This window comes from Streptomyces sp. MBT65, from assembly GCF_016612545.1.
GTDB lineage: Bacteria > Actinomycetota > Actinomycetes > Streptomycetales > Streptomycetaceae > Streptomyces.
Window position 1 is genome coordinate 1 of the sequence record NZ_JAENRY010000044.1, and the last position, 56,511, is coordinate 56,511.

The 56,511-nt window shown below is 69.6% G+C and carries 51 protein-coding genes and 1 pseudogene (1 of these 52 only partly in view); 34 read left to right on the top strand and 18 right to left on the bottom strand.

Going from position 1 to position 56,511, the window contains the following annotated elements; translation table 11 throughout:
* From JHN63_RS12715 to JHN63_RS12835, 25 genes are all read left to right on the top strand, one after another.
* Positions 1-284: DALR anticodon-binding domain-containing protein (locus tag JHN63_RS12715; RefSeq protein ID WP_267953751.1), on the top strand; the 284-nt coding region annotated here is incomplete at its 5' end.
* Between the two features lie 85 nt (positions 285-369).
* Positions 370-1,767: a diaminopimelate decarboxylase gene (lysA, locus tag JHN63_RS12720; protein WP_200679743.1), complete on the top strand. Its 1,398-nt coding sequence runs from the start codon at positions 370-372 to the stop codon at positions 1,765-1,767.
* A gap of 195 nt (positions 1,768-1,962) precedes the next feature.
* On the top strand, positions 1,963-3,255 hold the full coding sequence (locus JHN63_RS12725) for a homoserine dehydrogenase (RefSeq protein WP_200679745.1): 1,293 nt from the start codon (positions 1,963-1,965) through the stop codon (positions 3,253-3,255).
* Positions 3,256-3,261: 6 nt separating this feature from the next.
* Entirely contained in the window at positions 3,262-4,320 is a 1,059-nt protein-coding gene (gene thrC / locus JHN63_RS12730; RefSeq protein ID WP_200679749.1) for a threonine synthase, read from the top strand.
* Between the two features lie 270 nt (positions 4,321-4,590).
* A complete protein-coding gene (gene thrB / locus JHN63_RS12735) occupies positions 4,591-5,520 on the top strand; it encodes a homoserine kinase (protein WP_200679750.1) in 930 nt (309 codons plus the stop codon).
* Positions 5,521-5,922: 402 nt separating this feature from the next.
* Positions 5,923-7,959 carry a transcription termination factor Rho gene (gene rho / locus JHN63_RS12740; RefSeq protein WP_200679751.1) on the top strand — a complete coding sequence of 679 codons (2,037 nt, stop codon included), beginning with the start codon at positions 5,923-5,925 and terminating at the stop codon, positions 7,957-7,959.
* Between the two features lie 150 nt (positions 7,960-8,109).
* Positions 8,110-9,948 carry a trypsin-like serine protease gene (locus tag JHN63_RS12745; RefSeq protein WP_200679752.1) on the top strand — a complete coding sequence of 613 codons (1,839 nt, stop codon included), beginning with the start codon at positions 8,110-8,112 and terminating at the stop codon, positions 9,946-9,948.
* 219 nt (positions 9,949-10,167) lie between these two features.
* The gene (locus JHN63_RS12750) at positions 10,168-11,307 is read left to right on the top strand and encodes an LCP family protein (RefSeq protein WP_200679754.1); all 1,140 of its coding nucleotides are present in this window, start codon (positions 10,168-10,170) and stop codon (positions 11,305-11,307) included.
* 192 nt (positions 11,308-11,499) lie between these two features.
* Entirely contained in the window at positions 11,500-11,724 is a 225-nt protein-coding gene (gene rpmE / locus JHN63_RS12755; RefSeq protein ID WP_200679758.1) for a 50S ribosomal protein L31, read from the top strand.
* 107 nt (positions 11,725-11,831) lie between these two features.
* Positions 11,832-12,908 (top strand): peptide chain release factor 1, encoded by a 1,077-nt coding sequence (prfA, locus tag JHN63_RS12760; RefSeq protein ID WP_019073184.1) that lies wholly within the window; start codon positions 11,832-11,834, stop codon positions 12,906-12,908.
* 55 nt (positions 12,909-12,963) lie between these two features.
* Entirely contained in the window at positions 12,964-13,809 is an 846-nt protein-coding gene (gene prmC, locus JHN63_RS12765; protein WP_200679760.1) for a peptide chain release factor N(5)-glutamine methyltransferase, read from the top strand.
* Between the two features lie 163 nt (positions 13,810-13,972).
* Positions 13,973-14,620 carry an L-threonylcarbamoyladenylate synthase gene (locus JHN63_RS12770; protein WP_033285396.1) on the top strand — a complete coding sequence of 216 codons (648 nt, stop codon included), beginning with the start codon at positions 13,973-13,975 and terminating at the stop codon, positions 14,618-14,620.
* Complete coding sequence (locus tag JHN63_RS12775; protein ID WP_200679762.1) at positions 14,617-15,285, top strand: protein-tyrosine-phosphatase; 669 nt, start codon at positions 14,617-14,619, stop codon at positions 15,283-15,285. Before JHN63_RS12770 ends, JHN63_RS12775 begins: the two co-directional genes overlap by 4 nt.
* A gap of 333 nt (positions 15,286-15,618) precedes the next feature.
* A complete protein-coding gene (gene glyA, locus JHN63_RS12780) occupies positions 15,619-16,857 on the top strand; it encodes a serine hydroxymethyltransferase (RefSeq protein WP_200679763.1) in 1,239 nt (412 codons plus the stop codon).
* Between the two features lie 129 nt (positions 16,858-16,986).
* The gene (locus JHN63_RS12785; RefSeq protein ID WP_200679765.1) at positions 16,987-18,306 is read left to right on the top strand and encodes an MraY family glycosyltransferase; all 1,320 of its coding nucleotides are present in this window, start codon (positions 16,987-16,989) and stop codon (positions 18,304-18,306) included.
* Positions 18,307-18,612: 306 nt separating this feature from the next.
* Entirely contained in the window at positions 18,613-19,026 is a 414-nt protein-coding gene (locus tag JHN63_RS12790) for a hypothetical protein (protein WP_200679767.1), read from the top strand.
* A gap of 210 nt (positions 19,027-19,236) precedes the next feature.
* Positions 19,237-20,073, top strand: coding sequence for a F0F1 ATP synthase subunit A (gene atpB / locus JHN63_RS12795; protein WP_200679868.1), 837 nt, complete (start codon positions 19,237-19,239; stop codon positions 20,071-20,073).
* A gap of 75 nt (positions 20,074-20,148) precedes the next feature.
* The gene (locus JHN63_RS12800; protein ID WP_067273352.1) at positions 20,149-20,385 is read left to right on the top strand and encodes a F0F1 ATP synthase subunit C; all 237 of its coding nucleotides are present in this window, start codon (positions 20,149-20,151) and stop codon (positions 20,383-20,385) included.
* A gap of 41 nt (positions 20,386-20,426) precedes the next feature.
* Positions 20,427-20,969 (top strand): F0F1 ATP synthase subunit B, encoded by a 543-nt coding sequence (locus JHN63_RS12805; RefSeq protein WP_200679770.1) that lies wholly within the window; start codon positions 20,427-20,429, stop codon positions 20,967-20,969.
* A complete protein-coding gene (locus JHN63_RS12810; RefSeq protein WP_200679772.1) occupies positions 20,966-21,781 on the top strand; it encodes a F0F1 ATP synthase subunit delta in 816 nt (271 codons plus the stop codon). The genes JHN63_RS12805 and JHN63_RS12810 overlap by 4 nt, the downstream gene beginning before the upstream one ends.
* Before the next feature lie 131 nt (positions 21,782-21,912).
* Positions 21,913-23,502 carry a F0F1 ATP synthase subunit alpha gene (gene atpA / locus JHN63_RS12815; RefSeq protein ID WP_200679775.1) on the top strand — a complete coding sequence of 530 codons (1,590 nt, stop codon included), beginning with the start codon at positions 21,913-21,915 and terminating at the stop codon, positions 23,500-23,502.
* Positions 23,503-23,523: 21 nt separating this feature from the next.
* Positions 23,524-24,441: a F0F1 ATP synthase subunit gamma gene (locus JHN63_RS12820; RefSeq protein WP_200679776.1), complete on the top strand. Its 918-nt coding sequence runs from the start codon at positions 23,524-23,526 to the stop codon at positions 24,439-24,441.
* Positions 24,441-25,877, top strand: coding sequence for a F0F1 ATP synthase subunit beta (gene atpD, locus JHN63_RS12825; protein WP_200679778.1), 1,437 nt, complete (start codon positions 24,441-24,443; stop codon positions 25,875-25,877). Before JHN63_RS12820 ends, atpD begins: the two co-directional genes overlap by 1 nt.
* A gap of 111 nt (positions 25,878-25,988) precedes the next feature.
* Positions 25,989-26,363 carry a F0F1 ATP synthase subunit epsilon gene (locus JHN63_RS12830; RefSeq protein ID WP_019060727.1) on the top strand — a complete coding sequence of 125 codons (375 nt, stop codon included), beginning with the start codon at positions 25,989-25,991 and terminating at the stop codon, positions 26,361-26,363.
* Positions 26,364-26,501: 138 nt separating this feature from the next.
* The gene (locus JHN63_RS12835; protein WP_200679780.1) at positions 26,502-26,948 is read left to right on the top strand and encodes a DUF2550 domain-containing protein; all 447 of its coding nucleotides are present in this window, start codon (positions 26,502-26,504) and stop codon (positions 26,946-26,948) included.
* Here the strand turns inward: JHN63_RS12835 and JHN63_RS12840 are convergent.
* From JHN63_RS12840 to JHN63_RS12850, 3 genes are all read right to left on the bottom strand, one after another.
* Positions 26,935-27,144 carry a hypothetical protein gene (locus JHN63_RS12840; RefSeq protein ID WP_200679782.1) on the bottom strand — a complete coding sequence of 70 codons (210 nt, stop codon included), beginning with the start codon at positions 27,142-27,144 and terminating at the stop codon, positions 26,935-26,937. The genes JHN63_RS12835 and JHN63_RS12840 overlap by 14 nt on opposite strands.
* 201 nt (positions 27,145-27,345) lie before the next feature.
* Positions 27,346-29,172: a glycoside hydrolase family 18 chitinase gene (locus JHN63_RS12845; protein ID WP_200679784.1), complete on the bottom strand. Its 1,827-nt coding sequence runs from the start codon at positions 29,170-29,172 to the stop codon at positions 27,346-27,348.
* Between the two features lie 209 nt (positions 29,173-29,381).
* Complete coding sequence (locus JHN63_RS12850) at positions 29,382-29,954, bottom strand: cob(I)yrinic acid a,c-diamide adenosyltransferase (protein WP_200679788.1); 573 nt, start codon at positions 29,952-29,954, stop codon at positions 29,382-29,384.
* A 194-nt stretch (positions 29,955-30,148) separates the two neighbouring features.
* Between JHN63_RS12850 and JHN63_RS12855 the strand changes: the two genes are divergently transcribed.
* From JHN63_RS12855 to JHN63_RS12865, 3 genes are all read left to right on the top strand, one after another.
* A complete protein-coding gene (locus JHN63_RS12855; protein WP_200679790.1) occupies positions 30,149-30,997 on the top strand; it encodes a 3-hydroxyacyl-CoA dehydrogenase family protein in 849 nt (282 codons plus the stop codon).
* Between the two features lie 163 nt (positions 30,998-31,160).
* The gene (locus JHN63_RS12860) at positions 31,161-31,484 is read left to right on the top strand and encodes an STAS domain-containing protein (RefSeq protein WP_019060737.1); all 324 of its coding nucleotides are present in this window, start codon (positions 31,161-31,163) and stop codon (positions 31,482-31,484) included.
* Between the two features lie 276 nt (positions 31,485-31,760).
* Entirely contained in the window at positions 31,761-34,250 is a 2,490-nt protein-coding gene (locus tag JHN63_RS12865; RefSeq protein WP_200679791.1) for an ATP-binding protein, read from the top strand.
* An 89-nt stretch (positions 34,251-34,339) separates the two neighbouring features.
* Here JHN63_RS12865 and nucS read toward each other — a convergent pair whose 3' ends face one another.
* On the bottom strand, positions 34,340-35,020 hold the full coding sequence (gene nucS, locus JHN63_RS12870; RefSeq protein ID WP_200679792.1) for an endonuclease NucS: 681 nt from the start codon (positions 35,018-35,020) through the stop codon (positions 34,340-34,342).
* 253 nt (positions 35,021-35,273) lie between these two features.
* On the opposite strand from nucS, the gene JHN63_RS12875 reads away from it, so the two are divergent.
* Positions 35,274-35,666, top strand: a complete 393-nt coding sequence (locus JHN63_RS12875) for an SCO5389 family protein (RefSeq protein ID WP_200679793.1) — start codon at positions 35,274-35,276, stop codon at positions 35,664-35,666.
* 83 nt (positions 35,667-35,749) lie between these two features.
* Here the strand turns inward: JHN63_RS12875 and JHN63_RS12880 are convergent, their stop codons facing one another.
* Positions 35,750-36,778: an LLM class flavin-dependent oxidoreductase gene (locus JHN63_RS12880; RefSeq protein WP_200679795.1), complete on the bottom strand. Its 1,029-nt coding sequence runs from the start codon at positions 36,776-36,778 to the stop codon at positions 35,750-35,752.
* Positions 36,779-36,999: 221 nt separating this feature from the next.
* Between JHN63_RS12880 and JHN63_RS12885 the strand changes: the two genes are divergently transcribed.
* Complete coding sequence (locus JHN63_RS12885; protein WP_200679797.1) at positions 37,000-37,332, top strand: ATP/GTP-binding protein; 333 nt, start codon at positions 37,000-37,002, stop codon at positions 37,330-37,332.
* 26 nt (positions 37,333-37,358) lie between these two features.
* Here JHN63_RS12885 and JHN63_RS12890 read toward each other — a convergent pair whose 3' ends face one another.
* The 5 genes and pseudogenes from JHN63_RS12890 to JHN63_RS12910 all read right to left on the bottom strand — a co-directional run bounded on the left by JHN63_RS12890 (position 37,359) and on the right by JHN63_RS12910 (position 43,083).
* Positions 37,359-38,231, bottom strand: coding sequence for an ABC transporter permease (locus tag JHN63_RS12890; protein WP_200679799.1), 873 nt, complete (start codon positions 38,229-38,231; stop codon positions 37,359-37,361).
* Positions 38,228-39,530, bottom strand: a pseudogene (locus JHN63_RS12895) (ABC transporter ATP-binding protein). Before JHN63_RS12895 ends, JHN63_RS12890 begins: the two are co-directional and overlap by 4 nt.
* A 666-nt stretch (positions 39,531-40,196) precedes the next feature.
* On the bottom strand, positions 40,197-40,967 hold the full coding sequence (locus JHN63_RS12900; RefSeq protein ID WP_200679807.1) for an ABC transporter permease: 771 nt from the start codon (positions 40,965-40,967) through the stop codon (positions 40,197-40,199).
* Between the two features lies 1 nt (position 40,968).
* Positions 40,969-41,937 carry an ABC transporter ATP-binding protein gene (locus JHN63_RS12905; protein ID WP_200679809.1) on the bottom strand — a complete coding sequence of 323 codons (969 nt, stop codon included), beginning with the start codon at positions 41,935-41,937 and terminating at the stop codon, positions 40,969-40,971.
* Positions 41,938-41,946: 9 nt separating this feature from the next.
* Positions 41,947-43,083, bottom strand: a complete 1,137-nt coding sequence (locus JHN63_RS12910) for a DHA2 family efflux MFS transporter permease subunit (protein ID WP_307781881.1) — start codon at positions 43,081-43,083, stop codon at positions 41,947-41,949.
* Positions 43,084-43,443: 360 nt separating this feature from the next.
* On the opposite strand from JHN63_RS12910, the gene JHN63_RS12915 reads away from it, so the two are divergent.
* The gene (locus tag JHN63_RS12915; RefSeq protein ID WP_200679811.1) at positions 43,444-44,010 is read left to right on the top strand and encodes a TetR/AcrR family transcriptional regulator; all 567 of its coding nucleotides are present in this window, start codon (positions 43,444-43,446) and stop codon (positions 44,008-44,010) included.
* 74 nt (positions 44,011-44,084) lie between these two features.
* Here the strand turns inward: JHN63_RS12915 and JHN63_RS12920 are convergent, their stop codons facing one another.
* The 3 genes from JHN63_RS12920 to mce all read right to left on the bottom strand — a co-directional run bounded on the left by JHN63_RS12920 (position 44,085) and on the right by mce (position 49,712).
* Entirely contained in the window at positions 44,085-45,020 is a 936-nt protein-coding gene (locus JHN63_RS12920) for a cellulose-binding protein (protein ID WP_033285426.1), read from the bottom strand.
* Between the two features lie 193 nt (positions 45,021-45,213).
* Complete coding sequence (gene scy / locus JHN63_RS12925) at positions 45,214-49,062, bottom strand: polarized growth protein Scy (RefSeq protein ID WP_200679813.1); 3,849 nt, start codon at positions 49,060-49,062, stop codon at positions 45,214-45,216.
* Positions 49,063-49,271: 209 nt separating this feature from the next.
* The gene (mce, locus tag JHN63_RS12930) at positions 49,272-49,712 is read right to left on the bottom strand and encodes a methylmalonyl-CoA epimerase (RefSeq protein ID WP_200679821.1); all 441 of its coding nucleotides are present in this window, start codon (positions 49,710-49,712) and stop codon (positions 49,272-49,274) included.
* 149 nt (positions 49,713-49,861) lie between these two features.
* Between mce and JHN63_RS12935 the strand changes: the two genes are divergently transcribed.
* The 3 genes from JHN63_RS12935 to JHN63_RS12945 all read left to right on the top strand — a co-directional run bounded on the left by JHN63_RS12935 (position 49,862) and on the right by JHN63_RS12945 (position 53,417).
* Positions 49,862-51,064, top strand: coding sequence for an acetyl-CoA C-acetyltransferase (locus tag JHN63_RS12935; RefSeq protein WP_200679823.1), 1,203 nt, complete (start codon positions 49,862-49,864; stop codon positions 51,062-51,064).
* A gap of 34 nt (positions 51,065-51,098) precedes the next feature.
* Positions 51,099-52,055 carry a methylmalonyl Co-A mutase-associated GTPase MeaB gene (gene meaB / locus JHN63_RS12940; protein ID WP_200679825.1) on the top strand — a complete coding sequence of 319 codons (957 nt, stop codon included), beginning with the start codon at positions 51,099-51,101 and terminating at the stop codon, positions 52,053-52,055.
* 123 nt (positions 52,056-52,178) lie between these two features.
* Complete coding sequence (locus JHN63_RS12945; RefSeq protein WP_200679827.1) at positions 52,179-53,417, top strand: MFS transporter; 1,239 nt, start codon at positions 52,179-52,181, stop codon at positions 53,415-53,417.
* 226 nt (positions 53,418-53,643) lie between these two features.
* On the opposite strand, the gene JHN63_RS12950 is transcribed toward JHN63_RS12945, so the two are convergent.
* The 5 genes from JHN63_RS12950 to JHN63_RS12970 all read right to left on the bottom strand — a co-directional run.
* A complete protein-coding gene (locus JHN63_RS12950; RefSeq protein ID WP_200679836.1) occupies positions 53,644-54,120 on the bottom strand; it encodes a MarR family winged helix-turn-helix transcriptional regulator in 477 nt (158 codons plus the stop codon).
* Positions 54,121-54,212: 92 nt separating this feature from the next.
* Positions 54,213-55,010, bottom strand: coding sequence for an AIM24 family protein (locus JHN63_RS12955; RefSeq protein ID WP_200679845.1), 798 nt, complete (start codon positions 55,008-55,010; stop codon positions 54,213-54,215).
* Positions 55,007-55,657: an AIM24 family protein gene (locus JHN63_RS12960; protein ID WP_200679854.1), complete on the bottom strand. Its 651-nt coding sequence runs from the start codon at positions 55,655-55,657 to the stop codon at positions 55,007-55,009. The genes JHN63_RS12955 and JHN63_RS12960 overlap by 4 nt, the downstream gene beginning before the upstream one ends.
* 1 nt (position 55,658) lies before the next feature.
* Positions 55,659-56,291 carry an AIM24 family protein gene (locus JHN63_RS12965; protein WP_200679870.1) on the bottom strand — a complete coding sequence of 211 codons (633 nt, stop codon included), beginning with the start codon at positions 56,289-56,291 and terminating at the stop codon, positions 55,659-55,661.
* Positions 56,292-56,368: 77 nt separating this feature from the next.
* Positions 56,369-56,511, bottom strand: partial view of a DUF6191 domain-containing protein gene (locus tag JHN63_RS12970; protein ID WP_200679856.1) — the 3' portion only. It continues 196 nt past the right edge of the window; 143 of the gene's 339 nt are visible here — the last part of the coding sequence; its start codon lies beyond the right edge, outside the window; the stop codon is at positions 56,369-56,371.

Genomic DNA, 56,511 nt, shown 5'->3' on the forward strand with positions numbered 1-56,511 from the left:
ACGTAGAAGAAGCCACCACCCCCTTCGCCCCCCTGGTCCTCCTCCTCGCCGACCACCCCCGTCTCCTCGCCCGCGCCGCGGACCACCGGGCCCCCGACCTGCTCACCCGTCACCTGGTCGCCGTAGCCGATGCGACTTTCCCCCTGCTCGCCACGGCGCTTCCGCTCGGTGACGAGAAACCCTCGGCCGCCCACCGTGCCCGGCTCGCGCTTGCCGAAGCCGCCGGGGCGGTGCTCGCCGGTGGCCTGTCCCTGCTCGGCATCGACGCACCCGAACACCTCTGAGCGCAGGATCGAGCCGAAGCCGAGCCGATACACAAGCAGACACCACTCGAATCCCGCGCCAGGAAGAGACAGAAGAGAACACGACATGAGCCGTTCCGCACACCCCGCCGGTCCCCGTCACGCCGATGTGCTCCCCGAGGGGCACTACTCGGGGCCGGCCGCCGACCTCAACGCACTCGACCCCAAGGTGTGGGCCCAGACCGTCACCCGTGACGCCGACGCGGACGGGGTCGTCACCGTCGGCGGTATCGACGTGAAGACCCTCGCCGAGCGGCACGGGACCCCCGCCTACGTCCTCGACGAGGCCGACTTCCGGGAGCGGGCCCGGGCCTGGCGTACCGCGTTCGGGCAGGACGCCGACGTCTTCTACGCCGGCAAGGCGTTCCTGTCCCGTGCCGTCGTGCGGTGGTTGCACGAGGAGGGGCTCAACCTCGACGTGTGTTCCGGTGGTGAGCTCGCCACCGCCCTCTCCGCCGGAATGCCCGCCGACCGCATCGCCTTCCACGGCAACAACAAGTCGGTCAGTGAGATCACCCGGGCGATCGAGGCGGGCGTCGGGCGGATCGTTCTCGACTCCTTCCAGGAGATCGTGCGCGTCGCCCACATCGCGCAGTCCCTCGGCAAGCGGCAGCCCGTGCAGATTCGGATCACGGTCGGCGTCGAGGCGCATACGCACGAATTCATCGCCACCGCCCACGAAGACCAGAAGTTCGGGATTCCGCTCGCGGGCGGCCAGGCCGCCGAAGCCGTACGGCGTGCTCTTCAGCTCGACGGGCTGGAGTTGATCGGGATCCACAGTCACATCGGGTCGCAGATCTTCGACATGTCCGGGTTCGAGGTTGCCGCCCACCGCGTCGTCGGGTTGCTCAAGGACATTCGCGACGAGCACGGGGTCGAGCTGCCCGAGATCGACCTCGGGGGCGGGCTCGGGATCGCGTACACCAGTGACGACGATCCCCGTGAGCCGCACGAGATCGCCAAGGCGCTCACCGAGATCGTCACCCGTGAGTGCGACTCCGCCAAGCTGCGGACCCCTCGTATCTCCGTCGAGCCGGGGCGCGCCATCGTCGGGCCGACCGCCTTCACGCTCTACGAGGTCGGCACCATCAAGCCCCTCGACGGGCTGCGGACCTATGTCTCCGTAGACGGCGGCATGTCCGACAACATCCGGACCGCGCTCTACGACGCCGAGTACAGCGTCGCTCTCGTGTCCCGGCGCTCCGACGCCGAGCCCATGCTCGCCCGGGTCGTCGGCAAGCACTGCGAGAGCGGGGACATCGTGGTCAAGGACGCGTTCCTGCCGGGGGACCTGGCACCGGGTGACCTCATCGCCGTACCGGCGACCGGTGCGTACTGCCGTTCCATGGCGAGCAATTACAACCATGTGCTCCGGCCGCCGGTCGTCGCCGTGAAGGATGGCGAGTCGCGGGTCATCGTCCGCCGGGAGACGGAGGAGGACCTGCTTCGGCTCGACGTCGGGTGAACAACCACCAAGGGGTCGGGTGGACAACCGCCAAGAGGTCGGGTGAACAACCGCCAGGAAAAGGGGTGGAAGATCTCCCGTCTTCCACCCCTGTGAAAATGAAATCGATGTCTCACGATCCGGACCATGGATAGAAAGTCCCGTCCGGTGAGTGAGACTGATGCAACCGATGACGGTATGAGGAAACGAGGTCGGATGATGCGTACGCGTCCGCTGAAGGTGGCGCTGCTGGGCTGTGGAGTGGTCGGCTCAGAGGTGGCGCGCATCATGACGACGCACGCCGACGACCTCGCCGCCCGCATCGGCGCCCCGGTCGAGCTCGCGGGGGTCGCCGTGCGGCGGCCCTCCAAGGTGCGCGAAGGCATCGACCCCGCACTCGTCACCACCGATGCCACGGCCCTCGTCAAGCGTGGGGACATCGACGTCGTCGTCGAGGTCATCGGGGGGATCGAGCCCGCCCGTTCCCTCATCACCGCCGCCTTCGAGCACGGCGCTTCCGTCGTCTCCGCGAACAAGGCGCTGCTCGCCCAGGACGGCGCCGCCCTGCACGCCGCCGCCGAGCAGCACGGCAAGGACCTGTACTACGAGGCCGCCGTCGCCGGTGCGATCCCGCTGATCCGGCCGCTGCGCGAGTCCCTCGCCGGTGACAAGGTCAACCGCGTGCTCGGGATCGTCAACGGGACGACCAACTTCATCCTCGACAAGATGGACAGCACGGGCGCCGGGTATCAGGAAGCCCTTGATGAAGCCACCGCGCTCGGGTACGCCGAGGCCGACCCCACCGCCGACGTCGAGGGCTTCGACGCCGCCGCCAAGGCCGCCATCCTCGCCGGAATCGCCTTCCACACGCGCGTGCGTCTCGACGACGTCTACCGCGAGGGCATGACCGAGGTCACCGCCTCCGACTTCGCCTCCGCGAGGAACATGGGCTGCACCATCAAGCTGCTGGCTATTTGTGAGCGTGCCGAGGACGGGGGATCCGTCACCGCGCGTGTGCATCCCGCGATGATCCCGCTCAGCCACCCGCTGGCCTCCGTGCGCGGCGCCTACAACGCCGTGTTCGTCGAGTCCGACGCCTCCGGGCAGCTGATGTTCTACGGCCCCGGAGCGGGCGGCGCCCCTACCGCCTCCGCCGTGCTCGGCGACCTCGTCGCCGTGTGCCGCAACCGGCTCAACTCGACCACCGGGCCAGGGGAGTCGGCGTACGCCGGACTGCCCGTGTCCGGCATGGGCGAGGTCGTCACGCGGTACCACATCAGCCTCGACGTCGCCGACAAACCAGGTGTTCTCGCACAGGTCGCCACCGTGTTCGCCGAGCACGGTGTCTCGATCGATACGGTTCGGCAGCAGGGGAAGGACGGCGAGGCCTCTCTCGTCGTCGTCACGCACCGCGCGTCCGACGCCGCCCTGGGCGGGACCGTCGAGGCGTTGCGCAAGCTCGACACCGTGCGGGGTGTCGCCAGCATCATGCGGGTTGAAGGAGAGTAACCAGCAATGACCCACCAGTGGCGCGGAATCATCGAGGAGTACCGGGACCGGCTCCCGGTGTCCGACAGCACGCCGGTCGTCTCCCTCCGCGAGGGCGGCACGCCCCTCGTGCCCGCGCAGGTGCTCTCCGAGCGCACCGGCTGCGAGGTCCACCTCAAGGTGGAGGGCGCCAACCCCACCGGGTCCTTCAAGGACCGCGGTATGACCATGGCCATCACGCGGGCCAAGGAGGAGGGCGCGCAGGCCGTCATCTGCGCCTCCACCGGCAACACGTCGGCCTCCGCCGCCGCCTACGCCGTACGCGCCGGGATGGTCTGCGCCGTCCTCGTGCCGCGCGGCAAGATCGCGCTCGGCAAGATGGGCCAGGCCCTCGTGCACGGCGCGAAGATCCTCCAGGTCGACGGGAACTTCGACGACTGCCTCACCCTCGCCCGCGAGCTGAGCGACAACTACCCTGTGGCGCTGGTGAATTCGGTCAACCCGGTGCGCATCGAGGGCCAGAAGACGGCCGCCTTCGAGATCGTCGACATGCTCGGCGACGCGCCCGACATCCACGTCCTGCCGGTGGGCAACGCGGGCAACATCACCGCGTACTGGAAGGGCTACAAGGAGTACGCCGGCGACGGCATCGCCGCCAAGACGCCCCGCATGTGGGGGTTCCAGGCGTCCGGTTCCGCGCCCATCGTGCGCGGCGAGATCGTCAAGGACCCCTCGACCATCGCCACCGCGATCCGCATCGGCAACCCGGCCTCCTGGCAGTACGCGCTCGCCGCGCGGGACGAGTCCGGCGGGTTCATCGACGAGGTGACGGACCGTGAAATCCTGCGCGCCTACCGGCTGTTGGCCGCTCAGGAGGGTGTTTTCGTCGAGCCCGCGTCCGCCGCTTCCGTCGCCGGTCTGCTGAAGGCGGCCGAGCAGGGCAAGGTCGACCCGGGCCAGACCATCGTCTGCACGGTGACCGGAAACGGTCTGAAGGACCCCGACTGGGCCGTCGCCGGTGCCCCGCAGCCGGTCACGATCCCGGTCGACGCGCCGACGGCCGCCGAGCGACTCGGACTCGCGTAGAGCAGCACTTAGTACCGCGGCCGGGGGAGATCCCCACCGGGGGTGCACAGGGGGCTTACGACACGCATCGTGCGCCTCCTGTGCGCCCTATGTCGCCACAGAACCTTCCTTCGATAGGCTGTACCGAACCCGCCCGCCGCATATGCCTGCGCGCATGGCTCGGCACCGCGCCGTCTCCACGGCCCGAGGGTCTCCACGTACCTATCGGATGTCATCGAACTTCATCGAATGTCTTCGACAATCACGCAGCTCAAGGAGAGTCATCGAGCGATGGCCGGTCCAGCCTTCCGCGCCGCCGCCGTCCGGGTGCGCGTCCCCGCCACCAGCGCCAACCTCGGCCCGGGCTTCGACGCCTTCGGCCTCTCGCTGGGGCTCTATGACGACGTCGTCGTCCGTGTCGCCGACTCCGGGCTGCTCATCGACATCGCGGGCGAGGGCAGCGAGACCCTCCCGCGCGACGAGAACCACCTCCTCGTAAGAGCCCTCCGCACCGCCTTCGACCTGCTCGGCGGACAGCCGCGCGGCCTCGAGATCGTCTGCGCCAACCGCATTCCGCACGGCCGCGGCCTGGGTTCGTCCTCCGCCGCCATCTGCGCCGGCATCGTCGCCGCGCGCGCCGTGACCATAGGCGGGGACTCCAGGCTCGACGACACGGCCCTGCTGGAGCTCGCCACCGAGATCGAGGGCCACCCCGACAACGTGGCGGCCTGTCTGCTGGGCGGCTTCACGCTCTCCTGGATGGACGGCGGAGCCGCGCGGGCGATCAGGATGGACCCCGCCGATTCCATCGTTCCGGTGGTTTTCGTGCCCGGGAAGCCCGTGCTCACCGAGACCGCGCGCGGACTGCTCCCGCGCAACGTCCCGCACGTCGACGCCGCCGCCAACGCGGGCCGCGCCGCACTGCTCGTCGAGGCGCTCACCCGGCGCCCCGAACTGCTGCTGCCGGCCACCGAGGACCGTCTGCACCAGGAGTACCGCGCGCCGGCCATGCCGGAGAGTGCCGCACTCGTGGATCGCTTGAGGGCGGACGGAGTTCCGGCGGTCATCTCCGGTGCGGGGCCCACTGTGTTGGCACTTGTCGACGCCGACAACGCCGACAAGGTGTCCCACCTCGCCGGTGAGGGCTGGGCCGCCAACCGGCTCGATCTCGACGCACAGGGCGCGTGCGTACTTCCGCTCGCGACCTCCCCTGTCAATTGACTACGTACCGTCGCCGGATTTCGAGAGGGGGAATGTTTGTTGGATCCGGTAGTGTTAATCTCAAGTCTGCACCCGACCCCACCATGGCGAGGTGCTTGTTGTCCCCGTCCGGGACAGACATTCTTCCGGGAGCCTCCCAAACCACACTGCGTGCCGTCCAGGCGCTGAGTGGTTCGCCGGGCACGCTTCGGAAGCCGGGAAAGCTCCGGAATTGGTGCGACCAAGCAACGTGACACAGCAACGCGGTGTCACTGCTTTGGGAAGCGCCGTCACCAGAAATCTCTTCCGCCGTCTAGGCGGACCACCGCCCCGGCACGGTTCACACAGCAAGAACCGAAGCCGGACAGCACAACCGGTCGCCGAGCCAGACAGGCCGACGTCCGCTCCAGGGAAGGACCCTTCGTGAGCGACACCACCGATCTGATGGGCGCGCGTGTCGAGGAGACCGCTGCCGCGCCCGCCACGGACGCCTCCGCGCCTGCCACCGGTGCCGGCTCCCGGCGGCGCCGCGGTACCGGCCTCGACGGCATGGTGCTGGCCGAGCTTCAGCAGGTCGCATCCGGCCTCGGCATCAGGGGCACCGCGCGGATGCGCAAGAGCCAGCTGATCGAGGTCATCAAGGACGCGCAGACGGGCGGAGGCGCTCCGGCCAAGGCCGAGACCGCCACCGAGACCAAGCCGAAGCGCCGCGCCACCTCCAAGACCCGTACGGGCGACGAGGCGGCCGCCCCGGCCGAGCAGAAGGCCGAGAAGGTCGCCGCCGAGAAGGCCGTGGCCCAGCAGCAGATCGAGATTCCCGGCCAGCCCGCCAGCGACGATGCGCCCGTTGAGCGCCGTCGTCGCCGGGCCACCGCCGAGGCCGGCAGCCCCGAGACGGTCGTCGCCGAGGTGAAGAGCGAGCCGAAGGCCGAGACGCCCGCCGCCGCGCAGGGCGAGGCCAGGGCCGACGCCGGTGACGACGGTCGTCAGGGCCGCCGCGACCGCCGTGACCGTGACCGCGGTGACCGCGGTGGCCGGCAGGACCGCGACCGCGGTGACCGCCGCAAGACCGAGGAGCAGCAGGGCGGTGGCCAGCAGCAGGGCGGCGGCCGCCAGGACCGCCAGCAGCAGGACCGCCAGCAGGGCGGCCAGCAGCAGAGCGGTGGCCGCCAGGACCGCCAGCAGCGCGACAACGGCCCGCAGGACGACGACGAGTTCGGCGACGGACGCCGCGGCCGCCGCGGCCGGTACCGCGACCGCCGTGGCCGTCGCGGCCGTGACGAGTTCGGTGGCGGCGCAGCGGGCGAGCCGCAGGTCGCCGACGACGATGTCCTGATCCCCGTCGCGGGCATCCTCGACATCCTCGACAACTACGCCTTCATCCGTACGTCGGGCTATCTGCCGGGCCCGAACGACGTGTACGTCTCCCTCGCCCAGGTCCGCAAGAACGGCCTGCGCAAGGGCGACCACGTCACCGGCGCGGTCCGTCAGCCGAAGGAGGGCGAGCGCCGCGAGAAGTTCAACGCGCTCGTGCGCCTGGACTCGACCAACGGCATGGCCCCCGACTCCGGTCGCGGCCGCCCCGAGTTCAACAAGCTGACGCCGCTGTACCCGCAGGACCGGCTCCGTCTGGAGACCGACCCGGGTGTGCTGACGACCCGCATCATCGACCTCGTCGCGCCCATCGGCAAGGGCCAGCGCGGTCTGATCGTGGCCCCGCCGAAGACCGGCAAGACCATGATCATGCAGGCGATCGCCAACGCGATCACGCACAACAACCCCGAGTGCCACCTGATGGTCGTCCTGGTCGACGAGCGTCCGGAAGAGGTCACCGACATGCAGCGGTCGGTGAAGGGCGAGGTCATCTCCTCGACCTTCGACCGCCCCGCCGAGGACCACACCACGGTCGCCGAGCTCGCCATCGAGCGCGCCAAGCGACTGGTGGAGCTGGGCCACGACGTCGTCGTGCTGCTCGACTCCATCACGCGTCTGGGCCGTGCCTACAACCTCGCGGCGCCCGCCTCCGGCCGCATCCTCTCCGGTGGTGTCGACTCCACGGCGCTGTACCCGCCCAAGCGCTTCTTCGGTGCCGCGCGCAACATCGAGGACGGCGGCTCGCTGACCATCCTCGCCACCGCGCTCGTCGACACCGGCTCGCGCATGGACGAGGTCATCTTCGAGGAGTTCAAGGGCACCGGCAACGCCGAGCTCAAGCTCGACCGGAAGCTCGCCGACAAGCGCATCTTCCCCGCGGTGGACGTCGACGCGTCCGGTACCCGTAAGGAAGAGATCCTGCTCGGCAGCGACGAGCTGGCCGTCACCTGGAAGCTGCGCCGGGTGCTGCACGCGCTCGACCAGCAGCAGGCGATCGAGCTGCTGCTCGACAAAATGAAGCAGACGAAGTCGAACGCCGAGTTCCTGCTCCAGATCCAGAAGACCACTCCCGGCAACGGCGACTGAGGCAAGTCGGCGTTATCAAAGGGCCGCTCCCTGTTAAGGGGGCGGCCCTTCGCGTTGTCAGTGGCTCGCTGTACGATCGCGCCCTTCGGACTTGTTTTCGACAATCGTCCGAACTTCTGATCCCGAGGGGGGACTTGAATGGGTACGCCCATGCCTGGGGCCGGTCGGCACAGACGCCGGATACGTTTTGGCCTGCCCGTCGCCGCGGCCGGTGTCGCGGCCGCCGTGGCCGCCGCACTGATGACGACGTCCGCCGGCGCGGCCACCGCGCTGCCGACGCCGACCGCGAAGCCCGTCATCGCACAGCCGTCGCTCGCCACGCTGAAGAAGCGCATCGTGGGCGCCGAGGCCGGTGACGACATCGCCGGTGAGACGACGACCAAGAAGTCGTCCAAGAGCGCGAGCACCACCGCCACGGCCGTCAGCCCGAAGATCATCGGCGGCACGACGACCACCATCAGCGCCGCGCCGTACATGGCGCAGCTCTGGTACTACGACGACAAGGGCACCACCGACGAGAGCGACGACATCGGCTTCTTCTGCGGTGGCTCGGTCATCTCGCCGTCGAAGATCCTGACGGCCTCGCACTGCGTCAAGGGCTACAACTGGGCCAAGAACGGCGCCGTCGTCACCAGCGCCACCGTGCTGCCGACCACCGACGCCGACGGCAACGCCGATCTGCACGGCGGCCAGGCCACCGCGGTGCTGCGCCAGTGGAACCACCCGTCGTACAACGCGACGACGATCGACAACGACGTCGCGGTCCTCACCCTGGCGGCTCCCGTCAAGGCGACGCCGATCCGGCTGACGACGAACACCGACACGACCTCGTACACGGGCACGGCCGCGAAGACCGCCAAGGTCTACGGCTGGGGCCGTACCAGCTCCACCACGCAGGACATCTCCGAGACGCTGAAGACGGCCTCGCTGCCGATCCAGTCGGACGCCACCTGCATCGCCGCCTACGGCAGCCTGTTCATCAAGAACCACAACGTCTGCGCGGGCGAGCCCGCCACCGGCAGCGACACCGACACGACGGCCATCTGCAACGGCGACTCCGGCGGCCCGCTCGTCGTCGCCGGCCGGATCGTCGGTGTCGTCTCCTGGAGCGCCGACGACGGCGTCGCCGGCCACGACTGCGTCGTCGAGGGCTCCTACGGCGTCTTCGCCAAGGTCACCGCGTACGTCGGCGCGGCCTACGCGCAGGTCGACGACGGCAACCTGAGCTACACCGACAACAAGGCCGACGTCTACGCCCGCAAGTCCTCCAACAAGGTGGGCTACGAGCTGGACTCCAAGGGCACCTCGCTGGCCACCCGCGTCTCCCTGGGCGACTGGGGCGGCGTCAACCTGGTCCGCTCCGCCGACCTGAACCGGGACGGCTACCAGGACTGGATCTACCGGACCACCGCCGGCGCGGTCTACTGGGACCACTTCCAGCTCAACAGCGCGCGGGACGACGGCAGTTGGGTCAGCACGAAGATCTTCGCCAACTGGAAGACCCGCACCCGGATCCTCGCCCCCGGCGATGTCACCGGCGACTACCTGCCCGACCTGGTCTCGGTCGACAGCGCCGGTGTGCTGTGGATCTACCCGGGCAAGGGCAACGGCACCTTCGCCTCGCCCTCGCGGGTCGGCGGCGGCTGGAGCCAGTACAACGCGCTGGTCGGCAAGGGCGACTTCAACGGCGACGGCAAGGCCGACCTGCTCGCCCGCAACAAGAGCACCGGCGTCGTCTACCTGTACAAGGGCGCCGGCAAGTCCGGCACGGGTGCCTTCGCGGCCCGCGTGAAGGTGCGCACCTGGCCCAGCTACACCGCCTTCGACTCGGTCGGTGACTTCACCGGCGACGGCAAGGCGGACCTCCTGATCCGCAACGCCAGCGGCGCGTTCTACGTGTACCCGGGCACCGGGAAGGCGACGAGCGAGATCTTCGGCACACCGAAGTCGCTTGGTACCGGTTTCCAGCAGTACGACATCTTCGGGTGATATCGCAGGTGAGCGGGGTGTGACCCGCTGATCCGACTACACAGGGTGCCCATCGCCGTACGCGATGGGCACCCTGCGTTGTGCAACCCTTTCTCGAGTTTCCCTGTCTGACCTGGTGGAGCGACCATGGAGCGAGGATTGAGCGGTATCGGTCGCTGCGGCCAGGCCTGAACCCTGAAAGCAGGGGGTAACCGACCCGGAACGAGATGCGAGGAGCCCATGTCCGCCGAGAGCACGCCGGAGCCCGCCATACCGGGCAAGGACGGCAGTGACGGCCCGCGCCACCGCGCCGGACGCCGTAAGAAGGAGCGCAGCCCGCACAGCAAGGCCCTGCGCCTGATGGCCTGGACCGCCGCGGGCGTCGTGGTGCTGGGCGGGACCGGCGCCGGGTACGTGTACTTCAAGCTCAACGGCAACATCAAGAGCGTCGACATCAACCAGGCCCTCGGCACCGACCGGCCGGTCAAGGTCGACAACGGCTCCGAGAACATCCTGGTGCTGGGCTCGGACAGCCGCTCCGGCAGCAACAAGAAGCTCGGCGGCGGCACCGACGACGGCAGCGCCCGCTCCGACACCGCGATGATCGTGCACGTCTACAAGGGCCACAAGAAGGCCAGCGTGGTCTCCATCCCGCGCGACACCCTCGTCGACCGCCCCGAGTGCACCGACACCAAGGGCGTCACCCACGACGCGGCGTCCGGCGTGATGTTCAACGAGGCGTACTCCACCGGGGGCGCCGCCTGCACGGTGAAGACCGTCGAGTCCATCACCGGCCTGCGCATGGACCACTACCTGGAAGTCGACTTCGCCGGCTTCGAGAAGCTCATCGACGAACTCGGCGGCGTCCCGGTCACCACGACCAAGGCCATCAAGGACCCGCAGAGCCACCTCGACCTCAAGGCCGGCACCCACACGCTCAACGGCCAGCAGGCCCTCGGCCTGGTCCGCACCCGGCACGGCGTGGGCGACGGCTCCGACCTCGGCCGCATCCAGCTCCAGCAGGCCTTCATCAAGGCCCTGGTCAACCAGGTCAAGCACATCGGCGTCCTCACCAGCCCGACCAAGCTCTTCGACCTCGCCAACACCGCCACCAAGGCCGTCACCACCGACTCCGACCTCGGCTCAGTGAACTCCCTCACATCCTTCGCCAACGGCCTCAAGACCATCAGCTCGAAGAACATGACCATGGTGACGATGCCGGTCGAGTACGACCCGGCCAACCCGAACCGCGTGATCATCGAGAAGGCGAAGGCCCGGCTGGTCTGGAACGCCTTGGAGAACGACCGGCCCATCCCGGCCGCGGCGACCAAGGGCACGGCGACCGGCGAGGCCAAGGGCGTGGTGACCAGCACCCCGTAGCGGCGCGGGGCGGTATCGATGTGCGGCTCCGCCGCGGGGCGCGTCCGGCCCCCACGCACCCGCGGGGAATAGATCACCCGGGCCCCCGGTTTTGGGGGATGGCCCCAGTCCTGGCAGACTGGTACGTCGGCCCCGGTTCACGCCCCGCAACCCGCGGAGCGACCCGGCGCCCTCCCGAACCTAGGAGACACCTTGAAGCGCGAGATCCACCCCGAGTACGTCGAGACCCAGGTCAGCTGCACCTGTGGCGCGTCGTTCACCACCCGCTCGACGATCACCAGCGGAGCGATCCGCGCTGACGTCTGCTCCGAGTGCCACCCGTTCTACACGGGCAAGCAGAAGATCCTCGACACCGGTGGCCGCGTGGCCCGCTTCGAGGCCCGCTTCGGCAAGGCTGCTGCCAGCTCCGCGAAGTAGCGAGCTTCAATTTCGCCGGTCCACGGCCACGCCCTCCACAGGCGTGCCGGGACCGGCGTTTTTGGTCGCCCGCCTTCCCTTTCTCCACCGCATTTCAGGAGCCCAAGATGTTCGAGGCTGTCGAGGACCTCATCGGCGAGCACGCCGACCTTGAGAAGAAGCTCGCCGACCCGTCGGTCCACGCCGACCAGGCCAACGCGCGCAAGCTGAACAAGCGCTACGCCGAGCTCACCCCGATCGTCGCCACGTACCGCTCCTGGAAGCAGACCGGCGACGACATCGAGACCGCGCGTGAACTCGGCGCCGACGACCCGGAGTTCGCGGCCGAGGTCAAGGAGCTGGAGAAGCACCGGGACGAGATCACGGAGAAGCTGCGGCTGCTGCTGGTGCCGCGTGACCCCAACGACGACAAGGACGTGATCCTCGAGGTCAAGGCGGGCGCGGGCGGCGACGAGTCGGCCCTGTTCGCCGGTGACCTGCTGCGCATGTACCTGCGGTACGCGGAGCGCGTCGGCTGGAAGACCGAGATCATCGACGCCACCGAGTCCGAGCTGGGCGGCTACAAGGACGTCCAGGTCGCCGTGAAGACCAAGGGCGGCAACGGCGCGACCGAGCCCGGCCAGGGCGTCTGGGCCCGCCTGAAGTACGAGGGCGGGGTGCACCGCGTACAGCGCGTGCCCGCGACCGAGTCCGCGGGCCGTATCCACACCTCCGCGGCCGGTGTCCTCGTCACCCCCGAGGCGGAGGAGGTCGACGTCGAGATCAACCCGAACGACCTCCGCATCGACGTCTACCGCTCGTCCGGCCCCGGCGGGCAGTCCGTCAACACGACCGACTCCGCGGTGCGCATCACGCACATTCCCACCGGAGTCGTCGCGTCCTGCCAGAACGAGAAGAGCCAGCTGCAGAACAAGGAGCAGGCGATGCGTATCCTGCGCTCCAGGCTGCTCGCCGCGGCACAGGAGGAGGCGGAGAAGAATGCCGCCGACGCCCGCCGCAGCCAGGTCCGCACGGTCGACCGCTCCGAGAAGATCCGTACGTACAACTTCCCGGAGAACCGCATCTCGGACCACCGCGTCGGATTCAAGGCGTACAACCTTGACCAGGTCCTGGACGGCGACCTCGACGCGATGATCCAGGCTTGCGTCGACGCGGACTCGGCCGCCAAGCTCGCGGCGGCGTAACACCACGGCACGCACGGCACGTTCGGCACGGACGAGTACGACACGGAGGACTTGCGTGAACCTGCTGCTAGCAGAGGTGGCCCAGGCCACCCAGCGGCTGGCCGACGCCGGCGTGCCCTCGCCGCGCAACGACGCGGAGGAGCTCGCCGCGTTCGTGCACGGTGTGAAGCGGGGCGAGCTGCACTCCGTGAAGGACGTGGACTTCGACGCCCGCTACTGGGAGACCATCGCCCGGCGCGAGCAGCGTGAACCGCTCCAGCACATCACCGGTCGCGCCTTCTTCCGGTACCTGGAACTCCAGGTCGGGCCAGGGGTGTTCGTGCCCCGCCCCGAGACCGAGTCGGTGGTCGGCTGGGCCATAGACGCGGTCCGCGCGATGGACGTCGTAGAGCCGCTGATCGTCGACCTCTGCACCGGATCCGGCGCCATCGCGCTCGCCCTCGCGCAGGAGGTCCCGCGCTCCCGGGTGCACGCCGTGGAGCTGTCCGAGGACGCCCTCCAGTGGACGCGCAAGAACATGGAGGGGTCTCGGGTCGACCTGCGGCAGGGGAACGCCCTGGACGCCTTCCCCGACCTCGACGGCCATGTCGATCTGGTCATCTCCAACCCGCCGTACATCCCGCTCACGGAGTGGGAGTACGTCGCTCCCGAGGCGCGGGACTACGATCCCGAACTCGCCCTGTTCTCAGGGGAGGACGGCCTCGATCTGATCCGCGGTATCGAGCGCACCGCACACCGTCTCCTGCGTCCCGGCGGTGTCGTCGTGATCGAGCACGCCGACACCCAGGGCGGGCAGGTGCCGTGGATCTTCACCGAGGAGCGTGGCTGGGCCGACGCGGCCGACCACCCCGATCTCAACAACCGCCCGCGCTTCGCGACCGCCCGCCGGGCCATGCCATGACAGCCGCGTTCGCTACGGCAGCAGCGAGTGAGCCGAAGGGGCGCGTCGGTGTCGAGACCGCGAGCGCGCGGAGGCCCGCAGGGTCGAGCACGGTCGCGGTCTCGACACCGACAACAGGCGCCCCGGAGGCGAACCGAGCTACAAAAAAAGGAGACCGCTAGACATGGCACGGCGATACGACACCAATGACGCGACCGACCGCACGACGGGTCTGCGCGAGGCCGCGTCCGCCGTCCGCCGGGGCGAACTCGTGGTCCTGCCGACCGACACGGTCTACGGCATCGGGGCCGACGCGTTCTCCTCGGAGGCCGTCGCCGATCTGCTGGACGCCAAGGGCCGGGGCCGCAACATGCCCACGCCCGTCCTCATCGGCTCCCCGAACACGCTGCACGGCCTCGTCACGGACTTCTCCGAGCTGGCCTGGGAACTCGTCGACGCGTTCTGGCCGGGCGCCCTCACGCTGGTCGCCAAGCACCAGCCGTCCCTCCAGTGGGACCTGGGGGACACCCGGGGCACGGTCGCCGTCCGCATGCCGCTGCACCCGGTCGCGATCGAGCTGCTGACGGAGGTCGGCCCGATGGCGGTTTCCTCGGCCAACCTCACGGGCCACCCCGCGCCGGAGGACTGCGACGCGGCCCAGGAGATGCTCGGCGACTCGGTCTCCGTGTACCTCGACGGCGGTCCCACGCCCGGCAACGTGCCGTCGTCGATCGTCGACGTCACCCGCGAGGTGCCGCTGCTGCTGCGCGCGGGCGCGATCTCGGCGGAGGAGCTGCGCAAGGTCGTACCCGACCTCGAGGTGGCGAATTGACAGCCCCTGACGCGGGGCGTGGCATAGGCAACGGGGAAGTGACGGGGACCTTCGGGCTTCCCATGGACAGCTTCCGCATCCTCCACGTCAGCACCGGCAACGTGTGCCGCTCGCCGATCACCGAGCGGCTGACCCGTCATGCCCTGGCGGACCGGCTCGGCGACCCGCTGTGGGGCGGGCTGATCGTGGAGAGCGCCGGCACGTGGGGCCATGAGGGCGCGCCCATGGAGACCAACGCGGCGACGGTCCTCACCGACTTCGGTGCGGACCCCTCCGGGTTCACCGGCCGCGAGCTGCTCGACGACCACGTGATCCGCGCCGACCTGGTCCTGACGGCCACCCGGGACCACCGCGCCCAGGTCATCTCGATGGGCCACTCGGCGGGCCTGCGCACCTTCACCCTGAAGGAGTTCACCCGCCTGGTGAAGGCGATAGACCCCGCGACCCTGCCGCCCTTGGAGGACGGCATGGTGGCCCGTGCCCGCGCCCTGGTCCGCGCGGCAGCGGCCCTCCGCGGCTGGCTCCTGGCCCCCACCGCGGAAGCGGACGAGGTCTTCGACCCGTACGGCGCCCCGCTCCCGTTCTTCCGCTCCATCGGGGACGAGATAAACCAGGCGATCGATCCGGTGGTCACGGCGTTGACGGGTGTTTCGGCGCGGACGTGAGTCGGCGGCGACCGTCGCGGAGTGGTTGATGTGGCCGCGCCAGGCGACCGGAACGGTGGTCACGGCGTTCGCGGGTGTACCCGCGCGGAACTGCCTCGACGGTCATGGCGCTCACGGGCGTGCCTGCGCGGAACTGCCTCGACGGCCACGGCGCTGACAGGTGTGCCCGCGCGGACGCGAGTCGGCGGTGTCCGTTGTGGCCGAACCAGGCGATCGACCCCCGAGGTCACCGCCCTCACCGGCACACCCCCGCGTACGTGACAACGGCCGCGCGGGCCGTCCTCCCCGGGCCTACATTGGACGTACGTCACCGTCGACGCCCCGGAGCCCACCATGTCGGTCATCCCTGTCCTTGAGGCCGATGTCCTGCGTCGGCAGGATCCCGAGCTGGCCGAGATCCTGCTCGGGGAGCTGGCTCGGCAGTCGACGACGTTGCAGCTCGTCGCCGCCGAGAACTTCACCTCGGCCGCCGTGCTGGCCGCGCTCGGCTCCCCGCTCGCCAACAAGTACGCCGAGGGATATCCCGGCGCCCGCCACCACGGCGGCTGCGAGATCGTCGACGTCGCCGAGCGCGTCGCCGTAGAACGGGCGAAGGCGTTGTTCGGGGCCGAGCACGCCAATGTGCAGGCGCATTCCGGGTCTTCGGCCGTGCTCGCCGCGTACGCCGCGCTGCTGCGGCCCGGGGACACCGTGCTGGCGCTGGGGCTGCCCTACGGCGGGCATCTCACGCACGGGTCGCCCGCGAACTTCTCGGGGCGGTGGTTCGACTTCGTCGCCTATGGCGTGGACGCGGAGACCGGGCTCATCGACTACGACCAGGTGCGTTCCCTCGCCCGTACGCATCGGCCCAAGGCGATCGTGTGCGGGTCCATCGCCTACCCCCGGCACATCGACCACGCCTTCTTCCGCGAGGTCGCCGACGAGGTGGGCGCCTATCTCATCGCCGACGCCGCCCACCCCATCGGGCTCGTCGCCGGGGGAGCGGCGCCGAACCCGGTGCCGTACGCCGATGTCGTCTGCGCGACCACGCACAAGGTGCTGCGCGGGCCGCGCGGCGGGATGCTGCTGTGCGGCGCGGAACTGGCCGAGCGGGTCGACCGGGCCGTTTTCCCGTTCACGCAGGGCGGCGCGCAGATGCACACCATCGCCGCGAAGGCCGTCGCGTTCGGCGAGGCGGCGACGCCCGCCTTCACGGCGTACGCCCATCAGGTGGTCGCCAATGCCCGGGTGCTCGCGGCGGGGCTGGCGGCGGAGGGGTTCGTCGTCACGACGGGTGGGACCGACACCCATCTGATCACCGCCGATCCGTTGCCCCTCGGTGTCGACGGGCGCGTCGCCCGGGGTCAACTCGCCGCCGCCGGAATGGTGTTGGACTGCTGCGCGCTGCCGCACGGGGACAGTCGCGGGCTGCGGCTGGGGACGGCCGCGGTGACCACCCAGGGGATGGGGGAGGGCGAGATGGCGGGCATCGCCGCACTCCTCGCGGGTGTACTGCGCGGGCGGGTGGAGACCAAGGCGGCCCGTGACGAAGTGCGGGATCTTGTGGGTGGATTCCCGCCGTATCCGGGCTGAACGGGGGTACCCGGACCCAGGTACACAGCCACACGTGCAACCATCGTCGCTACCCGGAAGTCCCCAACCATATGCGTCCCTCGCTAGGGTGTGGGGCTGTGATGGCCAGCGAGACCTGTGGGGAAGCCTGTGCGTGAATACCTGCTGACGCTCTGCGTGACGGCCGCGGTGACGTATCTGCTGACCGGGCCGGTGCGGAAGTTCGCGATCGTGGCCGGAGCGATGCCCGAGATCAGGGCCCGTGACGTGCACCGGGAACCCACTCCGCGGCTCGGCGGTATCGCCATGTTCTTCGGTCTGTGCGCCGGTCTGCTGGTCGCCGACCATCTGACCAACCTCAGCGAGGTCTTCGACAACTCGAACGAGCCGCGCGCCCTGCTCTCCGGCGCCGCCCTGATCTGGCTGATCGGTGTCCTGGACGACAAGTTCGAGATCGACGCCCTGATCAAGCTGGGCGGCCAGATGATCGCCGCCGGCGTGATGGTCATGCAGGGTCTGACGATCCTGTGGCTGCCCATCCCGGGCGTCGGCAACGTCGCGCTGACCCAGTGGCAGGGCACCCTGCTCACGGTCGCCCTGGTCGTCATCACCATCAACGCGGTCAACTTCGTCGACGGCCTCGACGGCCTCGCGTCCGGCATGGTCTGCATCGCCGCCGCCGCGTTCTTCCTGTACGCCTACCGCATCTGGTACTCGTACGGCATCGAGGCCGCCGCCCCGGCCACGCTCTTCTCGGCGATCCTGATGGGCATGTGCCTGGGCTTCCTGCCGCACAACATGCACCCCGCGCGGATCTTCATGGGCGACTCCGGCTCGATGCTGATCGGGCTGGTGCTGGCCGCGGGTGCGATCTCCATCACGGGACAGGTCGACCCGGACGCGCTTCAGCTGTTCGTCGGCTCCGAGAAGGCGGCGGTGCACCAGACGGTACCGGTCTACATCCCGCTGCTGCTGCCGCTGACGATCATCGCGGTGCCGGCCGCCGACCTGGTGCTGGCGATCGTCCGCCGTACCTGGCGGGGCCAGTCGCCGTTCGCCGCGGACCGCGGCCATCTGCACCACCGGCTCCTGGAGATCGGCCACTCGCACAGCCGGGCGGTGCTGATCATGTACTTCTGGTCGGCGCTGATCGCGTTCGGCGCGCTGTCCTACTCGGTCAACTCGGCCTCGATGTGGATCGTCCTCGGCATCGTCTTCCTGAGCGCGATCGGGCTCGTACTGCTCCTGCTGCCGCGCTTCACGCCGCGCGCCCCGCGCTGGGCCGAGCACCTGGTTCCGCCGCGATATCGCCGTCGTGGGGCGGTAGTTGAGCCTGTGGTGGTGCTGGCGGAGGAGGACCGTGATCCGCGTCCGCCGGTTGTCGCCGGAGTGTCAGGAGTCAACGGGGCGACCGCAGTCGGACCCCGTTCGCGGCTCCTGGACGGACGTAAAGCGGAGTCCTCACGCTGACGCCCGCGCTGACGCCAAGGTAAGAATCTGACTAAAGCGTTGCCATCTCGTGGGCAGACAAAGCCGCCCTATACCAGACAAGTTGGCCGCTATTTTGCACAGACGCGCGCTATCACTCTCATGTGTGACAGCGAGCACACCTTCTAGGTAAAGACCGCATCAAATAGTTTGTGATACGGTTCACGAGAACCCGGGACAGAGCCGAAGGACCGTAGTGCGACGGTCCATTGGCGTGAGGTTCTCTCTCATCCCGGGACTACGCTCGTCCATGACGACACGCCCCCCTTAGCAAGCGGAGTTGCCGCCATGCCGTCCAATGACGCCCGGATTCTCCTTCAAGCCGCTGTGCCCACAGCTGCCGTCGGCGCGATTGCCGCCGTCGTCAGTGCCGTGGTCGCCGGCGGTGAAGGAGCTATTGGGGCAGCCGTTGGGACGCTGATCGTGATCCTCTTCATGGGAATCGGGCTCTACGTTCTGCAGCGCACTGCCAAATCGCTTCCGCACCTGTTCCAGGCGATGGGCCTCATGCTCTTCGCGGCGCAGATTCTTCTGTTGTTCATTTTCCTCGCCGCGTTCAAGCACACCACGCTGTTCAATCCCAAGGCCTTCGCGTTCACGCTGCTCGCCGGAACCATCGTCTGGACCGCCGCGCAGACCCGTGCCCACATGAAGGCCAAGATCCTCTACGTCGAGCCCGAGAAGTCGGGGCACTCGTCGTGAGAGGTAGGGCCGGGATAAGAGCACGTAAGCGACCCTGCTATCGTCCGGTGCCAACTGCGGCATCGCGGGCGCGGGCATCTGAGCTGACGCCTGCTCAATCGCGAGGCTCGATGCCCCACTGCCGCCCCCACATCCGTAACACCAGTCCAGTGCCGAACCGCGGCTGTCCGCCGCGCCGACACAACGAGGTTGCCGTACCTATGCGCCACGCTGAAGGAGCCCGCGGTGAGTGCTGACCCGACGCAGGTGCTCGCCTTCGAGACCGACTGCCACATCTTCGACGGCTGTGGCTTCCCGGCTCCCGGCCTGCACTCGTTCCTGTTCAAGCCCCTTCTGGGGGACGGCGACAGCAACTTGTACTTCAACAAGACGATGCTGCTGGCGCTGCTCGGCTCGATCATCGTCGTCGGCTTCTTCTGGGCCGCCTTCCGCAAGCCGAAGGTCGTCCCCGGCAAGCTGCAGATGGTCGCCGAGTCCGGCTACGACTTCATCCGCCGCGGTGTCGTCTACGAGACCATCGGCAAGAAGGAAGGCGAGAAGTACGTACCGCTCGTCGTCTCGCTCTTCTTCTTCATCTGGATGATGAACATCTGGTCGATCGTCCCGGTCGCCCAGTTCCCGGTGACGGCGATCATTTCCTATCCGGCCGTTCTCGCGGGCATCGTCTACATCCTGTGGGTGTCGCTGACGTTCAAGCGGCACGGATTCGTCGGTGCCTTCAAGAACTTCAGCGGTTACGACAAGTCGCTCGGCGCGGTTCTCCCGCTGGCGATGGGCATCGAGCTGCTCTCGAACCTGATCGTCCGGCCGTTCACGCACGCGGTGCGACTGTTCGCGAACATGTTCGCGGGCCACACCCTGCTGCTGCTGTTCACGATCGCCAGCTGGTACCTGCTCAACGGCATCGGGATCGCCTACGCGGGTGTCTCGTTCGTCATGGTCCTCGTGATGACGGCCTTCGAGCTCTTCATCCAGGCTCTGCAGGCGTATGTCTTCGTGCTGCTGACCTGCACCTTCATCCAGGGCGCGCTCGCCGAGAACCACTGAGCACCGTCCTCCAGTACCCCCCTCAGCGTCCGGTGGCCAACCCCCGCCGGTCCGTACAGACAAGGAAGAATCAGCATGGCTGCCACTGAGACCCTCGCTGCCGTCTCCGGTTCGCTCGGCTCCATCGGCTACGGCCTCGCCGCCATCGGTCCGGGCGTCGGCGTCGGCATCATCTTCGGCAACGGCACCCAGGCGCTGGCCCGTCAGCCCGAAGCCGCCGGCCTGATCCGCGCCAACCAGATCCTCGGCTTCGCCTTCTGTGAGGCCCTTGCCCTCATCGGCCTGGTCATGCCGTTCGTCTACGGCGTCTGATCAGTCGATCAGCAACAGCCCACTAGACGAAAGGCACTGACATGAGCCAGCTGCTCATTCTGGCGGCCGAGAAGGAAAACCCTCTCGTCCCGCCGATCCCCGAGCTTGTCATCGGCCTGATCGCCTTCGTCATCGTCTTCGGCTTCCTCGCCAAGAAGCTCCTCCCGAACATCAACAAGGTTCTGGACGAGCGCCGCGAGGCCATCGAGGGCGGTATCGAGAAGGCCGAGGCCGCCCAGACCGAGGCCCAGAGCGTGCTTGAGCAGTACAAGGCTCAGCTCGCCGAGGCCCGGCACGAGGCCGCGCGGCTGCGCCAGGAGGCGCAGGAGCAGGGCGCCACGCTCATCGCCGAGATGCGCGCGGAAGGCCAGCGGCAGCGCGAGGAGATCGTCGCCGCCGGTCACACGCAGATCGACGCCGACCGCAAGGCCGCTTCGCAGGCGCTGCGCCAGGACGTGGGCAAGCTCGCCACCGACCTGGCCGGCAAGCTCGTCGGCGAGTCCCTCGAGGACCACGCCCGGCAGAGCCGTGTGATCGACCGTTTCCTCGATGAGCTCGAGGAGAAGGCCGAGGCCGCGCGATGAACGGAGCGAGCCGCGAGGCCCTGGCAGCCGCACGTGAGCGTCTCGACGCGCTGACGGACTCCACGTCCGTGAACGCGACGCAGCTCGCCGACGAGCTGGCCGCCGTCACCGCGCTGCTCGGCCGTGAGGTGTCCCTGCGCCGGGTCCTCACCGACCCGGCGCAGGACGGCGAGGCCAAGGCCCAGCTTGCCGAGCGCCTGCTCGGCGGCCAGGTCGGCGGCCCCGCCCTCGACCTGCTGTCCGGCATGGTGCGCTCCCGCTGGTCGCAGTCCCGCGACCTGGTGGACGCGCTGGAGGAGCTGGCGGCCACCGCCGACCTCACCGCCGCCCAGCAGTCGGGCGAGCTCGACGACGTCGAGGACGAACTGTTCCGGTTCGGCCGGATCGTCGCCTCGAACACCGGACTGCGCGCCGCGCTGACCAACCGCGCCGCCGGCACCACGGCCAAGAGCGAGCTGCTCGGCAGCCTGCTCGGCGGCCGCGCCAAGCCGGCCACCGAGCGACTGGTGACCCGCCTGGTGACCGCGCCCCGGGGACGTAGCCTGGAAGCGGGACTCGAGTCCCTGTCCAAGCTCGCCGCCGAGCGCCGCAGCCGCCTGGTCGCGGTCGTCACCACGGCGGTCCCGCTGAGCGACCCGCAGAAGCAGCGCCTGGGCGCCGCCCTCGCGAAGCTCTACGGCCGCCACATGCACCTGAACATCGACGTGGACCCCGAGGTCCTCGGCGGGATCCGGGTGCAGGTCGGCGACGAGATCATCAACGGCTCCATCGCGGACCGCCTCGATGACGCCGCTCGCCGCATGGCGAGCTAGCAGCACCCATACAAAGACGTAGTAAGGCGGCCCGAGTTGGGCCGTGCAGAGGATTCACCTCGTTCATGGGGGGAGTCCCCCCATCCCCCCAAGTGAAACTTCGGGCCCAACAAGGAGAGCAGGGAACCCAGATGGCGGAGCTCACGATCCGGCCGGAGGAGATCCGGGACGCGCTGGAGAACTTCGTCCAGTCGTACAAGCCGGACGCGGCCTCGCGCGAGGAGGTCGGTACGGTCACCCTTGCCGGCGACGGCATCGCGAAGGTCGAGGGCCTGCCCTCGGCCATGGCCAACGAACTGCTGAAGTTCGAGGACGGCACCCTCGGTCTTGCGCTCAACCTCGAAGAGCGCGAGATCGGTACCGTCATCCTCGGTGAGTTCAGCGGTGTCGAGGAGGGCCAGCCGGTCACCCGCACCGGCGAGGTCCTGTCCGTCGCCGTCGGCGAGGGCTACCTGGGCCGTGTCGTCGACCCGCTCGGCAACCCGATCGACGGCCTCGGCGAGATCGAGACCACCGGCCGCCGCGCGCTGGAGCTTCAGGCCCCGGGCGTCATGGTCCGCAAGTCGGTGCACGAGCCGATGGAGACCGGCTACAAGGCCGTCGACGCGATGACCCCGATCGGCCGTGGCCAGCGTCAGCTGATCATCGGCGACCGCCAGACGGGCAAGACCGCCCTGGCCGTCGACACGATCATCAACCAGCGCGACAACTGGCGCTCGGGCGACGTGAACAAGCAGGTCCGCTGCATCTACGTCGCCATCGGTCAGAAGGGCTCCACCATCGCCTCCGTGCGTGGTGCGCTCGAAGAGGCCGGCGCGCTGGAGTACACGACCATCGTCGCCGCCCCGGCGTCCGACCCGGCCGGCTTCAAGTACCTCGCCCCGTACACCGGTTCGGCCATCGGCCAGCACTGGATGTACGACGGCAAGCACGTCCTCATCATCTTCGACGACCTCTCGAAGCAGGCCGACGCCTACCGCGCCGTGTCCCTGCTGCTGCGCCGTCCGCCGGGCCGCGAAGCCTACCCGGGTGACGTCTTCTACCTGCACTCCCGTCTGCTGGAGCGCTGCGCGAAGCTCTCCGACGAGATGGGCAAGGGCTCGATGACCGGTCTGCCGATCGTCGAGACCAAGGCCAACGACGTCTCGGCGTTCATCCCGACCAACGTCATCTCCATCACCGACGGCCAGTGCTTCCTGGAGTCGGACCTCTTCAACGCCGGTCAGCGCCCCGCGCTGAACGTCGGTATCTCCGTCTCCCGAGTCGGTGGTTCCGCGCAGCACAAGGCGATGAAGCAGGTCTCCGGCCGACTCCGCCTCGACCTCGCCCAGTACCGCGAGCTGGAGGCGTTCGCCGCCTTCGGTTCCGACCTGGACGCCGCGTCGAAGGCCCAGCTGGAGCGCGGTCAGCGTCTGGTCGAGCTGCTCAAGCAGGCTCAGTACCAGCCGATGGCCACCGAGGACCAGGTCGTCTCCGTGTGGTCCGCGACCACCGGCAAGATGGACGACGTACCGGTCGAGGACATCCGCCGCTTCGAGAAGGAGCTCCTGGAGTACCTGCACCGCAAGGAGCAGGGCCTCATGACCTCCATCAAGGAGGGCGGCAAGATGTCGGACGACACCCTCACCGCCGCCGCGGACGCGATCACCGAGTTCAAGAAGCAGTTCGAGACCTCGGACGGCAAGCTCCTCGGCGAGGACGCCCCGGCCGCGGCCAAGTGACGTAAGGAAGGGACCTGACTCATGGGAGCCCAGCTCCGGGTCTACAAGCGTCGCATCCGATCCGTCACCGCGACCAAGAAGATCACCAAGGCGATGGAGATGATCGCCGCCTCGCGCGTCGTCAAGGCGCACCGCAAGGTGCAGGCCTCGACGCCGTACGCGAAGGAACTGACGCGTGCGGTCACGGCGGTCGGTACGGGTTCGAACACCAGGCACCCGCTGACCACCGAGGCGGAGACGCCAACCCGTTCCGCTGTGCTGCTCCTCACGAGCGACCGCGGTCTGGCCGGCGCCTTCAACTCCAACGCCATCAAGGCCGCGGAGCAGCTGACCGCGCGTCTCGAGGCCGAGGGCAAGGAGGTCGACACGTACATCGTCGGCCGCCGCGGTGTCGCCCACTACAACTTCCGTGAGCGCAAGATCGCGGAGCAGTGGACCGGCTTCACCGACCAGCCCGAGTACGCGGACGCGAAGAAGGTCGCGGGTCCGCTCATCGAGGCCATCGAGAAGGACACGGCGGAGGGCGGCGTGGACGAACTCCACATCGTCTACACCGAGTTCGTCTCGATGATGACGCAGACGCCGATCGACAGCCGGCTGCTGCCCCTCAGCCTCGAAGAGGTCGCGGAAGAGGCTGCGCCCCAGGGCGAGATCCTTCCGCTGTACGACTTCGAGCCGTCGGCGGAGGACGTCCTGGACGCCCTCCTGCCGCGGTACGTCGAGAGCCGTATCTACAACGCGCTGCTCCAGTCGGCCGCCTCCAAGCACGCGGCCACCCGCCGCGCGATGAAGTCGGCGACCGACAACGCGGGAGACCTGATCACTACGCTCTCCCGTCTTGCCAACGCGGCCCGCCAGGCCGAAATCACCCAGGAAATCAGCGAGATCGTCGGTGGCTCCGCAGCCCTGGCCGACGCGACCGCGGGGAGTGACAAGTAATGACGACGACAGTTGAGACGGCCGTTGCCACGGGCCGCGTCGCCCGGGTCATCGGCCCGGTCGTCGACGTGGAGTTCCCCGTCGACGCGATGCCGGAGATCTACAACGCTCTGCACGTCGAGGTGGCCGACCCGGCGCTCGACGGCGCGAAGAAGACGCTGACCCTGGAGGTCGCCCAGCACCTGGGTGACGGCCTGGTCCGCACCATCTCGATGCAGCCCACCGACGGTCTGGTCCGCCAGGCCGCCGTCACCGACACGGGCACGGGCATCACCGTCCCGGTCGGCGACTTCACCAAGGGCAAGGTGTTCAACACCCTCGGTGAGGTGCTGAACAGCGAGGAGAAGTACGAGGGCGAGCGCTGGTCCATCCACCGCAAGGCCCCGCGCTTCGACGAGCTCGAGTCGAAGACCGAGATGTTCGAGACCGGGGTCAAGGTCATCGACCTGCTGACCCCGTACGTCAAGGGCGGCAAGATCGGCCTGTTCGGCGGTGCCGGCGTCGGCAAGACGGTGCTCATCCAGGAGATGATCTACCGCGTCGCCAACAACCACGACGGTGTCTCCGTGTTCGCCGGTGTCGGCGAGCGCACCCGTGAGGGCAACGACCTCATCGAGGAGATGGCCGACTCGGGCGTCATCGACAAGACGGCGCTTGTCTTCGGCCAGATGGACGAGCCCCCGGGCACCCGTCTGCGCGTGGCCCTGGCCGGTCTGACCATGGCGGAGTACTTCCGCGATGTGCAGAACCAGGACGTGCTGTTCTTCATCGACAACATCTTCCGCTTCACGCAGGCCGGTTCCGAGGTCTCGACCCTGCTCGGCCGGATGCCCTCCGCGGTGGGCTACCAGCCGAACCTGGCCGACGAGATGGGTCTCCTCCAGGAGCGCATCACCTCGACCCGCGGTCACTCGATCACCTCGATGCAGGCGATCTACGTCCCCGCGGACGACCTGACCGACCCGGCCCCGGCCACCACCTTCGCCCACCTCGACGCGACGACGGTTCTCTCCCGTCCGATCTCCGAGAAGGGCATCTACCCGGCCGTGGACCCGCTAGACTCCACGTCCCGCATCCTGGACCCCCGCTACATCGCGGCGGACCACTACAACACCGCGATGCGCGTCAAGACGGTCCTCCAGAAGTACAAGGACCTTCAGGACATCATCGCGATCCTCGGCATCGACGAGCTGGGCGAGGAGGACAAGCTCACCGTCCACCGTGCCCGTCGCGTGGAGCGCTTCCTGTCCCAGAACACCCACGTCGCCAAGCAGTTCACCGGCGTCGACGGGTCGGACGTCCCGCTGGACGAGTCGATCGTGGCCTTCAACGCGATCATCGACGGCGAGTACGACCACTTCCCGGAGCAGGCGTTCTTCCTCTGCGGTGGTATCGAGGACCTGAAGGCGAACGCGAAGGAGCTGGGCGTCTCCTGACCCCACGCTTCACCTGAGGGGGTGGGGCCGTGTCCCACCCCCTCTCCCACGCCCACTAGAATTGACCCAACACCCGGCACGACCGCCGGGTGGTGACCCGAGGAGCCCACCTTGGCTGCTGAGCTGCATGTCGAGCTCGTCGCCGCGGACCGCCAGGTCTGGTCCGGCGAGGCCACCCTGGTCGTCGCGCGTACCACGTCCGGCGACATCGGCGTCATGCCCGGTCACCAGCCGCTGCTCGGTGTGCTGGAGTCGGGCCCGGTGACCATCCGTACGAGCGACGGAGGGACGGTCGTCGCCGCGGTGCACGGCGGTTTCATCTCGTTCGCGGACAACAAGCTGTCGCTGCTCGCCGAGATCGCCGAGCTGTCGGACGAGATCGACGTCCAGCGCGTGGAGCGCGAGCTGGAGCAGGCGAAGGCGGCGGGCGACGAGTCCGCCGAGCGCCGCGCGGACGTCCGACTGCGTGCGGTGGAGACGCGCTGAACCCAGCGTTGACGCGATGACGTGACTCAGCCGCGGCTGGGACCGGAGGAATCCGGCCCCAGCCGCGGCTGAGGCGAATGTGGGTGTTTTTTCCGTTCCGTTACCTGTTTTACCTAGGAGACGAGGAGGTCGGTGTCGATGGTCCTCGCTCTGACTGTGTGCGGAATCGTGGTGGCCCTGGTGGTGCTGGGGCTGTTCGTCTTCGGCCTGCGCCGCAGACTCATCCAGCGCTCCGGCGGCACCTTCGACTGTTCGCTCCGCTGGGACGTCCCGGAGAAACCCGACACCAACGGCAAGGGCTGGAGCTACGGCGTCGCCCGCTACAACGGCGACCGCATCGAGTGGTACCGCGTCTTCTCCTACGCCTACCGCCCGCGCCGCACCCTGGAACGCTCGGCGATCGAGGTGGCCGGCCGCCGCCTCCCCGAGGGCGAGGAGGAGCTGGCGCTGCTCTCCGACGCGATCATCCTGACCTGTCTGCACCGGGGCACGCGGCTCGAACTCGCCATGAGCGAAGACGCGTTGACCGGTTTCCTGGCCTGGCTGGAGGCGGCACCCCCCGGCCAGCGGGTCAACGTGGCCTGATCGGACACACCGGGTTGGGTATGTCGGCCTGGCTGACGACGACCGTGTGCGGCGCGGAGCCGATTGTCACGGTGACGTCCACCGGAGAGGCGGCGATGAGAGCGGCTGCGGCGGCCGTGGTGAGGGCGCCGGCGGACGCGGCCCAGGAGTGGACGGACCTCTTGCCGGTGCGGGACGTGGTGGTCCTGCGCTTCATGGTTTCCCCCGTGGTGCGGTGTTCCGCTTGCTGTCGTAGGACCAAGATGCCCCAGGTCAGCAGCTTCCTACCGACGCCAACCGGCCTCCACCCCGGGCCGAAGGGCCCTCCGGGGTGCACGCCGGGGGCGCGCGCCGTTCGCAACGCGCCGCGGACAGACCGGAGAGGTCCGCCCGCGGCGGTGTGCTGAGGGGGTGGGGATCAGCTCAGCCCGTTGTTGATGGCGGTCACCAGCTCACCGTTGCTGGTGTCGCCGCTGAAGTCCCAGAAGAACGCGCCGCCCAGACCCTGGGTCTTGGCCCACGCCATCTTCGTGCCGATGGTCGCCGGGGTGTCGTACGACCACCAGTTGTTGCCGCAGTAGGCGTACGCCGTGCCGGCGATGGTGCCGGTGGCCGGGCAGGTCGTCTTGAGGACCTTGTAGTCCTCGATGCCCTGCTCGTAGGTGCCCGCCGCCGGGCCGGTCGCCGTGCCGCCGGGTGCGGCCTGGGTCACGCCGGTCCAGCCTCTGCCGTAGAAGCCGATGCCGATGAGCAGCTTGCTCGCGGCGACTCCCTTCGACTTGAACTTGGCGATCGCGTCGGCCGTCGTGAAGCCCGGGGTCGGGATGCCGGTGTAGGTGGTGAGCGGGGAGTGCGGGGCGGTCGGGCCGTCCGCGTCGAAGGCGCCGAAGAAGTCGTACGTCATCACGTTGTACCAGTTGACGTACTGGGCCGCGCCCGCATAGTCGGCGGCGTCGATCTTGCCGCCGGAGGTGCCGTCCGCCGTGGTGGCGGCGGTGACCAGGTAGCTGGAGCCGAACTTGGTGCGCAGGGCGGACATCAGGTTCTTGTACGCCGCCGCGCCGCTGGTGTCGCAGCTCAGGCCGCAGGCGTTCGGGTACTCCCAGTCGATGTCGATGCCGTCGAACACGTCGGCCCAGCGCGGGTCCTCGACCAGGTTGTAGCAGGACTGGGCGAACGCGGTCGGGTTGGCCGCGGCCTGCGCGAAGCCGCCGGACCAGGTCCAGCCGCCGAAGGACCACAGGATCTTGATGTTCGGGTACTTGGCCTTCAGCTGGCGCAGCTGGTTGAAGTTGCCGGCCAGCGGCTGATCCCAGGTGTCGGCGACGCCGCTGACCGACTGGTCGGCGGTGAACGTCTTCTGGTAGTCGGCGTAGGCGTCACCGATCGCGCACTGCCCGTTCGTCACGTTGCCGAACGCGTAGTTGATGTGCGTGATCTTCGCCGCCGAGCCCGAGGTCACCAGGTTCTTGACCTGGTAGTTGCGGGTGTAGGTGCCCCACTCGGTGAGGTACCCGAGCTTGACCTTGCTGCCGGTGGTCGGGGGAGTGGTGGTGCCACCCGTGGTGTGCACGGCGACCGAGCCGCTGGCCGGGCCGGTCTGGTCGGCGGTGTCGCGGGCCTGCACCGTGTACGAGTAGTCGGTGCCGGCGGTCAGGCCGGTGTTCGTGTACGACGTAGTCGTCACCGTGGCGACCTTGGTGCCGTCGCGCAGCACGTCGTAGTTCTTGATGCCCTTGTCGTCGGTGGCGGCCGACCAGGACAGGTTCACCGAGGTGTCGGTGATCGACGACGCGGTGGGGGTGCCGGGCGCGGAGGGGGCCGCGTCACCGGGGACGGTGGTGCCGCCGTCACAACTGCCGCCGTTCAGCAGACAGTTGGAGGGCGAACCGGAGCCGGCGCCGTTGAAGCCGAAGGAGACGGAGGCGCCCGCGGCGATGGTGCCGTTGTAGGACTTGTTCTTCGCGGTCCAGTGGGTGCCGGAGGACGTGACGTCCGCGTCCCAGGCCGAGGTGACGGACGTACCGGAGGGGAAGTCCCACTCGACCGTCCATGAACTGATCGCGCTGGTACCGGTGTTCTTGACGGTCCACTGGCCGCCGAAGCCGGTGCCCCAGTCGCTGGTCTTGGCGAAGGTCGCGGTGGCGGTCGAGGCGGCCTCGGCGGGAGCCGCCAGACCGACCAGCGCGGCGAGCGGAAGCAGCAGGGTGGTGAACCCGGCAACTGCTCTGGTTCTGAAGCGCATTGAGCGCCTCCTCAGGGTGTCGGGGGTGACAGGGGGCGCGACTGAGCCTTCGCGCCCACGGTGCCGTGAGAATAGAAAGGTCTGGACCACGGGTCAATAGGTCTGGACCACTTTGGTAGGGGTGTGCTAAACCCCAATTCACGCACCGGCAAAGTCACTTGACCCCGGCCGCGCCCCCCGACGCGGCGCGCAACCGCTCCGACAGCTGGTCAGCGTTCCCCGCCCGGCACCCACAACACGTCCCCCGCCGTCTTGTTGGCGGTCCGGGCCAGGATGAACAGCAGGTCGGAGAGGCGGTTCAAGTAGGTCGCCGTCAGGGGGTTCATCACCTCGGCGTGGACCTCCAGGGCCGACCAGGTCGAGCGCTCCGCCCGCCGAACGACCGTGCACGCCTGGTGGAGGAGGGCCGCGCCCGGGGTGCCGCCCGGGAGGATGAAGGAACGGAGCTTCTCCAGCCGCTCGTTGAAGTGGTCGCAGTCCGCCTCCAGCTTGTCGATGTAGAACTGCTCGACGCGCAGCGGCGGGAACTCCGGTTCGGCGACGACCGGGGTGCACAGGTCCGCGCCCACGTCGAACAGGTCGTTCTGGACACGGGTGAGGACCTTGACGACGTCCTCGTCCAGACCGCCGAGGGCGACGGCCGTGCCGATCGCCGCGTTCGCCTCGTTCGTGTCGGCGTACGCCGAGATACGGACGTCGGTCTTGGCGACCCGGCTCATGTCGCCGAGGGCGGTGGTGCCCTGGTCGCCGGTCCTGGTGTAGATGCGCGTCAGATTGACCATGTGGCCAGCGTAACCAGGCCCGGCCGCCGCTCAACTAGGCCGTACGGGCGGTCGAATGACCCGTGCCGGTGTGATGTCCGTCAGATGAGACGTGACGCGCGTTACTAACCGGTCACACAGCGCCGCACCTTCGCTAGTGTCCGCCGAGAGGCATACGGATACACGCTGTAAGCGTTTCAAAGGGGAGTCGCACAGTGGCACGGAAGCTTGCCGTCATCGGCGCCGGACTCATGGGTTCCGGTATCGCCCAGGTCTCCGCGCAGGCGGGCTGGGACGTCGTCCTGCGCGATGTCACCGACGAAGCCCTGAAGCGTGGCACCGACGGTATCAAGGCCTCGTACGACAAGTTCGTGAGCAAGGGGAAGCTGGAGGCGCACGACGCCGACGCGGCCCTGGGACGTATCACGGCGACCACCGACCTCGACGCCGCCGGCGACGCGGACATCGTCGTCGAGGCCGTCTTCGAGAAGCTGGAAGTCAAGCACGAGATCTTCCGCGCGCTCGACAAGATCGTCCGCGAGGACGCCGTCCTCGCCTCCAACACCTCCGCCATCCCGATCACGAAGATCGCGGCCGTGACGGAGCGTCCGGAGCGCGTCGTCGGCACGCACTTCTTCTCGCCGGTCCCGATGATGCAGCTCTGCGAACTCGTCCGCGGCTACAAGACGAGCGACGAAACCCTCGCCACCGCGCGGGAGTTCGCCGAATCCGTCGGCAAGACCTGCATCGTCGTCAACCGTGACGTGGCCGGCTTCGTGACGACCCGTCTCATCTCGGCGCTCGTCGTCGAGGCGGCGAAGCTGTACGAGTCGGGCGTCGCCAGCGCCGAGGACATCGACCTCGCCTGCAAGCTGGGCTTCGGCCACGCGATGGGCCCGCTGGCGACGGCGGACCTCACCGGCGTCGACATCCTGCTGCACGCCACGAGCAACATCTACACCGAGTCGCAGGACGAGAAGTTCGCCCCTCCGGAGCTGATGCGCCGAATGGTGGACGCCGGTGACATCGGACGCAAGAGCGGGCAGGGCTTCTACAAGCACTGAAACCGCACACGCCCCGGCGGCATCACACGCAGGGGTGAATTCGGTATCGGTTCGCTCACAGACGGCAACCTCCCGGCACCTCAAGCAGTCAGACGTTGCATCACCGACTTCGGCGACATCACCGACATGACCGAGTACGCCACCGCACTCACGGGGAGCGCATATGTACATCAGGGGCGACCACGTCGAGCTGGTCGTCGGGGGCCGCCTCGACGTCCGCAGCGCGGCGGACGCCCGTACGGTCCTGCACTCGGCCGTCGACGACGGAGTCGGCGATCTGGTGCTGGACCTGTCCGAGCTCGACTCCTGGGACGCCACCGGCCTCGGCGTGATCATGGGAGCCCATCGACGGGCCGGCCGCTGCGGCCGCCGCCTGGTGCTGCGCCGCGTACCCCCGCAGATGCAGCGCCTGCTCGTGGCCACCCGGCTGCACCGCATCCTGGCCATCGAGGGCGGCATCGGGGTGGAGTCACTTCCCAGAGTGTGACACTTTCGCCGAAAGCGGCACACTTCTCGAAAGAGGCCCGGTCGGGCGCCCGCGAAAGATCCACCGCGCACAATCCTCACGAGACTGTGATGTCTCGGACGGCGCGGTACCCCGGCCTGTCGTAGATACTGTGCCAAGGTTTAGGGTTCGGTCGCCCGCTACCACACAACCCTTCGAGCGGGCCCGGACCAGAAGCGACAGCGCGGTGTGCACAAGGCCGGGAGGGGCCTTGGGTCCTGTCGACCCGCACACGACGCTTTTGGGGGGCTTGGACCTATGGACCCGATCGACCGGGAACCCGAGGAGTACGGCCAGGACGGCGACGACACGTCGTCCCGTCAGCGCCCGCCCCGGGAACCCCTCACACCCGACTTCGGCCAGCACACACCCGCACTCGCCCGCACCGTGCAGGTGGTCGCCGGTGAGTTCCTGCTCACCGTCAATCCCGTCGACGGCAGCGAGATCGAGGCCTGCCAGCCCGGACAGCGGCCCGGCCGGCCCGCCAAGTTCAGCGCCGCCGAGCGCGCCGAGGCGGCCCGCGCGGCCAGACCACCGGTCCCGCCCGGCCTGAACCGCCCCGAACTGCCGCTCCTGGAACGCCAGGAAGAGCGCGAGCGTCTCGTACGGCTGCTCGCCCGCGGCCGTTCCGTACGGCTCACCGGCCCCTCGGGCTCCGGACGCACCAGCCTGCTCGACCTCGTCGCCGAGGACTGCCTGGACCTCGCCCCCGACGGCGTGATCCGCCTCACCGGCTTCCACCGCACCGCCACCGACCTCCTCCACGACCTCTTCCACGCCGTCTACGACGCACCCCTGCACCGCCCCGACCGGGCGGAACTGCGCGCGCTCACGGGGGAGATCGGCGCGGTCGTCGTCCTCGACGACATCGAGTTCGGCGCCGCCGCCCTCGACGAACTCCTCGACGCGACTCCCGAGTGCGCCTTCCTGATCGCCGCGACCCCGGAGGTCCCGGCGCCGTCCGCGGACTCCGCCATCGAGGAGGTCTTCCTCGGCGGCCTGGGCCGGCCCGGCGCCGTGGAGGTCCTGGAGCGCGCGGTGGGCCGCGTCCTCACCGAGGAGGAGGCGAACTGGGCGGGCGACCTCTACTTCGAGTCCGAGGGGCTGCCCCTGCGCTTCGTCCAGGCCGGCGCCCTGCTCCGCCAGCGCGACCAACTGCGCGTCGGCACCAGCGCCGTCGAGGAGTTCGGCGTCTTCCAGGACGCGACCCCGGTCGACGCGCCCTTCGACGCCCCGCCCCTTGACCCCGAAGAGGGCGACGCCCTACCCCTGCCGTCCCTCGGTGAGGCCGCCGCGCCCGCGGCGCTGCTCGCCTCCCGGCTCAGCAACTCGGCGCGGGCCACCCTGCGCTTCGCCGTCGCGCTCGGCGGCGAGGTGCCGCACCAGGCGCATCTGCCCGCCCTCGTCGGCGACACCCACGCGGACGCCGCCCTCGGCGAACTCGCGGGCTGCGGACTGGTCTCCCCGGTCGGCTCCCGCTACCGGCTCGCCACCGGCGTCCAGACCCAGATCGAGGCCGCCGGATACGGCGACGACATCGCGTCCGGTGCCCTCATCGCCGCCCTGCACTACTCCTGGTGGGCCGGGCACCCCTCGGTCACCCCCGAGCGCGTGTGCGCCGAGGCGGACGCCCTGCTCGCCGCGCTCGACGCCCTGCTGCCGGCGACGACCCCGCCCGGCGACGGCGAGGAGAGCACGACCGTCCAGCTGGCCCGCACGGCGGCCCCCGCGTTCGCCGCCGGGCTGCACTGGAGCGCCTGGGAGCGCGTGCTGCGGTCCGGCGCCGAGGCCGCCCGACTTGCCGACGACGTCGGTGAACAGGCCTATTTCCAGCACGAGTTGGGGGTCCTCGCGCTCTGTGAGGGCGAACTCGACCGCGCCCGGGCCGAGTTGGAGTCCTCCATCGGCCTGCGCGGTGCCGCCGCCGACAAGCGCGGAGCCGTCGCCGGGCGTCGGGCCCTCGCCCTGGTCGCCGACCGCTCCGGCTTCTCGCTCGGCCCCGGTGTCATGGCCGGTGACGAAGTGCCCGACGCGCGCCACGAGGAGTCGGCCCCGCCGCCCGGTGGCACACCGGCGCCCTTCCCGCCGCTCCAGCCGCCCGGCGAGACCTACACCCTCGTCTCCCCCCAGGCCTCGTCCCCGAAGTCCCACAACAAGGCCCGGGGCGGCCTCCGCGGCTACGCCCGGCGCAACCTCGTCGCGGCCGGCGCGGGCGTGCTGCTCGCCGCCGTCCTCGGCACCGTCGTCACCCTCGGCGCCACGTCCAACAACAACGCCGACAACCCGTCCGACAAGGTCGGCGTCAATCCGTCGCCCAGCCAGGGCACCGGCGACGACAGCCTCGGCGCCGACCCGGCGAAGGGGGGCGACGGCACCGGCACGGCCACCAGCCGCCCGACCGACCCGGGCCCGGACGGCACGATGGGCACGTCGGACGACCCCACCCCGACGGGCACCGGCACACCTTCGGACAAGCCGAGCGGGACGAGCGGGTCGAGCACGCCGTCGCCGACCAGGTCCACGACGAGCAGGCCGACTTCGCCGAGCCCGAGCACGCCGCATTCCACGCCTCCCTCGGAGACGCCTTCGGAGACCCCCTCCGGGTCCGCGACGCCGACCGATTCGCCCACGCCGTCGATCACCCCGTCCACCGACACCTCCGCTAGCGGCGCGACCTCCAGCGCCCCCATGGACACGACCAGTTCGGCCGCCCCCGGAACCAGTGACGCTTCGGACGCCGTCATCTGACACTCCGTACGACAACGAAAGGGCCGGCTCCGATGATCGGAACCGGCCCTTTTCGCGTCGTGGCGAAGTCGGTGTCTGGCGACGTCGGGTCAGAACAGCCGCAGCTTGTCGTCCTCGATGCCGCGCAGGGCGTTGTAGTCCAGGACCGTGCAGCCGATGCCGCGGTCGGTGGCGAGGACGCGGGCCTGGGGCTTGATCTCCTGGGCGGCGAAGATGCCGCGGACCGGGGCGAGATGCGGGTCGCGGTTCAACAGCTCTAGGTAGCGCGTGAGTTGCTCCACGCCGTCGATCTCGCCGCGCCGCTTGATCTCGATCGCGACGGTCTGGCCCTCCGCGTCCCGGCACAGGATGTCGACCGGGCCGATGGCCGTCATGTACTCGCGGCGGATCAGCGTGTAGCCCTCGCCGAGGGTGTCGATGCGGTCGGCGAGCAGCTCCTGGAGGTGCGCTTCCACGCCGTCCTTGATCAGGCCGGGGTCCACGCCGAGTTCGTGCGAGGAGTCGTGGAGGATCTCCTCCATCGTGATGATGAGCTTCTCGCCCGCCTTGTTGGTGACGGTCCAGACGTCCGCGGGATCGTCGGCGGTCCCCGAACCCTCCTTCAACGTGCAGGGCGGCGACATCCAGTTGAGGGGCTTGTAGGCCCGGTCGTCCGCGTGGATCGAGACGCTGCCGTCCGCCTTCACCAGGATCAGACGGGGGGCGGAGGGGAGGTGGGCGGTGAGCCGGCCCGCGTAGTCCACGGAACACCGGGCAATGACGAGACGCATGGTCGGCAACGCTACTCGACGGGCGGCAGTGAACGCGATTCGCCCTGGAAGACCCGTGACGCCCCTTGTTCATTAGTGGCCGATTGTGGGCCTATTGAGAGTTCCGTATGTACGCATTCTCCTGGTGCCGCCTCCTTCTGTTGCCTACCGTATAAACGGGAGGTCGCGAGACGTGTACGCAGCGTGTTCGTAATCGCGGACTCCCTTACCTGTCCGGCAACCCCTGCGCGTTGGGGGTGCGAGAGGAGAACCCATGTCGCTCGACGTCTCACCGGCCCTACTCGAAAAGGCCGAGCGAGGCGAGGTCGACGAAGCTGAATTCGTCGACTGCGTCCGGACCTCCCTGCCTTACGCATGGGAGATGATCAGCTCCCTGGTGGCTCAGCTGAAGGTCGACGGCGGTGCGTTCGCCGACAACCAGACGCCGCCGCCGGACGAGCAGGCACGCGGTCAGTTGCTGCGTGCGCTCGCGAGTGACGCGATACGCGGCGCGCTGCAGCGACACTTCGGTGTACGCCTGGCCTTCCAGAACTGCCACCGGGTGGCAGTGTTCCCGCTGGACGGCTCGGTGGACGAGACGCTGACCCGCTTCACCTCGGTGCGCAGTCAACTGCTGAACCAGTCCCCGGAGTTCAGGGACTGCTGACGCGTCGATCGCGCACCACCGCTTGCCGCTCCGTACGCGGGAGGTGCCTTTAGTACTGGGGCGGCAAGCTCCCCGCGGTTCGCTCAGCCGAGGTGGGGGAGCACCTCGGCGCCGAGCCGCCGTACGTTCTCCTCGGTCGCCGCGAGGTCCCCGGACCCCTCGACGAGCAGCGCGAAGCGGGAGATGCCGGTCCGCTCGGAGGTCGCCGCGAGCCGGTCGGCGCACAGCCGCGGGGTGCCCACCGGGTGCAGTCCGCAAAGGAGTTCGGTGTACGCGAGCGGGTCGCGCATCCGGCGCTCGCGGTCGTCCACGGTGACATGCGCGTCGAGCCCCTGCCTGAGCCAGCCCGGCATCGCCTTCACGAGCGCCTCCACGGCGTCCGCGCGCTTGTCGGCGATCTGGCAGACCCCGGCCGACACATGTGCCGCGCCGTGGATCTCCTCCGCTGGCCGTCCGGCCGCCCGCGCCAACTGCCGCCACAGGGTGACCATCTCGGCCTTCTCCTCGTCCCCGACATGCATGCCCAGCAGCATCGGCAGGCCCCGCTCGGCCGCCAGCCGCACGCTCGCGGGCGAGGTGCAGGCGACGACGACCTCGGGGCCCGGCGCGTCCGACAGCGCCTCCGACGGCCTGGGTACGACCGGGACTTCACGGAACGCGAAGCGGTCCCCGGTGCCCGCGACCGACGGCTCGCGCAGCCAGCGCATCAACAGATCGAGGGATTCCGGGAATCCCCGTTCGTACGCGGCGAGGCCCGCGCCGAAGACCTCCAGGTCGACCCAGGGCCCGCCGCGGCCCACGCCCAGCGAGAAGCGGCCGCCGCTGGTCACATGCAGCAGCGCGGCCTGCTCGCCGAGGGCGACCGGGTGGACCGTGGGCAACACGCTGACCGCGGTGCCGACGCGGATCCGCCGGGTGCGGCCGAGCAGCAGCGCGGCCAGGGTGATCGCGGACGGGCAGGTGCCGTAGGGCACGAAGTGGTGCTCGGCCAGCCAGGCCGTGTCGAGACCGGCTTCCTCAGCGACCTCCACCGAGCGGACCGCGCGGTGCAGGGCCTCCCCCTGGCCCTGTCCCGGGAACTGGGCCGCCAACACAAAACTTCCGACGCGCATGGTTCTTCCTGCTTCCTTGGCTCCGACACGGAGCTCCCCCACCGGGCATAACCGTCCGACACGTGCCTAGGACACGGCCTGGCGGAGAGATTTGCGGATTGTCTGCAGAATGCGCGGTCCCGAGGGGGACTTGTGTGGGTTGATGCCCTTCGCGTACCCCTGTCCGCGCCACGTAGGCTGGACACAGCCCTTGCCTCCTGTATAGCCCCGTGAGGTGTTCTGTGTCCCCGCGTCGCAACCGACCCAAGGAGTCCGGTTCCCCCGGCCAGAGCGCCGACGACGACCGCTCCGGCCGCTACGGCGGCTGGCAGTCCACGGAGCACTGGCAGGGCGAGGAGTGGAGCGTGCGCCATGTCGCCGGGGCGAGCGCGGAGGGCAAGACGTACCGCTGCCCCGGCTGTGACCAGCAGATCCCCTCCGGAGTCCCGCACGTCGTGGCCTGGCCGGAGCACTCCGGCGTGGACGACCGGCGGCACTGGCACAAGGCCTGCTGGAACGCGAAGGACCGCCGCACCACACGGGTGCAGCGGTCCAGGAACGCGCCGAAGTTCTAGGCCGAGTCCTCAATAAGTGGTACGGGTCACACGTCCCGCTGCTCCAGCAGTGCGGCCGCGCCCGCGAACGCCACGGCCGTCACACCCAGGATGATCCACAGCGGGTCCCAGCCCGAAGGGCCGCTCTCCGTCAGGGAGTTGGAGTAGAAGACGCTCAACTGGTTCGGGATCGAGTACTCGAACAGGGCCTGGCGCACGTTCTCCAGGGACTGCGAGAACATGAACAGAGCGATGACCAGCGGCGCGAGCACCGCGCCGATCATGACGGTGATCGCGCCCGCGGAGTGCCGGATGATCGAGCCGATGATCAGCGAGAGCAGTCCGAGCAGCGCGACGTAGAGGGAGACGCCGACGGTCCCCTTGAACCACTCGCCCGCGGACGGGTCCTTCGCGCCGTTGTTCGCCAGCAGCGAGGCGTCCACGAAGGCGATGAACGACGCGGCCACCAGCGTGACCACGAAGGCGACCCCGAAGAACACGATCGACTTCGCCGCCAGCACGCGGACCCGGCTGGGGCAGGCGGTCATCGTCGTGCGGATCATGCCGGTGCCGTACTCGGAGGCCGTGGTCAGCACGCCGAGCGTGATGATGCACATGAGGCCGAGCAGCAGTCCGAAGAAGCCGAGGGAGAGCGGGTTCTCGCCGTTCATCTCGGACGAGGAGTTGCTGACCACGACGGCGGCGAGCAGCCCGATGCCGATGACGAGGACCACGAACACACCGAGCGTCCAGATCGTCGAACGCACCGACTTGATCTTCGTCCACTCGGAGGCGAGCGCGTGTCCGAGATGCGTGCGCACCACCGGGATCGGCGAGGTGTACCCACCGTACGAAGGACCGTTCGCCGCCTGCCAGTTGGGCACGGCTGCCGGCGGCATCGGGGTCTGGGGCGTACTCATCGGGCGTCCTCGGGCTTGGTCAGGTCGGGGGAGGAGGGCGGCGCGTCCACCGGGGCGGCCGGAGCGGGAGCGGGGGCGGCGGCCGGGGCCTGAACCGCCGGGGCGCCCTGAGCCGGGGCCTGAGGCGGCTGTGCCGGTGTCTGCGGGGGCATGGGCGCCGGAGGCCCGTACGAGCCCGGTACGCCCCCGCCGGGGGCCGCAGGGGCGNCGTAGGGATTCGGGGCGCCGTAAGGATTCGCCGGGGGCTGTCCCATCGCGAACGGCTGTCCGCCCTGCTGCGGTGACGGCGGCGCGTACCAGCCCGGCTGGCCCTGGCCCGGCACCGGCATCGGGGGCTGTGCGCCCGGCGGCAGTTGCTGCATCAGGCCGGCCTTCTGGTCGATCGTCGAGCGGTAGTCGACGGCGCCCTGCGTCATCCGCATGTACGCCTCCTCCAGCGAGGCCTGGTGCGGGGACAGCTCCCACAGTCGTACGTCCGTGTCGTGCGCGATGTCGCTGATGCGCGGGAGCGGCAGTCCCGTCACGCGCAGCCCGCCGTCCTGCTCGGGCAGTACATGGCCGCCGGCCTCGGTCAGCGCGGAGGTCAGCTTCTCGCGGAGCTGGGGCTCGGTGTCGGGGGTGCGTACGCGGGCGAAGTCGGCGGAGTTGGCCGAGATGAAGTCCCGCACGCTCATGTCCGAGAGGAGCTGTCCGCGTCCGATCACGATGAGCTGGTCGGCGGTCAGCGCCATCTCGGCTCATCAGGTGCGAGGAGACGAAGACGGTACGGCCCTCCGCCGCGAGCGCCTTCATCAGGTTCCGCACCCAGAGGATGCCCTCGGGGTCGAGTCCGTTGACCGGCTCGTCGAAGAGCAGCACCTGGGGGTCGCCGAGGAGCGCGGCGGCGATGCCTAGTCTCTGCCCCATGCCCAGGGAGAATCCCTTGGAGCGCTTTCTCGCCACGTCCTGGAGGCCCACGACCCCGAGCACCTCGTCCACGCGCCGGGCCGGGATGCCCGAGAGCTGGGCCAGGCTGAGCAGATGGCTGCGGGCGCTCCGGCCGCCGTGCACCGCCTTGGCGTCGAGCAGGGCGCCGACCTGACGGGGTGCGTTCGGCAGCTTGCGGTAGGGGAAGCCGCCGATCGTCACCTGTCCTGACGTGGGGTTGTCCAGGCCGAGGATCATGCGCATCGTCGTCGACTTGCCCGAGCCGTTGGGCCCGAGGAAGCCGGTGACGGCACCGGGCCGCACCTGGAAGGAAAGGTTGTACACGGCGGTCTTGTCGCCGTAGCGCTTGGTCAGGCCGACAGCCTCGATCATGCTCCGCACCCATCGAAAGGATCAGGACAGCAGGGCACACGCCCCCGTAAGGGTTAGGAGGATATCGGGGCGCTGACGGTTCCGCTCAAGAGAAAGTAAAGCGATGGCCTTGGGTCGGGGGCGGCACCCCGTGATCTCGTCCCCGGCATCGGGCCGGTGGGGGTGCCGGGGTCGCGTCGGTACGGCGTGCCCGCTGCCACAGTGGACGGGGCGGGGAGCAGCTGAGCGGCGGGCTCGCCGTACCGCCACGACCCGCTCGCGTACGTCGGCGGATGCGGCCCCGTGGGGTGTGTGCGTGCCCCGGTGCTCGGGTGCGGGTGGTGTGAGGCGCGCCTCGACCGCGGTGTTCTCCCGCGTGCTCGAACGACTCCGCGCACGGCGCCCCCGCCGCGTCGTCGGGGACGGTTGCCGATGCGGGCGTCTCCGCTGTTGTGCGGCCGAGGGCATCGGGCTCGGCCCAGGTGCCGTTCGCGGGCCCCGTCCGGGCGCCCTTGATGTCTCGCATTCGTGCGGGCGACCCAAATCACCTGGCCGGCGTCTCCGTCGTCGTGCGGCCGAGGCATCGAGGCGCCGCCCGGCCATCGTCCGTGCGCCCGTCCAAGCGCCGCGCGGTCGGCCCCGTCTCGGCGCAGTTGATACCCCGTGACCCGATCGACCGGCGGAGCCCTACGCGTCGCGGCGCTTCAGCAGGACGTACGCGCCGAGCAGGGCCGCCGCCACCCAGAGGGCCATGATTCCGAAGCCGCCCCAGGGGCCGTAGGGTGCGGAGTCGTCGACCGGGGTGACCACCTGCATGATCTTGCTGCCGGCCTGGTCGGGGAGGTACTGGCCGATCTTCTTCGTCGCGGAGACGTTGCCGAGGATGTTGGAGATCAGGAAGAAGAACGGCATCAGGATGCCCAGGGACAGCATCGGTGAGCGCAGCATCGAGGCGATGCCCATGGAGAACATCGCGATCAGGGTCATGTAGAGCCCGCCGCCGATCACCGCGCGCAGCACGCCCGGGTCGCCGATCTCCGCCTTGTGCGAGCCGAGCATCGCCTGGCCGAGGAAGAACGTGACGAAGCTGGTCACCAGGCCGACGACGAGACAGAGCCCGGTGGCCACCGCGATCTTGCCGAACAGGAAGGTGCCGCGCTGCGGGACCGCCGCCAGCGACGTGCGGATCATGCCGGTGCTGTACTCGTTCGACACGACGAGCACCCCGAACACGATCATCGCGAGCTGCCCGAGACTCATCCCGGCGAAGCTGATGAACGTCGGGTCGAAGGAGAGTTTGTCCTTCTCGCTCATGTCGTCGAACTGGTTCTTCGACAGCGCCGAGATGAGCATGCCCAGCCCGATCGTCACCACCAGGGCGAGAGACAGTGTCCATACCGTCGATGCCACGGAGCGGATTTTCGTCCACTCGGAACGGATGACCTGGGTCGCCGCCATGTCAGTCCTTCTTCCAGCCGTCGCCCCAGCCCTGCTGTTGCGCGGCAGGTGCGGCGGCGGGTGCGTCGGAATGCGCGTGGTACTCCACCGACTCCGCGGTCAACTGCATGAACGCCTCCTCCAGGGAGGCCTGTTGGGGACTCAGCTCGTGCAGCACCAGCTGGTGCGACGCGGCCAGCTCACCGATCTGCTCGGACTTGCCCCCGTCGACCTCCAGCACCCCGCTGCCGGACTCGACCACCGTGATCCCGGCCTGGTGCAGAACGTCGAGCAGCCGCTCGCGCTGCGGGGTGCGGATCCGGACGTAGGACCGCGAGTTCTGCTGGATGAAGTCCGCCATGGACGTGTCCGCGAGGAGTCGGCCCTGGCCGATGACGACGAGGTGATCGGCCGTCAGCGCCATCTCGCTCATCAGGTGCGAGGAGACGAAGACCGTACGGCCTTGCGCGGCAAGGGACTTCATCAGGTTGCGGATCCAGTGGATGCCCTCGGGGTCGAGCCCGTTGACCGGTTCGTCGAACATCAGGATGCGGGGATCGCCGAGCAGCGCGCCCGCGATGCCGAGCCGCTGGCCCATGCCCAGCGAGAACCCCTTGGCCTTCTTCTTCGCCACCGCCGTCAGCCCGACGGTGTCCAGCACCTCGTGCACCCGGGCCTTCGAGATGCCGTTGCTCTGCGCCAGGCACAGGAGATGGTTGAAGGCGCTGCGCCCGCCGTGCATGGCCTTGGCGTCGAGGAGGGCGCCGATGTACGTCAGCGGGTCCTTGAGCTGGTCGTAGTGCTGGCCGTCGATGCGTACGTCCCCGGCGGTCGGCCGGTCGAGCCCGAGCATCATGCGCATGGTCGTCGACTTGCCGGCGCCGTTCGGGCCGAGGAAGCCCGTGACGATGCCGGGTCTCACGGCGAAGGTGAGGTTGTTCACCGCCACCTTGTCGCCGTACCGCTTGGTCAGCCCCTCGAGCTCGATCATGCGGCCACGTTAGGACCGCCGTTGGGCTGATGCCACCCGGACGGGCAAACAGAGTCCGACGGCGCAGGCAACAACGGTGAACGCCGTCGCCCAGGCGAACGCGTGCGGGAAAGCGGTGCTGCCGTGGCCGTGCGCGAGGACCGTCGCCAGGACCGCGGTGCCGACACCGCCGCCGAGCTGCTGCACGATCCGGATGCTGGTGCTCGCGTGCGGGATGCGGGCGCGGTCGAGCCCCTGGTAGGCGCCGACCATGACCGCCATGTTGGCCGCGCTCACCCCGAGTCCGCGTACGACCAGGGCGAGCGCGAGCAACGCGGCGCCGGGGTGCGGGAGGAGGAAGGGGAGGGTGCCGAGCGCGCACAGCAGCATGCCCGCCACGACCACCGGGCGCGGCCCGAGCCGGTCGGTCAGCGGTCCGGTGACCCGGGCCAGCAGACTGCCGAGCCCCTGCGGCGCCAGCAGCAGCCCGGCCGCGATCACGCCCTCGCCGCGCACCTGTTGGTAGTAGAGGGGGAGCAGGAACATCCCGCCGAACAGGGCGAGCCCGTTGAGGAACGTCAGGATCGAGGAGACGGCGAACGCGCGGTCCTTGAACAGACGGAGGTCCACGAGGGGTTCGCGGGCGCGCAGTGCGTGCCGGGCGAACAGGGCGATCAGTACGGCGCCCACGGGGATCGCGCTCGCACGGGCCGCGCCGGTCTCCGACAGGCCGTAGACCAGGGTGGCGAGGCCGGGGGAGAGGAGCAGGAGGCCGGTCAGGTCGAGGTGGTGGCCGGGGCGGGGGGTGTCCTTCGGGACGCCGCGCCAGGCGAGGGCGAGGGCGAGCAGGCAGACGGGCAGGTTGACGTAGAAGATCCAGCGCCAGCTGAGGTGGCCGACGATCAGGCCGCCGACGACCGGGCCGAGGATCGGTACGACCATGGCGGGCAGGGTGATCACCGCCATCAGGCGGCCGAGGGACCGGCCGCCGGCGGCGCGCATCACCAGGGTCTGGAGCACGGGCAGGAGCAGGCCGCCGCCGATGCCCTGGACCACCCGGAAGGCGATCAGCGAGCCGATGTTCCAGGCGAGCCCGCAGAGAAGGGACCCGGTGAGGAAGAGGGCCAGCGCGCCGAGCCAGACCTGCCGGGAGTCGTAGCGCTCCACGGCCCAGCCGGAGACGGGGACGACCGTCGCGAGGGCGAGGAGGTATGCGGTGCTGACCCTCCCCCACTGCCTTAAAGGCGTGGGGGGACCCCCATCGGCTCGCCGTCGAGGCGTTCAGGTCGTGGCCCAGGGTGTGCAGGGCTATGGAGACGATCGTGCTGTCGAGCAGCGGGGCGAGGGCGCCGAGGACGAGGATGCCGGCGAGTCTGCGGACGGCGGGGTCGAGGCGGGTGGTGGTGGTCGACACGGTTCCCCCTTTGGAGACGGTGCGTCTCTTATTTGGCCCACGATAGGCTGGACCCGATAAGAGACGCAAGGTCTCCTGGGTCTCGTAGGTCTCCTGAGTGGAAGGTGCCGGTGATGACCGGAGAGCAGACGCGGCGGCGCGGGGCCGCCCTGGAGGCCGACATCCTGGACGCCGTGTGGGAGGAGCTGGCCGAGGTCGGCTACGCCCGCCTCACCATGGAGGGCGTAGCGGCCCGTGCGAAGACCGGCAAGCAGGTCCTCTACCGGCGCTGGCCCAACCGCGCCGAACTGGTCAAGGCCGCCATGCCCCACCGCACGGGCTTCCTCGCCGACCAGCTGCTCGACACCGGGGAGCTGCGTGCGGACGTGCTGGCCGTACTGCGGCTGATGGTCGAGCGGCAGCGGGAGATCGGGCCCGACGTCATCCGGGGACTGCTCGCGGAGGCGCACGAGCTGGACCCGAAGGTGTTCGGGATCATGCACGACATCCTGCTGACCCTGCTTCAGCGGGCCGTCGAGCGCGGCGAGATCCCCACCGCCGACCTTCCCCGACGGGTCGTCACCGTCCCCGCCCAGTTGCTGCGCTACGAGATGATCCTGTCCCGCGACCCGGTCGCCGACTCCGCCCTCGTCGGGATCGTCGACGACGTCTACCTGCCGTTGTTGCGCGGACACGGCTGAGACCCGGCCGAGACACGGCTGAGGCCCGCACCCCCGAAGGGAATGCGGGCCTCGGCCCTACGGCAATCGCTTGCTTACCGGGACTGCTGAGCCGGAACCCCACGGGAGATGGGCTCGTCCTCGACCGGCGAGCTCGCGGCGGCCACCGCGGCGCCGGTGAGCGTGGCGAGCATCTCGCGCACGTTCGTCAGCTGGGCGTTGATGCTGTCGCGACGGTTCGTCAGGGCGGCCAGCTCGCGCTCGGATTCCGAACGGATACGGTCGGCCTTGGCGTTCGCGTCGGCCACGATGTCCTCGGCCTGGCGCTGAGCCGTCTCCACCGTCTGACGGGCGCGGCGCTCGGCGTCCGTGCGCAGCTTCTCGGCCTCCAGCCGGAGCTGCTCCGCGCGGTGCTCGATCTCCGCGAGGCGCTTCTCGGCCTTCTGCTGACGCGACGCCAGGTCGCGCTCGGACTGCTCGCGGCGCTTGGCGAGGTTCGTCTCGAAGTCGGCGGCGGCCTGCGCGGCCTTGGCGCGGGTCTCCTCGAAGAGGGCGTCGGCCTCCTCGCGCTTCTGCTGGGCGTCCTTCTGGGCCTCGCCACGCAGCTGGGCGGAGTCGCTCTTGGCCTTCTCGACGATCCGGACGCCCTCGTCCTCCGCCTTGGACTTGCGCTCCGCAGCGAACGATTCTGCGTCGTTGCGGACCTGCTGAGCAGCGGACTCCGCGAGTTCGCGGTGCTGCTCGGCCGCGCGCCGGGCCTCCTCGCGCAGGTCCTTGGCCTCTTCCTCGGCGAGGCGGAGGATCTTCTCGACCCGCGCGCCGAGGCCGGCGTACGACGGCTCGGCGTCGCTTACCTGGGCCGCGGCGTTCTGCGTTTCGAGGTGGAGCTCCTCGATGCGCTTTTCAAGAGCAGTGATACGAGCCAGAGCGCTGTCACGGTCGGAGACGAGCTTCGAGATGCGTTCGTCCACCTGAGCGCGGTCGTACCCACGCCGCACAAGCTCGAAGCCGTAGGGGGAAGTGTCGCTCATGGGGTTCCTGTCGAATGAGACCGGTGAGGTGATAGGTGGAATCCTAGGGGCCGAAGCGGTGTGTCATCGAGCGGATGCGTGTTTGATCTGGAGAATGACACCCCTTTTGAGTGGCTAACCGTCCGACCGCTTGCCAAGGACCGGGTCAAAGGCCCCAGAACGCCCGAACCTCACAGCAGGTTCTTAACCTTCGCTAGCCTTCAACCGACTTGCCACCCGAACGAGTTGCGCCCGCGGTGGCTGTTGCCTTGACCCCGCCGTCCTTGGCCGCTGTCGGGGCCTCGAAAGACTCCAACGCTTCCAGGACGTCCTGGACACGGGAGATCTCGGCGTTGATGTCCTCGCGGCGGCGGACCAGCACGTCGAGTTCGCGCTTGCCCTCCTCGACCGTGCGGCGGGCCTCGCGGATCGCCTCGATCTTCAGCTCCTCGGCCTCACGGATCAGCGTGGCCTTCTTCTGCTCGGCCTCCTTGAGGAGACCCTCGGCCTTCTTCACGGCGGCGATACGGACCTTGCCCGCCTCGGAGTTGGCCTCCGAGACCAGCTCCTTGGCCTTCATCTGCGCCTTGCCGAGCTGCTCCTCCGCCGCCTTGATGAGCGCGTCGCAGCGGTCGCCGGCCGACTTCATCGTCTCGGCGGACTCACGGCGGGCCCGCTCGTGCAGGTTCTCGATCTCCGTGGTGATGCGGTCGCGCAGCTCCTCGGACCGCTCCCTTATGGCGGTGGCGTCCCGGCGCGCGCCGACCAGCAGCTCGTCCGCGTCCGTACGGGCCTGCTCCACCCGGGTGTTGCCCTCGACCGTGCCCTCGGCCACCAGCCGGTCGGCCTCGGTGCGGGCCGCGCCGACCATCGAGTCGGCCTGTGCCTCGGCGTCCGCGGTCGTCTTCTGCGCCTGCTGCTGGGCCTCGCTGAGCAGCTTGTCGGCCTCCGCCGCGGTCTCCGTGATGAGGGTGTCGACCTGCTCGGCCACGTCCGACCGGCGTTTGTTGGCCTCCTTGCGGGCCTCGTCCAGCGTCCGCTCGGACTCCTCGCGCGCCGCCGTGGTGACCCGCTCCGCCTCCGCCTCGGCGTCCGCCTTGAGCCGCGCGGCCTCGCTCCGGGTCCGCTCGGCGTGCAGCTGCGCGGCACCGACCGTCTCGGCGGCCTCGGCCCGCAGCCGCTCCGCGTCCCCGGTCGCGTCCGAGATCAGCTGCCCGGCCTTGGCCACGGCCTCCGAGCGCACCCGCTCCGCCTCGTTGATCGTCTCCGTCTGGAGCCGCTCCGCCTCCGCCGTCACCTCGGTGATGAGGGTGTCCGCCTGCGTCGCCGCGTCCGAACGGATGCGGTTGGCGTCCTCGCGGGCGTCCGCCCGGGCCCGCGCCGCGTCCTGGTCGGCCTGCGCGATCGCGTCCGCCGCCTCCGTGCGCGCCTGCTGGGAGTGCTCGGCGGCCTCCGAGCGCAGCCGCTCGGCCTCCGCGATGGCGTCCGAGACGGTGCGCTCCGCGAGGGCCTTGGCGGCGTCCGTCTCCTCGGCCGCCCGGCGCCGGACGCGGTTGGCGTCCTCGGTGGCCCGCTCCCGCTCGCTGTAGGCGTCGGCGCGGACCCGGTCCGCCTCCTCCTGCGCCTCGCGCCGGGTACGGTCCGCCACGTGCTCGGCGGCCGACCTGATCCCCTGGATGTCCTCCTGGGCCTGCTCGTGCAGCCCGGCGACGGACTCCCGTACCTGCTGCGCGTGCTGCTCGGCGCCCGACACCATCTCGGTGGCGCGCCGGTCGGCCTCCTCGACCAGCCGCAGCGCCTCGGACTGCGCCTCCTCCACGCGGTTGCGCGCCGACGCCAGCAGCTCCTCGCTCTGCTCGCGGGCCCGCTCGCGCTCCTGCCCGGCCTCCTCACGGGCCGACCCGAGCAGCTCCTCCGCCTCACGACGACGCCGTACGGCCTCCTCCTGGGCGGCGGCCAGCGTCTCCGAGGCCTCGATGGCGAGGCGCTCGGCGGCGGCCTGTGCCTCGGCGCGGACCCGGTCGGCGGTGTCCTGCGCCTCGGTCTTGAGCCGCTCGGCCTCCGCGGACGCCTCGGACCGCAAGCGTACGGCGATGGCCTCGCCCTCGGCGCGGGAGGCGGACGCGTCGCCGGCCGCCTCGTTGCGCAGCCGGTCGGCCTCCGCCTCGGCCTGCGCCTGGAGCGAGCGGATGCGGTCGGCGGCCTCGCCGCGCAGGCGCTCCGTCTCCTCGGCGGCCTCGCGGCGGATCCGCTCGGCCTCCTCGCGGGCGTCGGTGAGTGCCTGCTCGGCAGCGGCGAGCCGCTCCTCGGTCTCCGTGTGCAGCCGCGTCAGGCCCTCGGCGGCCTCCTCGCGGCGTGCCTCTATGGCCCGCTCGGTCTCGTCCCGCAGGTCGCGCGCCGCCTGTTCGGCGTTCGCCTTGATGCCCTCGGACTGCTCGATGACCTCCGAGCGGTGCCGCTCGGCCTCTTTGCGGGTCCGGTCGAGGGTCTCCTCGGCCTGCCGGCGCAGCGTGGTGGCGCGCTCGATGGCCTCGGTGCGGACCTTCTCGCTGTCCGTGGTGGCGGTCTGGCGCAGCTCGTCGGCGTCGGCCCGGGCCTTGGACAGCAGCTCCTCGGCGGTCCTGGCCGCCTCCTCGATCTGCTGGACGGCCTCGCGGCGGGCCTCGGCGCGGATGCGCTCGCCCTCGCCGACCGCGTCGGCGCGCAACTGCTCGGCCTCGCCGCGCAGCCGGCGCGCCTCCTCCTGGAGCTCGACCGTCTTGGCGCGGTACTCCTTGGTGTCGTCCTTCGCCGCGCCCTTGAGGCCCTCGGCGATGTCGTGCGCCTGGGCGCGCAGCCGGTCGGCCTCGGCCTCCGCCTCGGAGCGGATCCGCTCGGCCTCCTCGGTGGCGGCCTTCGTGGTGTTCTTCGCGTCCTCGGACGCCTTGTCGAGCACGTCCTCGGCGGTACGGGCGGCCTTGGCGAGCTGGGAGGCGGTCTCCTCGGCGGTGAGGCTGCGCGCGTTCTCCTCGGCCTCCGCGACGATCTTGTCGGCCTTGGCCTGGGCGTCGGCGACGATCTGATCGGCGTCCGCCTTGGTGGTCTCGGCCTCCTTGGTGGCCTCCGTGACCAGCCGGGCGACCTGCTCCTTCGCCGTCCGGGTGCGCTGCTCGTTGGCCGACTCGGCGCTCGCGAGCGCCTTGGCCGCGGCCTCCTTGGCCTCGGAGAGGACCTTCTCGGCCTCCAGGCGCGCCTCACGCAGTGAGGTCTCGGCCTCGGCCATGCGCGTCTCGGCGGCCCGGCTCAGCTCGGTGGCCTGGCGGCGGGCGGAGTCCGACTCGTTGACCGTGGAGCTGCGGAGCTGCTCGGCGTGGTCGGTGGCCTCCTGGGCCTGGCTGGACGCCGCGTTCAGCAGTCGCTCGGCGTCCGTGCGGGCGCGGCGCAGGAGTTGCTCGGCCTCGGCGCGGGCCGCCTCGGCGTCCATCTCCAGCCGCTGCCTGGCCTCGGCGGCGACCCGCTCGGCCTCGGCGCGGGCGGCGGCCAGCGCCTGCTCGGCCTCGGCGCGGGACTCGTCCACCAGCCGGCGGGCCTGGGTCTCGGAGCGGGCGCGCAACTGCTCGGCCCACGCCACGTTCTCGTTGACGTGCGACTCGACGGTCTGCCGGCGCTCGCCCAGCTCCTGGTCGAGCTGCTGGCGCCGGGTCACCGCCTCCTGGTGCAGCTCCGCCTGGAGGCGCGCGGCCTGCTCGGCGTGCTCCTGGAGGATGCGCTGGGTCTGCGCGCGGGCCTGGCTCAGCTCCCGCTCGGCGTCCTGCCGCAACTGGTCGGCCTGGACCTGGGCATTACGAAGCATCTGCTCGGCCTGATAGCCGATGTCACCGCCGTCGTAAGCCGGCCGGGACATGAGGGTGCGGCGCGCCTCGTGCAGCTTGGCGCGCAGCACCTCGACCTGGTAGCCGAGGTCCTCGGCATGCTGGATCGCCTTTTCCCGCTCGGTCTTCAGCCGCTCCATCTCGGCCTCGAACCGAGAGAGGTGGTCGACGTCAGCCGCCGGCTCTCGCTCCTGGCGTTCGTAGCCCCGCACTGCGCGGTCCCATCCGTCCCCTGGTCGCGGTTTACTCCAACGAGCTCCGTCCATCCACCGGACGGGGCTCCCGGGGAATGGTGTCAGATCAACGGCCGAGCACGGGCTGCTGCCCCGACGCTCGCCCCCCGAAACCGGACCCCGGCATGCGGTCGTCCTGGTTGCGAGCGACGACCGACCCCAACCCTACCGGCCCATATGTACGAGGGTCAGTGCTCAGGTGACTCAACAGCCGCCGAAGTGACCAGTTCTGTCAGTACGCCATGGCAATCCTTTGGATGCAGGAACGTGATCCGTGACCCCATGGAACCGATCCGGGGCTCGTCGTACAGAACGCGTACGCCCTTCCCCCGGATGTCGGCGGAGTCCGCGTCGACGTCCGCCGTACCGAAGGCGATGTGGTGGACCCCCTCCCCGTTCTTCGCCAGCCACTTTCCTACGGCGGAGTCCTCGCGGGTCGGCTCCAGGAGCTGGAGGTAGGAGGCGCCGCCGTCGTCCGTGTTGTTGATCTTCAACATGGCCTCGCGCACGCCCTGCTCCTCGTTGACCTCGGAGTGGAACACCTCGAAGCCGTACGTGGCCCGGTAGAACTCGACGGTCGTGTCGAGGTCGAAGCAGGCGATCCCGATGTGGTCGATTCGCGTCAGCATGTATGTAGTGCAGCGCTCACCGGATGGTTACGCAACGTGCGCGCGATCACACCGACGGCCCGATGACGGGGTGGTCTACCGCTCAGTACATTTCGAGTAAACCCTCGTTCACTCCTCAGCTGAAACACGCTGGAAGGGGATCGCACCTCATGTCTGGAACGAACAGCACGACCTCGGTGATCGTCTCGGGCGCCCGGACGCCCATGGGACGGTTGCTGGGCTCCCTGAAGTCCTTCTCCGGAGCCGATCTCGGCGGCTTCGCGATCAAGGCCGCCCTCGACCGTGCGGGTATCGGTGGCGACCAGGTGCAGTACGTGATCATGGGCCAGGTGCTCCAGGCCGGGGCAGGGCAGATCCCGGCACGCCAGGCCGCCGTCAAGGCGGGCATCCCCATGAGCGTCCCGGCGCTCACCATCAACAAGGTCTGTCTCTCCGGCCTCGACGCCATCGCGCTCGCCGACCAGCTCATCCGTGCAGGTGAGTTCGACGTGATCGTCGCGGGCGGCCAGGAGTCCATGACCAACGCCCCCCACCTGCTTCCCAAGTCCCGTGAGGGCTACAAGTACGGCGCGATCGAGATGCTCGACGCGATGGCCCACGACGGCCTGACCGACGCCTTCGAGAACATCGCCATGGGCGAGTCCACGGAGAAGCACAACACGCGCCTCGGCATCCTGCGCCCCGAGCAGGACGAGGTCGCAGCGCTCTCCCACCAGCGGGCCGCGGCCGCCCAGCAGAAGGGCGTCTTCGAGGCCGAGATCACCCCGGTCGAGATCCCGCAGCGCAAGGGCGACCCGGTCCTCTTCAGCAAGGACGAGGGCATCCGCGCGGAGACCACGGCCGAGTCGCTCGGCAAGCTGCGCCCCGCGTTCACGAAGGACGGCACGATCACCGCGGGCACCTCTTCCCAGATCTCGGACGGTGCGGCGGCCGTGGTCGTGATGAGCAAGACCAAGGCGCAGGAGCTGGGCCTGGAGTGGATCGCCGAGATCGGCGCGCACGGCAATGTGGCGGGACCCGACAACTCGCTCCAGTCGCAGCCGTCCAACGCGATCCTGCACGCCCTGAAGAAGGAGGGCCTGGAGGTCGAGAGCCTCGACCTGATCGAGATCAACGAGGCCTTCGCCGCCGTGGCGGTGCAGTCAATGAAGGACCTCGGGGTGTCCACGGAAAAGGTGAACGTCAACGGTGGGGCCATCGCCCTGGGCCACCCCATCGGAATGTCCGGCGCGCGCCTCGTCCTGCACCTGGCCCTGGAGCTCAAGCGGCGCGGCGGCGGGGTCGGCGCGGCGGCGCTGTGCGGCGGCGGCGGTCAGGGTGACGCACTGATCGTGCGGGTACCCAAGGCCTGAGCAGCAGTATCTCTCGGAACGGAACGGAGCTGTGATGGAGGACGTCGCCTCGCTGGTGGCCCATGCCAGGGAAGGCCGGCCACGAGCCGTGGCCCGGCTGATCTCCCTGGTGGAGGGGGCGTCCCCCCAGCTCAGGGAGGTCATGGCGGCCCTCGCACCGCTGACCGGCGGGGCCTACGTCGTGGGCCTCACCGGATCGCCGGGCGTCGGCAAGTCCACGTCCACGTCCGCGTTGGTCACGGCCTACCGCAAGCAGGGCAGACGGGTCGGCGTCCTGGCCGTCGACCCGTCCTCGCCGTTCTCGGGCGGCGCGCTCCTCGGCGACCGCGTCCGCATGTCCGACCACTCCTCCGACCCCGGCGTCTACATCCGCTCGATGGCCACCCGCGGCCACCTCGGCGGCCTCGCCTGGTCCGCCCCGCAGGCGATCCGCGTCCTCGACGCGGCGGGCTGCGACGTGATCCTGGTGGAGACGGTGGGGGTCGGCCAGTCGGAGGTGGAGATCGCCTCGCAGGCGGACACGAGCGTGGTGTTGTTGGCCCCCGGTATGGGCGACGGCATCCAGGCGGCGAAGGCCGGAATCCTGGAGATCGGCGATGTCTACGTCGTCAACAAGGCCGACCGCGACGGCGCGGACGCGACGGTCCGCGAGCTGAACCACATGCTGGGCCTGGGCGAGTCCCGCGCCCCCGGCGACTGGCGCCCCCCGATCGTCAAGACGGTCGCCTCCCGCGCGGAGGGCATCGACGAGGTGGTGGAAGCCCTGGAGAAGCACCGGGCGTGGATGGAGGAGCACGGGGTCCTCGCGGAGCGGCGGACGGCCCGCGCTGCCCGCGAGGTCGAGACGATCGCGGTGACGGCGTTGCGCGCCCGCATCGGCGACCTGCACGGGGACCGCCGGGTCGGCGCGCTCGCGGAGCGGGTCGTGGCGGGGGAGTTGGACGTGTACCGGGCGGCGGACGAGCTGATCGCGGGCATCACGGAGGGCTAAGTCGATGGCCGACGTCCTGGCGCGGCTGCTACGTTGACCCACATGTCGTTCCTCCTCGTGGCATAGGGCACGCCGAACACACCGGCGTCCCTTTCCCATGCCTCCAGTTGAGGAACCTCTCGCATGTCCGCGCCTTCTTCCACGCCGACTCCGGCGTGCCCTTCGTATGCCGCCGTGCTTCAAGTCCCGTACGCGCGCCGCACGTTCACCGCCGCCCTCGTCGGCAGGTTCTCCTACGGCACGGTCTCGCCGGCCGTGCTGCTCGCCGTCGTCCACTCCACCGGCTCGTACGCGGTGGCCGGCACGGTCATGGCCGTCTTCGGGGCCATGGCCGTCCTGCTGATGCCCTTCCGCTCGGCCCTGGTCGACCGCCACGGCCCGCGCCACGCCCTGCTGCCCATGGCGATGCTCTACGGCGCCCTCCTCTGCGTCCTCGCGGCGGCGACCTGGCGCCCCGGAACACCGGAGGTGGTGCTGGGCGCGGTGGCTGCGCTAACCGGTATGTGCGCGCCCCCACTTGGCCCCACGATGCGCTCCGTGTGGGCCGAACTGGTCGGTGACCGCGGCCTGTTGCAGCGCGCGTACAGCCTCGACGGTGTCGCCGAGGAACTCCTGTATGTCGTCGGCCCGTTGGTGGTCGGCGCGGTACTGGTCCTCGCCCCACCGGCCGCCGCGATCCTGCTCAGCGCGGCGCTGATCGGCGCGGGGACCCTCGCCTTCGTCACGTCACCCGCACTGGCCGGGGTACGCGTTCCGGCAGGCGCCGGGCGGGGGTTGAAGCTCTCCAGGGTCCGCGGGCTGCTTGGCCCCGTCGTCGTGGCCGCCGGGACGGGGCTCGCGTTGAGCGCCGCCTACCTGTCCGTGATGGCCTTCGCCGAGCAACGGGGGTACGGCGAGGGTGTCGTGCCCTGGGTACTGGCCGCGGTTTCGGCGGGCAGCGCGGTGGGGGGTCTGCTGAACGGTGCGGTGAACTGGCGTGCGGCCGCGCGGGCACGGCTGGCGTTGTCGGCGCTGGGGCTCGGGCTGGCGCTGGTCGCGGCGGGGTTCGCACCCGGGCTGTGGTCACTCACCGTGGCGGTGGGGTGTGCGGGGTTCTTCGTGGCACCGGCGTTGACCACTGCGTATCTGCTCGCGGACGAGGTGGCGGGGCCGGAGGCGCGGACTCAGGCGGGGGCATGGGTCAACATGGCGGTGAATGCCGGGAGTTCGGGTGGGTCTGTGGTGACGGGGCTGGTTCTTGGGCAGGTGCCGGTGGGGGTTTGTTTTGTGGTCGCCGGGGTGGTGGCGGGCGCTGTGGGGGCTGTGTCCTGTGTGCCGGTTCGTCGTGGCCGGCCGCGCCCACGCGGCGGAGCCGCATGGTGATACAGCCCCGCGTCCCTGAGAGAAGGGCGGTGTCGAGCACGGGATGTGAGCGGCACCGCTCTCACGGCGAGGTCGCGCACGATCCAGCCTGTCCGGCGCTTCACCGACGCAGGTCGGCCTTTCCGACACCGGCCGGCACTGTCAGCTCGTCCGGCGTCTGAGGAGGAGCCCCTTCAGGGCCGAAGCTGGGGTCTGGGGGCGGCAGCCCCCAGACGTCCCGCTCAGCCTAGGGACGACCTCGCTGGCCGCGCAGATGTTCCGCGATCGGCTTCAGCGTTTTGGAGAGTTCCGACAAGCCCTCGGGCGTCGCGAGGTCGATGAAGTGCCGCCGTACGGACGCCACATGATGCGGCGCGACCTTCTTCATCGTCTCCAGGCCGTGCTCGGTCAGCACCGCGTACAGCCCCCGGCGGTCCGACTCGCAGTTCTCACGCCGGACCAGATCCGCGTTCTCCATGCGCGTGATCTGATGCGAGAGGCGGCTCTTGGACTGGAGCGTGGCGGCCGCGAGGTCGCTCATCCGCAGCCGCTGGTCCTCCGCCTCGGAGAGATTCACCAGGATCTCGTAGTCGTTCATCGTCAGGCCGAACGGCTGAAGGTCCTTCTCGAGTTGGTACGTCAGCAGCCTGTTGACCTCCAGGTGGGTGCGCCAGGCGCACTGCTCCTCATCGGTCAGCCAGCGCGTGGCCGTCTCGGTCTCCATGAATGAAGTCTACCTAAAATGTTGAATAGCGAACTAGTGAGGGTGGCGTGACGGCGCGCACACGTTCGACGTCACACTCCGCAGACTACCGCTCACAGCCCGAAGCGACGCTGGAGGTCCCCCAGCTGTCCGGGAAGGCGCGGTGCGCCCGCTTGCTGTGCGGGGCCTGTGGGGGCCCCGCCCCCACCCGGTACCCCTGGCTCGTGCGGCACAACCCCGGTGGCCTGCTCGGCCATGAGGGTCTCCGACGACTGGAGCAGCACCGTGCCCGCCCCGACGAACTCGAACTGGTGCTCCTCCCCGGAGGCCCCGCCGATGCCTGTCATCGCACGTAGACCGCCCATCAGGCCGGTCATGTACGAGTGGTCGTAGTGATGGCACGGGGAAGGGCAGTCGGCCCAGCCGACGAGGGCCTGCGGGTCCACTCTGATCGGGGGTTCCATGAACACCACCGGGCCGTTCGACGCGGCCACGAACTTGCCCGTGCCGATCAGTGTCAGAAAACCGGGAACGATCGACTGCTTGAGCGCGAGAGTTGGCTGAAAAGCGAGCAGGTTGCCCGAGCGAATGGTCAGGTTGCCGTCTTCGAGGTCGTACGAATTGACGTCGAAGGCCCGGTCGGCGAGCAGCATCTTGCCCGAGCCCTCCGCCACGACCCAGTCGCTCGCGTGCAGAGGCGAATGGAAGGACGTACGGACAAGTCGGTCGAGTCGCCCGTGCCCGATGCCGTTGAACTCCATCGAGCCGTAGTAGGCGATCATCTTGCCCTTCTGCAGGAACCACTGGCTCCCCTTGAGCTCCACGCAGAAGGTGTACTTGTTGACGTTGTCGTCGACCGGCAGGGTCATCGGGTCGTAGACCGTGGGGCCGGACCCCGCGTACTGGCTCACAGCTTCTCCTCCGACGCCTGGACGTACACCGCGCCGTTGCCGCTCAGCTCCAGTTGGAACGCCTCGCCGGAGCCCCGGCCCACCATGTCGCGCCAACCGAGCGCCGTGGACAGCTTGTTGCGTACGTCGCCGTGGTGGGCGACGTAGGCCTGCGGGTCGACATGGACGGGTCTGCCGGGGGTGATCGGCACCTCGAAGACCCCGCCGTGGGCCATCACGGCGACCGCGCCCCGCCCCTGGAGGGTGGTCGTGAAGAGTCCCTGGCCGGTGACCTGGCCGCGGACCATGCCCATGACGCCGCCCTGCGAGCCCATGAACATCGTGCCCTGCTGGAGGGTGCCCTCGAAGGCGAGCAGACGGTCGGCCTCCACATAGAGGGTGTCGCCGGTGAGCTCGATGATCTGGATGTGGTGGCCGCCGTGACCGAACATCACGGTGCCGCTGCCCTCGACGGTCATCAGCGGTGTCGCCTCGTTCGCCACCCGGCGCCCGATCATCGACATCACGCCCCCCTGCCCGCCCTGGATGTTGGGGGTGAAGGAGACGTCTCCCTTGTAGGCGAGCATCGCGCCGCGCTGGCTGTACAGCCGCTGGCCCGGCAGGACCGTGGCCTGGATCATCTTCGAGTTGATCTCGGTGAAGGCCATGTCACACGTCCCCCGCGATCGTGTTCCGCTCGCTGGGCTGGACGTAGACGAGCCCGTCCCCCTCGAAGCGGATCTGGAAGGCCTCGCCGCCGCCCTCCCCGAAGAGCGTGCGGAAGGTCACACCGGACTGGAAGGACTGGTTCAGATTCCCCTGGTGCGCGATGTACGCGCCCGGGTCGACGGTCAGCGGGTACTGCCGGCTGACCCGCAGCACCACCGCCGGGCCGTCCGACATGATCGCCGCCTGGCCGTGCCCTTCGACGGTCGTCGTGAACAGTCCGTTGCCCTGCGAGGCGCCCCGCAGTCCGGTGAAGGTCGTGCCCGTGCGCAGCCCCGCGTCGGTCGCGAGCAGGTTGCTCGACTCGACGTAGAGCTTGTCGCCCTGGAGGCTCACGAGGTTGATCTCGGACGCCCGGTCCGCGAACCAGCAGGTCCCCTGCCCCCTCACCTCCATCACCGTCATCTGCTCACCGGTGAGCCGCCGGGTCACCATCCCCCGGATGCCCTCACCGCCGCCGCTCATCTTCTTGAAGGCCATCTGCCCGTCGTACGCGACCATCGAGCCGTTCTTCGCCTTCACGGCGTCCCCGGTCATGTCGACGGCGAGCACCTTGCTGCCCTGGAGTCGAAACATCGCCACCGTGCGAAGGTAACCGCAGGGGTGCCGTCGAGGACAGGGCCCGTGGGTGGAGAACGACCCTGACCTGCCCCCTAGGGAGTGTCGCGGGACGTGTCGGGGGACGCGCCCCGGAGTCGTATGACCGCCGTCCCCGCGCCCAGGTCGACCGTGGACCACGGCGGGTCCCCGTCCTCCTCGTCGTCCCGCATCACCAGCGCGCTCTGCCGTTCCTTCA

What these genes read in the sequence shown, in the direction of transcription:
- lysA (WP_200679743.1), top strand. Translation starts at nt 370, where the DNA reads ATGAGCCGTTCCGCACACCCCGCCGGTCCCCGTCACGCCGATGTGCTC.
- JHN63_RS12725 (WP_200679745.1), top strand. Translation starts at nt 1,963, where the DNA reads ATGATGCGTACGCGTCCGCTGAAGGTGGCGCTGCTGGGCTGTGGAGTG.
- thrC (WP_200679749.1), top strand. Translation starts at nt 3,262, where the DNA reads ATGACCCACCAGTGGCGCGGAATCATCGAGGAGTACCGGGACCGGCTC.
- thrB (WP_200679750.1), top strand. Translation starts at nt 4,591, where the DNA reads ATGGCCGGTCCAGCCTTCCGCGCCGCCGCCGTCCGGGTGCGCGTCCCC.
- JHN63_RS12745 (WP_200679752.1), top strand. Translation starts at nt 8,110, where the DNA reads ATGCCTGGGGCCGGTCGGCACAGACGCCGGATACGTTTTGGCCTGCCC.
- JHN63_RS12750 (WP_200679754.1), top strand. Translation starts at nt 10,168, where the DNA reads ATGTCCGCCGAGAGCACGCCGGAGCCCGCCATACCGGGCAAGGACGGC.
- prfA (WP_019073184.1), top strand. Translation starts at nt 11,832, where the DNA reads ATGTTCGAGGCTGTCGAGGACCTCATCGGCGAGCACGCCGACCTTGAG.
- JHN63_RS12770 (WP_033285396.1), top strand. Translation starts at nt 13,973, where the DNA reads ATGGCACGGCGATACGACACCAATGACGCGACCGACCGCACGACGGGT.
- glyA (WP_200679763.1), top strand. Translation starts at nt 15,619, where the DNA reads ATGTCGGTCATCCCTGTCCTTGAGGCCGATGTCCTGCGTCGGCAGGAT.
- JHN63_RS12790 (WP_200679767.1), top strand. Translation starts at nt 18,613, where the DNA reads ATGCCGTCCAATGACGCCCGGATTCTCCTTCAAGCCGCTGTGCCCACA.
- JHN63_RS12800 (WP_067273352.1), top strand. Translation starts at nt 20,149, where the DNA reads ATGGCTGCCACTGAGACCCTCGCTGCCGTCTCCGGTTCGCTCGGCTCC.
- JHN63_RS12805 (WP_200679770.1), top strand. Translation starts at nt 20,427, where the DNA reads ATGAGCCAGCTGCTCATTCTGGCGGCCGAGAAGGAAAACCCTCTCGTC.
- JHN63_RS12810 (WP_200679772.1), top strand. Translation starts at nt 20,966, where the DNA reads ATGAACGGAGCGAGCCGCGAGGCCCTGGCAGCCGCACGTGAGCGTCTC.
- atpA (WP_200679775.1), top strand. Translation starts at nt 21,913, where the DNA reads ATGGCGGAGCTCACGATCCGGCCGGAGGAGATCCGGGACGCGCTGGAG.
- JHN63_RS12820 (WP_200679776.1), top strand. Translation starts at nt 23,524, where the DNA reads ATGGGAGCCCAGCTCCGGGTCTACAAGCGTCGCATCCGATCCGTCACC.
- atpD (WP_200679778.1), top strand. Translation starts at nt 24,441, where the DNA reads ATGACGACGACAGTTGAGACGGCCGTTGCCACGGGCCGCGTCGCCCGG.
- JHN63_RS12835 (WP_200679780.1), top strand. Translation starts at nt 26,502, where the DNA reads ATGGTCCTCGCTCTGACTGTGTGCGGAATCGTGGTGGCCCTGGTGGTG.
- JHN63_RS12840 (WP_200679782.1), bottom strand. Translation starts at nt 27,144, where the DNA reads ATGAAGCGCAGGACCACCACGTCCCGCACCGGCAAGAGGTCCGTCCAC.
- JHN63_RS12845 (WP_200679784.1), bottom strand. Translation starts at nt 29,172, where the DNA reads ATGCGCTTCAGAACCAGAGCAGTTGCCGGGTTCACCACCCTGCTGCTT.
- JHN63_RS12850 (WP_200679788.1), bottom strand. Translation starts at nt 29,954, where the DNA reads ATGGTCAATCTGACGCGCATCTACACCAGGACCGGCGACCAGGGCACC.
- JHN63_RS12860 (WP_019060737.1), top strand. Translation starts at nt 31,161, where the DNA reads ATGTACATCAGGGGCGACCACGTCGAGCTGGTCGTCGGGGGCCGCCTC.
- JHN63_RS12865 (WP_200679791.1), top strand. Translation starts at nt 31,761, where the DNA reads ATGGACCCGATCGACCGGGAACCCGAGGAGTACGGCCAGGACGGCGAC.
- nucS (WP_200679792.1), bottom strand. Translation starts at nt 35,020, where the DNA reads ATGCGTCTCGTCATTGCCCGGTGTTCCGTGGACTACGCGGGCCGGCTC.
- JHN63_RS12875 (WP_200679793.1), top strand. Translation starts at nt 35,274, where the DNA reads ATGTCGCTCGACGTCTCACCGGCCCTACTCGAAAAGGCCGAGCGAGGC.
- JHN63_RS12880 (WP_200679795.1), bottom strand. Translation starts at nt 36,778, where the DNA reads ATGCGCGTCGGAAGTTTTGTGTTGGCGGCCCAGTTCCCGGGACAGGGC.
- JHN63_RS12890 (WP_200679799.1), bottom strand. Translation starts at nt 38,231, where the DNA reads ATGAGTACGCCCCAGACCCCGATGCCGCCGGCAGCCGTGCCCAACTGG.
- JHN63_RS12900 (WP_200679807.1), bottom strand. Translation starts at nt 40,967, where the DNA reads ATGGCGGCGACCCAGGTCATCCGTTCCGAGTGGACGAAAATCCGCTCC.
- JHN63_RS12905 (WP_200679809.1), bottom strand. Translation starts at nt 41,937, where the DNA reads ATGATCGAGCTCGAGGGGCTGACCAAGCGGTACGGCGACAAGGTGGCG.
- JHN63_RS12915 (WP_200679811.1), top strand. Translation starts at nt 43,444, where the DNA reads ATGACCGGAGAGCAGACGCGGCGGCGCGGGGCCGCCCTGGAGGCCGAC.
- JHN63_RS12920 (WP_033285426.1), bottom strand. Translation starts at nt 45,020, where the DNA reads ATGAGCGACACTTCCCCCTACGGCTTCGAGCTTGTGCGGCGTGGGTAC.
- mce (WP_200679821.1), bottom strand. Translation starts at nt 49,712, where the DNA reads ATGCTGACGCGAATCGACCACATCGGGATCGCCTGCTTCGACCTCGAC.
- JHN63_RS12935 (WP_200679823.1), top strand. Translation starts at nt 49,862, where the DNA reads ATGTCTGGAACGAACAGCACGACCTCGGTGATCGTCTCGGGCGCCCGG.
- meaB (WP_200679825.1), top strand. Translation starts at nt 51,099, where the DNA reads ATGGAGGACGTCGCCTCGCTGGTGGCCCATGCCAGGGAAGGCCGGCCA.
- JHN63_RS12945 (WP_200679827.1), top strand. Translation starts at nt 52,179, where the DNA reads ATGTCCGCGCCTTCTTCCACGCCGACTCCGGCGTGCCCTTCGTATGCC.
- JHN63_RS12950 (WP_200679836.1), bottom strand. Translation starts at nt 54,120, where the DNA reads ATGGAGACCGAGACGGCCACGCGCTGGCTGACCGATGAGGAGCAGTGC.
- JHN63_RS12960 (WP_200679854.1), bottom strand. Translation starts at nt 55,657, where the DNA reads ATGGCCTTCACCGAGATCAACTCGAAGATGATCCAGGCCACGGTCCTG.
- JHN63_RS12965 (WP_200679870.1), bottom strand. Translation starts at nt 56,291, where the DNA reads ATGTTTCGACTCCAGGGCAGCAAGGTGCTCGCCGTCGACATGACCGGG.